The sequence below is a fragment of the Sphingomonas sp. PP-CC-1A-547 genome, from assembly GCF_003610375.1.
GTDB lineage: Bacteria > Pseudomonadota > Alphaproteobacteria > Sphingomonadales > Sphingomonadaceae > Sphingomonas.
In genome coordinates this window covers 171,143-221,070 of record NZ_RAPZ01000015.1, presented here as the reverse complement: position 1 = coordinate 221,070, position 49,928 = coordinate 171,143, and the positions used below count along the sequence as shown (strand labels likewise).

53 protein-coding genes (1 of these 53 cut by a window edge) are annotated in these 49,928 nt (G+C 66.2%); 26 read left to right on the top strand and 27 right to left on the bottom strand.

From position 1 onward, the window contains the following. The first annotated feature begins 412 nt into the window (after positions 1-412). Positions 413-1,912, top strand: a complete 1,500-nt coding sequence (locus C8J39_RS17370) for a lipopolysaccharide biosynthesis protein (protein WP_120301599.1) — start codon at positions 413-415, stop codon at positions 1,910-1,912. A gap of 15 nt (positions 1,913-1,927) precedes the next feature. Here C8J39_RS17370 and C8J39_RS17365 read toward each other — a convergent pair whose 3' ends face one another. Then, complete coding sequence (locus C8J39_RS17365; protein ID WP_120301572.1) at positions 1,928-2,353, bottom strand: CBS domain-containing protein; 426 nt, start codon at positions 2,351-2,353, stop codon at positions 1,928-1,930. Between the two features lie 71 nt (positions 2,354-2,424). Here C8J39_RS17365 and C8J39_RS17360 point away from each other — a divergent pair, with 71 nt between their 5' ends. Beyond that, positions 2,425-2,715: a hypothetical protein gene (locus C8J39_RS17360; RefSeq protein ID WP_243650220.1), complete on the top strand. Its 291-nt coding sequence runs from the start codon at positions 2,425-2,427 to the stop codon at positions 2,713-2,715. Between the two features lie 120 nt (positions 2,716-2,835). Here the strand turns inward: C8J39_RS17360 and C8J39_RS17355 are convergent, their stop codons facing one another. The 4 genes from C8J39_RS17355 to hisS all read right to left on the bottom strand — a co-directional run bounded on the left by C8J39_RS17355 (position 2,836) and on the right by hisS (position 7,663). Beyond that, positions 2,836-4,053, bottom strand: a complete 1,218-nt coding sequence (locus C8J39_RS17355; RefSeq protein WP_120301571.1) for a DUF4167 domain-containing protein — start codon at positions 4,051-4,053, stop codon at positions 2,836-2,838. Between the two features lie 257 nt (positions 4,054-4,310). Continuing rightward, positions 4,311-5,174, bottom strand: a complete 864-nt coding sequence (gene prmC / locus C8J39_RS17350; protein ID WP_120301570.1) for a peptide chain release factor N(5)-glutamine methyltransferase — start codon at positions 5,172-5,174, stop codon at positions 4,311-4,313. A gap of 81 nt (positions 5,175-5,255) precedes the next feature. Then, positions 5,256-6,329 (bottom strand): peptide chain release factor 1, encoded by a 1,074-nt coding sequence (prfA, locus tag C8J39_RS17345; RefSeq protein ID WP_056053173.1) that lies wholly within the window; start codon positions 6,327-6,329, stop codon positions 5,256-5,258. Next, the gene (gene hisS / locus C8J39_RS17340) at positions 6,326-7,663 is read right to left on the bottom strand and encodes a histidine--tRNA ligase (protein WP_120301569.1); all 1,338 of its coding nucleotides are present in this window, start codon (positions 7,661-7,663) and stop codon (positions 6,326-6,328) included. The genes prfA and hisS overlap by 4 nt, the downstream gene beginning before the upstream one ends. 49 nt (positions 7,664-7,712) lie before the next feature. On the opposite strand from hisS, the gene C8J39_RS17335 reads away from it, so the two are divergent. The 4 genes from C8J39_RS17335 to C8J39_RS17320 all read left to right on the top strand — a co-directional run bounded on the left by C8J39_RS17335 (position 7,713) and on the right by C8J39_RS17320 (position 11,684). After that, positions 7,713-8,366, top strand: a complete 654-nt coding sequence (locus C8J39_RS17335) for a DUF1345 domain-containing protein (RefSeq protein WP_120301568.1) — start codon at positions 7,713-7,715, stop codon at positions 8,364-8,366. Between the two features lie 82 nt (positions 8,367-8,448). Then, positions 8,449-10,362: a M61 family metallopeptidase gene (locus C8J39_RS17330; protein WP_120301567.1), complete on the top strand. Its 1,914-nt coding sequence runs from the start codon at positions 8,449-8,451 to the stop codon at positions 10,360-10,362. A gap of 76 nt (positions 10,363-10,438) precedes the next feature. Then, complete coding sequence (gene ppa / locus C8J39_RS17325; RefSeq protein ID WP_056066165.1) at positions 10,439-11,017, top strand: inorganic diphosphatase; 579 nt, start codon at positions 10,439-10,441, stop codon at positions 11,015-11,017. A gap of 4 nt (positions 11,018-11,021) precedes the next feature. After that, positions 11,022-11,684, top strand: a complete 663-nt coding sequence (locus C8J39_RS17320; protein WP_120301566.1) for a TIGR02466 family protein — start codon at positions 11,022-11,024, stop codon at positions 11,682-11,684. 161 nt (positions 11,685-11,845) lie between these two features. On the opposite strand, the gene C8J39_RS17315 is transcribed toward C8J39_RS17320, so the two are convergent. The 3 genes from C8J39_RS17315 to ispG all read right to left on the bottom strand — a co-directional run bounded on the left by C8J39_RS17315 (position 11,846) and on the right by ispG (position 14,665). Further along, positions 11,846-12,322: a GNAT family N-acetyltransferase gene (locus C8J39_RS17315; protein WP_120301565.1), complete on the bottom strand. Its 477-nt coding sequence runs from the start codon at positions 12,320-12,322 to the stop codon at positions 11,846-11,848. After that, positions 12,319-13,191 (bottom strand): DMT family transporter, encoded by an 873-nt coding sequence (locus C8J39_RS17310; RefSeq protein ID WP_243650219.1) that lies wholly within the window; start codon positions 13,189-13,191, stop codon positions 12,319-12,321. The genes C8J39_RS17315 and C8J39_RS17310 overlap by 4 nt, the downstream gene beginning before the upstream one ends. Before the next feature lie 334 nt (positions 13,192-13,525). Next, a complete protein-coding gene (gene ispG, locus C8J39_RS17305) occupies positions 13,526-14,665 on the bottom strand; it encodes a flavodoxin-dependent (E)-4-hydroxy-3-methylbut-2-enyl-diphosphate synthase (protein ID WP_120301563.1) in 1,140 nt (379 codons plus the stop codon). Positions 14,666-14,781: 116 nt separating this feature from the next. Between ispG and C8J39_RS17300 the strand changes: the two genes are divergently transcribed. The 4 genes from C8J39_RS17300 to C8J39_RS17285 all read left to right on the top strand — a co-directional run bounded on the left by C8J39_RS17300 (position 14,782) and on the right by C8J39_RS17285 (position 18,296). Further along, on the top strand, positions 14,782-15,303 hold the full coding sequence (locus C8J39_RS17300; RefSeq protein ID WP_120301562.1) for a DUF1993 family protein: 522 nt from the start codon (positions 14,782-14,784) through the stop codon (positions 15,301-15,303). A 68-nt stretch (positions 15,304-15,371) separates the two neighbouring features. Beyond that, the gene (locus C8J39_RS17295) at positions 15,372-16,517 is read left to right on the top strand and encodes an acyltransferase (RefSeq protein WP_120301561.1); all 1,146 of its coding nucleotides are present in this window, start codon (positions 15,372-15,374) and stop codon (positions 16,515-16,517) included. Positions 16,518-16,527: 10 nt separating this feature from the next. Then, a complete protein-coding gene (locus C8J39_RS17290; protein ID WP_120301560.1) occupies positions 16,528-17,448 on the top strand; it encodes an isoaspartyl peptidase/L-asparaginase family protein in 921 nt (306 codons plus the stop codon). Continuing rightward, on the top strand, positions 17,445-18,296 hold the full coding sequence (locus C8J39_RS17285; protein ID WP_120301559.1) for a S1/P1 nuclease: 852 nt from the start codon (positions 17,445-17,447) through the stop codon (positions 18,294-18,296). The genes C8J39_RS17290 and C8J39_RS17285 overlap by 4 nt, the downstream gene beginning before the upstream one ends. A 166-nt stretch (positions 18,297-18,462) precedes the next feature. Here C8J39_RS17285 and pal read toward each other — a convergent pair whose 3' ends face one another. The 6 genes from pal to C8J39_RS17255 form a co-directional block, all read right to left on the bottom strand. Continuing rightward, complete coding sequence (gene pal / locus C8J39_RS17280; RefSeq protein ID WP_120301558.1) at positions 18,463-18,990, bottom strand: peptidoglycan-associated lipoprotein Pal; 528 nt, start codon at positions 18,988-18,990, stop codon at positions 18,463-18,465. 51 nt (positions 18,991-19,041) lie between these two features. Continuing rightward, positions 19,042-20,460 (bottom strand): Tol-Pal system beta propeller repeat protein TolB, encoded by a 1,419-nt coding sequence (gene tolB / locus C8J39_RS17275; RefSeq protein ID WP_404969371.1) that lies wholly within the window; start codon positions 20,458-20,460, stop codon positions 19,042-19,044. 209 nt (positions 20,461-20,669) lie between these two features. After that, a complete protein-coding gene (locus C8J39_RS17270; RefSeq protein WP_120301557.1) occupies positions 20,670-21,707 on the bottom strand; it encodes a cell envelope biogenesis protein TolA in 1,038 nt (345 codons plus the stop codon). Between the two features lie 10 nt (positions 21,708-21,717). Continuing rightward, positions 21,718-22,155, bottom strand: a complete 438-nt coding sequence (tolR, locus tag C8J39_RS17265; protein WP_056053220.1) for a protein TolR — start codon at positions 22,153-22,155, stop codon at positions 21,718-21,720. A 1-nt stretch (position 22,156) separates the two neighbouring features. Continuing rightward, a complete protein-coding gene (gene tolQ, locus C8J39_RS17260; RefSeq protein WP_120301556.1) occupies positions 22,157-22,849 on the bottom strand; it encodes a protein TolQ in 693 nt (230 codons plus the stop codon). Beyond that, the gene (locus C8J39_RS17255; RefSeq protein WP_120301555.1) at positions 22,846-23,304 is read right to left on the bottom strand and encodes a YbgC/FadM family acyl-CoA thioesterase; all 459 of its coding nucleotides are present in this window, start codon (positions 23,302-23,304) and stop codon (positions 22,846-22,848) included. The genes tolQ and C8J39_RS17255 overlap by 4 nt, the downstream gene beginning before the upstream one ends. A 117-nt stretch (positions 23,305-23,421) precedes the next feature. On the opposite strand from C8J39_RS17255, the gene C8J39_RS17250 reads away from it, so the two are divergent. Continuing rightward, positions 23,422-23,838: a VOC family protein gene (locus tag C8J39_RS17250; RefSeq protein WP_120301554.1), complete on the top strand. Its 417-nt coding sequence runs from the start codon at positions 23,422-23,424 to the stop codon at positions 23,836-23,838. Here the strand turns inward: C8J39_RS17250 and C8J39_RS17245 are convergent. Next, positions 23,832-24,590 (bottom strand): hypothetical protein, encoded by a 759-nt coding sequence (locus tag C8J39_RS17245; protein ID WP_120301553.1) that lies wholly within the window; start codon positions 24,588-24,590, stop codon positions 23,832-23,834. The genes C8J39_RS17250 and C8J39_RS17245 overlap by 7 nt on opposite strands. A 440-nt stretch (positions 24,591-25,030) precedes the next feature. Further along, on the bottom strand, positions 25,031-26,062 hold the full coding sequence (locus tag C8J39_RS17240; protein WP_183038030.1) for a nitronate monooxygenase family protein: 1,032 nt from the start codon (positions 26,060-26,062) through the stop codon (positions 25,031-25,033). A gap of 239 nt (positions 26,063-26,301) precedes the next feature. On the opposite strand from C8J39_RS17240, the gene C8J39_RS17235 reads away from it, so the two are divergent. Then, positions 26,302-26,634, top strand: coding sequence for a hypothetical protein (locus C8J39_RS17235; RefSeq protein WP_132833654.1), 333 nt, complete (start codon positions 26,302-26,304; stop codon positions 26,632-26,634). Between the two features lie 3 nt (positions 26,635-26,637). On the opposite strand, the gene C8J39_RS17230 is transcribed toward C8J39_RS17235, so the two are convergent. Next, positions 26,638-27,891: an aspartate kinase gene (locus C8J39_RS17230; RefSeq protein WP_120301595.1), complete on the bottom strand. Its 1,254-nt coding sequence runs from the start codon at positions 27,889-27,891 to the stop codon at positions 26,638-26,640. Between the two features lie 52 nt (positions 27,892-27,943). Between C8J39_RS17230 and ubiG the strand changes: the two genes are divergently transcribed. Together ubiG and C8J39_RS17220 are read left to right on the top strand one after the other, a co-directional pair. Beyond that, complete coding sequence (ubiG, locus tag C8J39_RS17225; protein WP_120301551.1) at positions 27,944-28,684, top strand: bifunctional 2-polyprenyl-6-hydroxyphenol methylase/3-demethylubiquinol 3-O-methyltransferase UbiG; 741 nt, start codon at positions 27,944-27,946, stop codon at positions 28,682-28,684. A gap of 265 nt (positions 28,685-28,949) precedes the next feature. Further along, on the top strand, positions 28,950-30,356 hold the full coding sequence (locus tag C8J39_RS17220) for a DUF2029 domain-containing protein (protein ID WP_243644299.1): 1,407 nt from the start codon (positions 28,950-28,952) through the stop codon (positions 30,354-30,356). Here C8J39_RS17220 and C8J39_RS17215 read toward each other — a convergent pair. From C8J39_RS17215 to C8J39_RS19180, 4 genes are read right to left on the bottom strand one after another with little or no spacing between them, the layout of a single operon-like run. Beyond that, entirely contained in the window at positions 30,298-31,482 is a 1,185-nt protein-coding gene (locus tag C8J39_RS17215; protein WP_120301549.1) for a glycosyltransferase, read from the bottom strand. The genes C8J39_RS17220 and C8J39_RS17215 overlap by 59 nt on opposite strands. 10 nt (positions 31,483-31,492) lie before the next feature. Next, positions 31,493-32,008, bottom strand: a complete 516-nt coding sequence (locus tag C8J39_RS17210; RefSeq protein WP_120301548.1) for a DUF2141 domain-containing protein — start codon at positions 32,006-32,008, stop codon at positions 31,493-31,495. Then, on the bottom strand, positions 32,005-32,937 hold the full coding sequence (locus C8J39_RS17205; protein WP_120301547.1) for a hypothetical protein: 933 nt from the start codon (positions 32,935-32,937) through the stop codon (positions 32,005-32,007). Before C8J39_RS17205 ends, C8J39_RS17210 begins: the two co-directional genes overlap by 4 nt. Further along, positions 32,934-33,062 (bottom strand): hypothetical protein, encoded by a 129-nt coding sequence (locus C8J39_RS19180; protein WP_259457572.1) that lies wholly within the window; start codon positions 33,060-33,062, stop codon positions 32,934-32,936. The genes C8J39_RS17205 and C8J39_RS19180 overlap by 4 nt, the downstream gene beginning before the upstream one ends. Positions 33,063-33,110: 48 nt before the next feature. Between C8J39_RS19180 and C8J39_RS17200 the strand changes: the two genes are divergently transcribed. Continuing rightward, positions 33,111-34,175 (top strand): glycosyltransferase, encoded by a 1,065-nt coding sequence (locus tag C8J39_RS17200; RefSeq protein ID WP_120301546.1) that lies wholly within the window; start codon positions 33,111-33,113, stop codon positions 34,173-34,175. 176 nt (positions 34,176-34,351) lie between these two features. Here C8J39_RS17200 and C8J39_RS17195 read toward each other — a convergent pair whose 3' ends face one another. The 5 genes from C8J39_RS17195 to pyrE all read right to left on the bottom strand — a co-directional run bounded on the left by C8J39_RS17195 (position 34,352) and on the right by pyrE (position 38,343). Further along, on the bottom strand, positions 34,352-35,428 hold the full coding sequence (locus C8J39_RS17195; RefSeq protein ID WP_056066231.1) for an AI-2E family transporter: 1,077 nt from the start codon (positions 35,426-35,428) through the stop codon (positions 34,352-34,354). A 1-nt stretch (position 35,429) separates the two neighbouring features. Next, positions 35,430-36,422, bottom strand: a complete 993-nt coding sequence (gene lepB, locus C8J39_RS17190) for a signal peptidase I (protein ID WP_120301545.1) — start codon at positions 36,420-36,422, stop codon at positions 35,430-35,432. After that, a complete protein-coding gene (gene acpS / locus C8J39_RS17185) occupies positions 36,419-36,853 on the bottom strand; it encodes a holo-ACP synthase (RefSeq protein WP_120301594.1) in 435 nt (144 codons plus the stop codon). The genes lepB and acpS overlap by 4 nt, the downstream gene beginning before the upstream one ends. 168 nt (positions 36,854-37,021) lie before the next feature. Beyond that, positions 37,022-37,762 (bottom strand): pyridoxine 5'-phosphate synthase, encoded by a 741-nt coding sequence (locus tag C8J39_RS17180; RefSeq protein ID WP_120301544.1) that lies wholly within the window; start codon positions 37,760-37,762, stop codon positions 37,022-37,024. Further along, entirely contained in the window at positions 37,759-38,343 is a 585-nt protein-coding gene (gene pyrE, locus C8J39_RS17175) for an orotate phosphoribosyltransferase (RefSeq protein WP_120301543.1), read from the bottom strand. Before pyrE ends, C8J39_RS17180 begins: the two co-directional genes overlap by 4 nt. Positions 38,344-38,573: 230 nt before the next feature. Here pyrE and coxB point away from each other — a divergent pair, with 230 nt between their 5' ends. The 11 genes from coxB (at position 38,574) to C8J39_RS17125 (ending at position 49,570) form a co-directional block, all read left to right on the top strand. Then, on the top strand, positions 38,574-39,725 hold the full coding sequence (gene coxB / locus C8J39_RS17170; protein WP_243650218.1) for a cytochrome c oxidase subunit II: 1,152 nt from the start codon (positions 38,574-38,576) through the stop codon (positions 39,723-39,725). Position 39,726: 1 nt separating this feature from the next. Then, complete coding sequence (gene ctaD / locus C8J39_RS17165) at positions 39,727-41,391, top strand: cytochrome c oxidase subunit I (protein WP_120301542.1); 1,665 nt, start codon at positions 39,727-39,729, stop codon at positions 41,389-41,391. Positions 41,392-41,827: 436 nt separating this feature from the next. After that, positions 41,828-43,300, top strand: a complete 1,473-nt coding sequence (locus C8J39_RS17160; protein WP_120301541.1) for a hypothetical protein — start codon at positions 41,828-41,830, stop codon at positions 43,298-43,300. Positions 43,301-43,354: 54 nt separating this feature from the next. Further along, the gene (locus C8J39_RS17155) at positions 43,355-44,254 is read left to right on the top strand and encodes a heme o synthase (RefSeq protein ID WP_120301540.1); all 900 of its coding nucleotides are present in this window, start codon (positions 43,355-43,357) and stop codon (positions 44,252-44,254) included. Further along, positions 44,251-44,388 carry a hypothetical protein gene (locus C8J39_RS18880; protein ID WP_165895280.1) on the top strand — a complete coding sequence of 46 codons (138 nt, stop codon included), beginning with the start codon at positions 44,251-44,253 and terminating at the stop codon, positions 44,386-44,388. Before C8J39_RS17155 ends, C8J39_RS18880 begins: the two co-directional genes overlap by 4 nt. Next, a complete protein-coding gene (locus C8J39_RS17150) occupies positions 44,388-44,939 on the top strand; it encodes a cytochrome c oxidase assembly protein (protein ID WP_120301539.1) in 552 nt (183 codons plus the stop codon). The genes C8J39_RS18880 and C8J39_RS17150 overlap by 1 nt, the downstream gene beginning before the upstream one ends. A 30-nt stretch (positions 44,940-44,969) precedes the next feature. Further along, positions 44,970-45,896 carry a cytochrome c oxidase subunit 3 gene (locus C8J39_RS17145; RefSeq protein ID WP_120301538.1) on the top strand — a complete coding sequence of 309 codons (927 nt, stop codon included), beginning with the start codon at positions 44,970-44,972 and terminating at the stop codon, positions 45,894-45,896. Between the two features lie 283 nt (positions 45,897-46,179). Continuing rightward, the gene (locus tag C8J39_RS17140) at positions 46,180-46,563 is read left to right on the top strand and encodes a DUF983 domain-containing protein (protein ID WP_107964468.1); all 384 of its coding nucleotides are present in this window, start codon (positions 46,180-46,182) and stop codon (positions 46,561-46,563) included. Next, positions 46,560-47,171, top strand: a complete 612-nt coding sequence (locus tag C8J39_RS17135; RefSeq protein ID WP_347812449.1) for an SURF1 family cytochrome oxidase biogenesis protein — start codon at positions 46,560-46,562, stop codon at positions 47,169-47,171. Before C8J39_RS17140 ends, C8J39_RS17135 begins: the two co-directional genes overlap by 4 nt. A 132-nt stretch (positions 47,172-47,303) precedes the next feature. Further along, positions 47,304-48,704 (top strand): threonine synthase, encoded by a 1,401-nt coding sequence (gene thrC, locus C8J39_RS17130; protein WP_120301537.1) that lies wholly within the window; start codon positions 47,304-47,306, stop codon positions 48,702-48,704. Then, a complete protein-coding gene (locus C8J39_RS17125) occupies positions 48,701-49,570 on the top strand; it encodes a class I SAM-dependent methyltransferase (protein WP_120301536.1) in 870 nt (289 codons plus the stop codon). The genes thrC and C8J39_RS17125 overlap by 4 nt, the downstream gene beginning before the upstream one ends. Before the next feature lie 119 nt (positions 49,571-49,689). On the opposite strand, the gene C8J39_RS17120 is transcribed toward C8J39_RS17125, so the two are convergent. Continuing rightward, positions 49,690-49,928: the end of an agmatine deiminase family protein gene (locus C8J39_RS17120; protein WP_056066272.1), read on the bottom strand. 742 nt of this gene lie beyond the right edge of the window; 239 of the gene's 981 nt are visible here — the last part of the coding sequence; the start codon falls outside the window, past its right edge — the gene reads right to left on this strand; it ends in the stop codon at positions 49,690-49,692.

Here is a 49,928-nt window from a genome sequence, read left to right as displayed (position 1 = left end):
AGGACCCCGGAAACCGCAAGCCGCCGCCCACATGTCCCTTCATCTTTACCTACAATGTCAAAGAGCCGACAAAAATACCGACACTCGCATAACCCCTCCCGTAGAAGAAGCTTGCAGCATCTGGTTTTTTGCGACCGCTGCAACCAGACCGTAAGGCCGTTCGCTGCGGTGACACCCCTCTAGGCGGGGTTCCGATTCGCGTCAAACACAATCTTTCACATTTGTGGCAATTTTCTCGGATTGGCGCGTTTAGGACGCCCCACACCCCTTCCAAGCCGCTGATCACAACACGTTTGACGATCGCGTCCAGCGCCTTTGCCGCTGCACGTCACGTCCGACGCCTTGGCTCGATCGTCTCTACGTCATCGCCTTAAGCGATTGTGAAGGCCATTACCGCTACATGCCCGATACGATGGACACCGTGAGCCCCGCACCTGTTGCAGCCACCCCTGTTCCCGGCGAACCGAGTTCGCTCGCCGGACAGGTGCGCAGTGCGTTGATCTGGCGGTCGGGGAGCCAGATCGTTGCGCAGCTCGTGCAATGGAGCGCCACGTTCCTCGTCATCCGTATCCTGGCGCCATCGGATTACGGCCTGTTCGCGATGTGCCAGGTCATCCTGACCTTCATGGGGATGCTCAATGGCTATGGCCTCGCCAGCGGATTGATCCAGCAGAAGACTATTACAGAGCGCGAAGTTCGCCAGCTGTTCGGCATGCTGATCCTGCTCAATGTCACGCTGGCGATCATACAGGTATCGTTGGCGCCGCTTGCGTCGGCCTATTACCGGCAGCCGATCGTCGGCGAGATGCTCCGGGTACAGGCGTTGCTATACCTGACGACGCCCTTCATCGCGTTGCCGTACGCGCTGCTCTCCAGGTCGATGGACTTTCGCCACCAGGCGAAGGCGAACATCACTGCGTCGATCGCCTCAGCCAGCGTTGCTTTGGGCGGCGCATTATATGGCCTTGGCGTCTGGACGCTCGTAATCGCGCCGATCGTGCTGTTCAGCGTGCGCGGGGCGATGATGACGTGGAGCGCGCGGTCGCTGGTGTGGCCAAGTTTCGACTTTCGCGGCGCGGGCACGATCGCGCGCTATGGCGGCGTGATGGCGGCGGGGCAGCTGTTCTGGTTCCTGCAGAGCGAGACCGACGTGTTCATCGCCGGGCGCAGCTTCTCCGCGCATACGCTCGGGATCTACACGACGAGCCTGTTCCTGACGCAGATCTTCGTCTCGAAGTTCGTGCCGCCGCTCAACGAGGTCGCCTTCTCCGCCTATGCGCGGATGCAGGCCGATCCCGATGCGATCGGACGCGCGTTCGTGAAAGGCGTTCGGATGGTGATGATCGTCGCGATGCCGTTCTACATGGGGCTGGCCGCGACCGCCGAGCCGCTGGTGCTGACCGTGCTCGGCGACAAATGGCGCGAGACGGCGCCGATCGTCCACCTGCTCGCGCTGGCGATGCCGTTCATGACGTTGCAGGTGCTGTTCACGCCCGCGTCCGATGCGCGCGGCCGTCCGGGGATCGGCGTCCAGAACGGCGCTGTCGGTGCGCTGATTTTGACCACAGCATTCCTGGTCGGCGTGCAATGGGGCCCGACCGGCATGGGTGTCGCATGGATCACGGCCTATCCGCTCTATCTGGCGATCAGCGCCTGGCGGACACTGCCGGTGATCGGCGTTCGGGCGCGGGACGTGGCGCGCGCGGTCGCATCGCCGGCACTGGCGGCGATCGCGATGGCGCTGATCGTCGGGCTGGTGGATCGAGCGTTGCCACCGCTCGACGCGCATTGGCGGCTGGTTGTGCTCGTGGCGATCGGCGCCGCGGTCTATGCTGCGTGGATGCTGGTCTTTGCGCGGGCGACTGTGCGCGAACTGATCGCGGTCGCGCGGAAGCAGCCGGTCGCCGCCTAACCCAGCCCCATCAGCCTAGGCGGACTGGATATACTCGCGCATCGCCGCGGCATCGGCCTCGATCCTGTCGATCCGGTATTTGACGAGATCGCCGATCGAGACGAACCCGACCAGCGTTTCGCCGTCGATCACCGGCAGGTGGCGGATGCGACGCTGGGTCATCAGCGACAGCGCGCCGATCGCCGACTCGCCGGGCCCGATCGACTTCACCGCGGTGGTCATCACGTCGCCGATCCGCCGTTCGAGCGCCGCTGCGCCATCCGATTGCAGGCAGTGGATGACGTCGCGTTCGGAGAAAATGCCGACGACCTTGCCGCCATCCAGCACCGGCGCCGCACCGATCCGCTTCTCAGCGAGCAGGGTCACCGCCTGGGCCACGGTAGAATCGGGGGTCAGCGACTGTATGTCGCCCTTGTCCTTCAGGATCGCCGCGATCGTCATCTTCGCCTCTCCTCAACTGCGTCTGTTGCGCTTGGCTTGAGGAAACCATGTTTGCGCGGCAATGTGAAGCGATGACCGATCGACTGCCTGAACCGCCGGCCGGGTTGGACGACCCGCATTACGCTGCGTTCGCATGGGCACGGTTTCGCAAGATCATGGCGTGGATGGTGCTGGCAGCCGCAATATGCGTCGCGGCGATCATCGTGGCGATGGCGCATCTGCAAGGGCCGCTGCATCTGGTGACGATGCTCGCGGTGATGGGCGGGGTCGGCGGATCGGTGATGATGGCCGGACTGTTGATGGGGCTCGCATTCCTCAGTTCGGGAAGCGGGCATGATGAAGATGTGACGCGGCTCGATTGAGCGGGCGGCGCTGATATAGTCGGGAGATATAAGGGGGCATGAAAAAGGCCGGTGTCGCGTGAAGCGGCACCGGCCTTTTCAGGTCTTGGCGTGATCCCGGAGAAGTCCGGGATGGCGGCTTCAGCCTGCGACCTCGTCCGGTACCGCACGAACGCGGCGACGGCGGGGCTTTTCTTCGGGCGCAACATCTGCGGCGGGGGCGTCCGTCGCCGGTGCTGGCGCTGGTGCCGGCGTTATTGCCGAGATGCCGAGCGATGGCGGCAGGCGATCCGCGTCGAATGCGGTCGGTGCTGCGTCGTCCTGCACGACAGGTGCGTCGAGGCTGCGATCGCGGCGCGGGCGACCGCGACGGCGGGGCTGCTCCTCGGTCGCTGCGACGGGCGCGACGGTCTCGACCGGCTGAGCCGCCTGCTCGGGGGCTTCGGTTACCGAGCGGACCGCATCGGCTTCGGAGTCCTGGTTGGCGTTGGCGACCGGTGCGCTCACGCGGGGCGTGCGGCGGATCGTCTCGCGCTGCGGCGCATCGCGGTAATCGCTGCGGGGCTCGCGGACCTGCTCGTCGCGCGACTGGGTCTCGCGCGACTGGGCCTCACGGGCCTGATCCTGCTCTTCGCCGTTGCGGTCGTCGCGGGGCTGAGCATCACGCGGCTGGGCGTTGCGCTGGTTGCGCGGGTTGTCGCCACGGACGCGATCTTCGCGCTGGCCTTCGTTACGGGGGCCGTCGTTACGCTGCCCCTCATTACGCTGACCCTCGTAGCGGTTGTTCTCGTACCGCGGGCGCTCTTCGCGCTGCGGACGATCGTCACGCTGAGGGCGGTCCTCGCGGTTCTGGTTATCGCGAGCCTGGCCCTCACGATTCTGACGGGGCGCGTTCTGGTACTGGCCATTCTGCTGGCCGCCATTCTGCTCGCCACGAGCCTGCTCAGGCGTACCCTGCTGCTCACCGGAGCGGATCGGTTCGCCCTCGTCGCCGTAATCGTCGTCGCCGTCGAGATCGAACGGCTGCTGGCGGCGTGGCTGCTGCTGTGCCTGCGGCTGGCTCTCTTCGAAGCGGGCGCGGGTTTCGCTCAGGACGCGGAAATAATGATCTGCGAACTGGAGGTAATATTCGATGTTGACGCGGTCGCCCTGCTGCTGCGCGTCGCGCGCGAGGTTCTTGTACTTCTCGTACAGCTGGCTCGCGTTGCCGCGCGCGCGGCTGTCGATGCGGTTGCCGGTATCGCGACCACCCTGGCCGCCACCGCCGCCACCCTGGCGTTGACCGCCACCACTACCGCCGCCGCCATTATTATTGTTGCCACGACCGCGACGGCGGCCGGCTTGCCGGTTGTTGATCAAGCTTGTGTCCTCAGTCGTCGAACCAAAATCTGGTCGTGCTCCGAAATGCGGTGCAAACCCCCGTCGCGCACCGACGATCTACACGAGATCGGTACGTCGAACTTGCCAGGGCCGCCGGACTGCAGCAACCTCAAAGCGAAGGATGCGGGTCAACGCTCAAAACCGACCATGATGTCGAGATTGCGTGCCCCTGCCCGCGTGATAGCGTCCGCAAGGGACCTACTACAAGCGAAATGTGAGGTTTAGCGCCATATTGTTCAAGTCGCGGGGCCGTGGGTCGCCGCTAGCGCGCGCGCGTTGCCGCCATAATCGTGGTGGAGCGCGACGTGCAGACCCTGCGCCTCGAGCAGCGCCGTGACGGGGGGAGCCTGCGTCGAACCGATCTCGATCACCGCCGCGCCACCGGGGGCGATCAGGGCGGGAAGTTGTTCGGCGAGGATGCGGTAGTCGTCCAGCCCGTCGCTGCCGGCGAACAGTGCCGCGTGGGGTTCGTGGTCATGGACTTCGGGCGGGAGTTGCTCGTCGGTGGCGATGTAGGGCGGGTTGGCGAGGATCAGGTCGAACTGGCCGACGATCGCGCTGGCCCAGCTGCCGCGGATGAAGTGGGCTCGGTCGGCCATGCCGAGGGTTGCGGCGTTGGCGCGGGCGTAGGCGAGCGCTTGCGGGGAATAGTCTACGCCGAGGCCTACTGCGGGCCATTCGTCGAGCGCGGCGAGGAGCAATGTGCCGGGGCCGGTGCCGAGGTCGAGTATTGTTGCGGGGGCGCCGCCGGCGAAGTGCGCTTGGGCGGCGATCAGGAGCGTTTCGCTGTCGGCGCGGGGGACGAGCGCGCCGGGGCCTACGGCGAGGTCGATCGACCAGAAGCCGCGGGTGCCGGTGATGTAGGCAATCGGCTCGTGATTGAGCCGGCGTTCGACGAGCGCGGGGAACGTGTCTGGGACGGTGTAGCGATCCGGGTCGAGGAGGATCGCGTTGCGCTCGACGCCGAGCGCGTGCGCCATCAGGAGTTCCGCGTCGAGGCGTGGAGTGGCGGAGAAGCCGAACTGCGCGGCGGCGGTGGCGAGTGCTGCACTTACTGCTCCCCTGCCGCTTGCGGGAGGGGTCGGGGGAGGGGCTGTCACCGAGCGATGCCCTTAGCAAGAAGCCCCTCCCCTAACCCCTCCCGCAAGCGGGAGGGGAATGCCGTTGCGGCTGGGGAAAGCTCAGCCATCAAGCTGCGCCAGGCGGTCCGCTTCGTCCTGTGCGACCAGTGCGCCGATCAGTTCGTCCATCTCGCCCGCGACGATCTCGGGCAGGCGGTGGAGCGTCAGGTTGATGCGGTGATCGGTCACGCGGCCTTGCGGGAAATTATACGTGCGGATGCGTTCAGACCGGTCACCCGAGCCGACCATCGACTTCCGCGCGCCTGCCCGCTCGGCATGCAGTCGGTCGCGCTCCGCCTCGTACAGCCGCGTCCTGAGCACGCGCAAAGCCTTGGCCTTGTTCTTGTGCTGCGACTTCTCGTCCTGCTGGATCACCGTCAGCCCGGTCGGGATGTGCACGATCCGCACCGCGGAGTCGGTCGTGTTGACCGACTGCCCGCCCGGCCCCGACGAGCGATAGACGTCGATGCGCAGATCCTTGTCGTCGATCTTGACGTCGACCTCCTCCGCCTCGGGCAGCACCGCGACGGTCGCCGCCGAGGTGTGGATCCGGCCGCCGGCCTCGGTGGTGGGCACGCGCTGGACGCGGTGCACGCCGCTCTCGAACTTGAGCTTGGCGAACACGCCCTGCCCGGTGACGCTGGCGACGACTTCCTTGAAGCCGCCCGCGTCGGACGACGATCCGGAGATCATCTCGACCCGCCAGCCCTGCGATTCGGCATAGCGCTGGTACATGCGGAACAGGTCGCCCGCGAACAGTGCCGCCTCGTCGCCACCGGTGCCGGCGCGGACCTCGAGCATCGCCGAGCGCTCGTCGGCGGAATCGCGCGGCAACAGCGCGAGCGCGAGCTTGCGGTCGGCGGTTTCGAGCAGCGTGCGGTTCTCGTGCAGCTCGTCCGACGCCATCGCGCGCAATTCGTCGTCGGCATCCTCGGCCATGAACGCGAGGCTTTCGGCCTCCTGCCGCAGCCGGCGCACCTCTGTGGCGGCTTGGGCGACGGGTTCGAGCTCGGCATATTCCTTCGATACCGCGACGAAGCGGTCAGAGGGGAGATCGCCGGTCGACATCAGCGCTTGCAGTTCGTCACGCCGCGCCTCGATCGCGCGGATGCGGTCGGGGGAGATCTGGGTCATTCGCCAGGCACGCTCAACGTTATCTGCCCGCCATTCGTGGTGACGGTCCTCCATTCTTCGGACGCCACACCAAACTGGCTCCGCATCATGGTTTTAAGTGCTCCATAAAGCCGGCCACGGGTATTGTATCGGTCTTGAATCCGCCGCTTAACTTTCAAAGTTAACCCGTCGTCCCACCCGCCGCCAAAAGCCAAAAGATAGTCGACCGACGTTCTTGCAGCCTTGTCATAACGCTTACGAATGGGACCGTCCGCAAATAACATAACGGGCATCTCTTGACCCCGCAGTCGCCTTTGCATCTGACGAGCAAATTTAAGTGCCCTAGGATCCTCGGTTTCAACAATGATTGCGGCTGATCGGATTGGCTTACCCAAATCGTTTAATAGCATAGCCAACCGTTCGACCCCGGCGGCCCAGCCAACGCCAGCCGTCTCAGGCCCACCAAGTGAACCGATCAGTCCGTCGTAGCGGCCGCCGGCCAACACCGTTCCTTGCGAACCAAGACGATCGGTCACAAACTCAAACGCTGTATGTCGATAATAATCGAGCCCCCGCACTAACCGTGCATTACGCTCGAACTTCACATCCGCAGCAGTTAGGCCTGCTTTCACTTCCTCGAAGAACGCGCGCGCCTCCGGCGTCAGATACGCGTCGATATCGGGCGCGCTATCGGCGATCGGGCGGTCGCGCGGGTCCTTCGAGTCGAGGATCCGCATCGGGTTCTTCTCAAGCCGCGTCAGGCTGTCCTCCGACAGTTCACCGCGATGCGCCTCGAAATGCGCGACCAGCGCCTCGCGCCACGCATCGCGCGTCGCGGCGTCGCCCAGCGTGTTGAGCTGCAACGTCACGCCCTCGGAAATCCCGAGTTCGCGCAGCAGCTGATCCGCGAGCACGAGCAGCTCGACGTCCGCCGCTGGTTCAGCCGCCCCGATGACCTCGGCGTCGATCTGGTGGAACTGCCGGAAGCGGCCCTTTTGCGGGCGCTCGTAGCGGAACACGGGCCCGCTGGTGGTGAGCTTGAGCGGCGCGAACTGCTGCCAGCCTTCGGTTAGATAGGCGCGCGCAATGCCGGCGGTGAACTCGGGGCGGAGCGTCAGCGAGTCCCCGCCGCGATCCTCGAACGTGTACATCTCCTTCGACACGACGTCGGTCGTCTCGCCGAGCGAGCGCGCGAACACCGCCGTCGACTCGAACACCGGGATATCGACGCGCTGGAAGCAATACAGCGCCCGCACCCGTTCGAACGTGGCAAGGACGTGCGCGAACCGGCGCTGCTCGTCGCCGAAAATGTCCTGGGTGCCACGGATGCGGCGCGGGGTTTCTGTCTTAGCCATGATGCGCGCGTATCTAGGCGACGTGCCTGCGAAGCGCTAGCGCTGTGGCATGAACGACAAACCCAGATATTGGGGCCTCGGCCAACGCGTTGCCCCGCCGCGCTTCATCCTGTTCGTGCTGGTCTTCGCGATCGGGCTGGCCACGCTGATCCCGCGGTTCGGGCTCGGACGGGGCACGATGGCCGCGTTCGACGTCGCCGCGGTCGTGTTCCTGATCGCGGTGTCGACCTTGTTCCGCAACGCCACCGCTGCCCGGATGCGCCGCGCGGCGGAAGAGAACGACGCCAACCGCGCGGTGCTGCTGGGGTTCAGCGGCACGATCATGCTGGTCATCCTGGTCGCGGTGGCGAAGGAATTGCAGGGCAAGAACGACGCGATCGGCATCGCGCTGACGATCACGACGCTGGCGCTCGCGTGGCTGTTCTCGAACATGATCTACACGCTGCATTATGCGCATCTGTTCTATGTCGATGATCCCGACGGGAAGGATGCCAAGGGCCTCGACTTTCCGAGCTGCGACGAGCCCGATTACTGGGACTTTGCCTATTTCGCGTTCACGCTGGGGATGACGTTCCAGACGTCGGACGTGCAGATCACCTCGCGGCGGGTGCGGAAAGCCGCGCTTGGCCAGTGCATGGCGGCTTTCGTGTTCAACATCGGCGTGCTGGCGTTCACGATCAACGTGCTCGGAAGTGCTGGCTGAGAATACCGGGTAAAGGACTGGACGGCTGCCCTTTATCGCGATTACACCTCGGGTCATCGTCTCTCAGCCGGAAGGCCATTCCTTGATCCGCAAGCTTCTCGTCGCGTCCCTGCTCGCATCCGCCGCCCCTGCGTTTGCGCAGGTCCCCGCCGGCAACACCGCACCACAGCCGGTGCCGTTCGTCGACACGATCCCCGACGCGGTCGACACGCCGTATCCGGGCACGCTCCTCCTCGACGTCGATGCGACCGATACCGAGCGCGGCATCTTTCGCGTGAAGCAGACCATCCCGGTCGCCAAGTCCGGCCCGATGGCATTGCTCTACCCCAAGTGGCTGCCCGGCGCGCATTCCCCGCGCGGCGAGATCGAGAAGCTCGCGGGCCTCGTGATCCGCGCCAACGGCAAGATCGTCCCCTGGACGCGCGATCCGGTCGATGTCTTCGCGTTCCACATTGACGTGCCGACCGGCGCGAAGTCGGTGGTGGCCGAGTTCCAGTTCATCTCCGCGACCAAGGGCGACCAGGGCCGTATCGTCATGACGCCGACGATGATCAGCCTCCAGCCGAACCTCGTCAGCCTGTACCCCGCCGGCTATTTCACGCGCCAAATCCCGATCAAGATGACCGTCACCTACCCGACCGGCTGGACCGCGGCGGGTGCGGTGCCGGCCAAGGTCTCGGGCTCGACCTACAGCTACGACACGACCAACTACGAGATCCTGGTCGATTCGCCGACGCTCGCGGGCAAGTACGGCAAGGTCTGGCCGCTCTCCCCGCGCGTCGACCTGAACGTGTTCGCCGACAGCCCCGACCAGCTCGCTGCCAAGCCCGAGCAGATCGATGCACACAAACGGCTCGTCGACCAGGCGGTGAAGACCTTCGGCGCGCAGCATTACGATCATTACGAGTTCCTGCTGTCGATCACCGATCAGCTCGGCGGGATCGGGCTGGAGCATCATCGCAGCTCCGAGAACGGCGTCCGTCCCGGCTATTTCACCGAATGGGAAACCGGCGCCGCCGCGCGGAACCTGTTGCCGCACGAATACACGCATAGCTGGGACGGCAAGTTCCGCCGCGGCGCCGATCTGTGGACGCCCGATTTCCGCACGCCGATGCGCGATTCGCTGCTCTGGGTGTATGAGGGCCAGACGCAGTTCTGGGGCTATGTGCTCCAGGCGCGCTCGGGTCTGGTCAGCAAGCAGGACACGCTCGACGGTTACGCCTCGATCCTCGGCAATTACGATACCGCGCCGGGCCGCCAGTGGCGCCCGCTGATCGACACCACGAACGATCCCGTGATCTCCGCGCGGAAACCGAAGGGCTGGACCAGCTGGCAGCGCTCGGAGGATTACTACAATGAGGGCTTGATGGTCTGGATGGAGGTCGACGCGATGCTCCGCCAGAAGTCGAACGGCACCAAGTCGATCGACGATTTCGCGCGAGCCTTCTTCGGCGTCCGTGATGGCGATTACGGTGAGCTCACCTACACCTTCGCCGACGTCGCGAAGACGCTCAACGGCATCGTCCCCTATGACTGGGCGACGTTCCTCAACACCCGCCTGACCGAGACTGGCAAGCCAGCCCCGATCAACGGCTTCGCGATGAACGGCTACAAGCTGGTCTACGGCCCCGAGCAGAGCCCGTATCTGAAGCAGGCGGAGAAGAGCCGCGGCACCGATGTCAGCTATTCGCTCGGCATGGTGATCAACAAGGAGGGCGTGGTCACCTCGTCGATCTGGGACAGCCCGGCGTTCAAGGCGGGCCTCGATGTGGGCACGGAAATCGAGGCGGTGAACAGCGAGGCCTATTCGTCGGACCGGATCAAGGTGGCGATCCTGGCCGCGAAGGGCACAAAGGTGCCGATCCGTCTTACTGTGAAAAACAACGACCGATTCCGCGACATCTTGCTCGATTACCATGACGGCCCGCGCTATCCGCGGCTACAGAAGGTGGGTACAGGTGACGGCGGACTGGACAAGCTGCTGACGCCGCGCTGACCAGAGACTAAACTAACGTGGTGCCGGCCGCTCCCCAGACGAGGAGCGCCGGCATCGTCATATCGAAAGGACCGCCATGCGTATCGACCTCATCCCGACCGGCAAGAACCCGCCCGAGGATCTGAACGTCATCATCGAAGTGCCGACCGGCGGCGAGCCCGTGAAGTACGAGTTCGACAAGGCATCGGGCGCGTTGTTCGTCGATCGCATCCTGCACACGCCGATGCGTTATCCCGCGAACTACGGCTTCGTGCCGCACACGCTGAGCCCCGATGGCGATCCGCTCGACGCACTGGTGATCGCGCGCTCGCCGTTCATTCCGGGCTGCGTCGTTCGCGCGCGGCCGATCGCGGTGCTGAATTTGGAAGACGAAGCCGGCGGCGACGAGAAGCTCGTCTGCGTGCCGGTCGACGCGGTGTTCCCGTATTACGCCAATATCGGCGAGCGCGGCGACATGCCCGAGATCGTGTTCGAGCAGATCGAGCACTTCTTCACCCACTACAAGGACCTCGAGAAGACGAAGTGGGTCCGCGTTGGCAAGTGGGGCGACGCCGAAGAAGCCAAGCGCGTCACGATCGAGGCGATCGAGCGCTACAACGCCGAGAAGGCCAAGGGCGAAGAGCCGATGAACGCGGACGACACCGCAGGACGCTGATAGCATGACCACGGCGTCTCGTCCGTTCGACGGCATCCGCGTCCGCGCGGCGCAGATCGGACTGTACGAGACGCCGATCCTGCATGGACGGCTGGCCGATGCCGCCGCCCTGACCGCGGCATTGCGCACCGCGATCCTTGATCGCTACGCCGCCTCGCCGAGCTTGGCTCGATCGAATGTCGGGGGCTGGCATTCCGCTACCGACATGCTCGACTGGGGCGGCCCGGCGGCGGTCGCGCTCGCCGATACCGCGGTGAAGATGGCGAAGCGCGCCTCGCATTTCGATGGGTGCGATGCGGCGACGGTCGAGTGGACCGTCAAGATGTGGGCGAACGTGTCGCCGCCCGGCGCGCTCAACATGAGCCACGCGCATCCCGGGGTGCTGTGGGCCGCAGTCTATTACGTCGACATGGGCGTAGCACCGGCGTCCGGTGAGGCAGGCGGCGAACTGTTCTTCGAGGACCCGCGCTTTCCGGTGCCGTTCATGCGGCTGCCTGGGTTTCGCCTCGTCGGGATCGACGGCCAGCCGCAACCGGTCGAGCGCCGCCTGCCGACCGAGGCGGGCGACCTGATCCTGTTCCCCGCCTGGCTCCGCCACGGCGTCCGCCCGCACTTGGGAACAGGCGACCGCATCTCGATCGCGATGAACATCGACGTGAAGGGCTAGGACCCCCGTTGGCGACGCCTAGTCTTCGCCCCTCCCTGGAAGGGAGGGGTCGGGGGTGGGTTCGCTTCCGCATTCTCGACCGTGGTGAGTGAGCGGCCAAAACCGGCCAACCCACCCCCAGCCCCTCCCTTTCAGGGAGGGGGGCCAGACAGCGCTCCGACCTACCGTCCCGCCAACCTGACCAGCGCATCCCCCGACATCCGCTGGATCGTCCAGTCCTCCATCCCGACCGCGCCGACCTTCCGATAAAACGCGATCGCATCGGCATTCCAGTCGAGCACCGACCATTCGAACCGCGCGCAGCCGCGATCGAGCGCCATGCCCGCCAGATGCGCCAGCAACGCCCCACCGACCCCCTGCCCGCGCGCTTCCGGCGTCACGTAGAGATCCTCCAGATACAGGCCGCGCTTGCCGGTCCAGGTCGAGAAATTGTGGAAGAACAGTGCAAACCCGAGCGGGCCTTCCTCAGTCTCCGCGATCAATGCCTCCGCGGCGGGTCGCTCCCCGAACAGCGCCTCCGCCAGCATCGGCTCGGTCGCCTCGACCGCATCCGGTTCGCGCTCGAACGCGGCAAGTTCGCGGACGAAGCGCAGGATCGTGCCGACATCGGCAGCGGTAGCGGAACGGATGATGGTCATGCACTAGCCTCGATAGAAGTTTGCGCGATATCACGCCGCCGCGCCGCATACAGGCACGCGACGACGATGATCGCCGCGCCCGCCAGCGTAAACGCCGATACCCGCTCGCCGAACACCAGGAAACCCAAGCCGGCGGCATAGACGAACGACGTATATTCGGTAGTCGCGAGGAACCCGGTATCGCCGTGCGCGTAGGCCCAGCCGAGCAGCCACAGCGACGCGGTCGCGAGCCCGGCGGCAAGTATGAGCTTGGGCCATTGCGCCGCTTCGGGCACCACTACCAGCCAAGGCGCGGCGAGCGCTAGCGTTGCGGTAATGACGAGCGCCTGGAAGAACGCGATCTCCCCAGGCCGTGCCGCCTGGCTCTGCAGCCGTGCGATCACGAGGTTGACCGCATACAGCACTGCCGAGCCGAGGATCGCCAGCGTACCATGGAAGGTCTCGGGGCCCGGCACCTCGCGTCCCTGCCCGATCATCACCACCAGCACGCCACCCAGCGCGGCGATCGAGGCGACGAACGTCTTCCACCCGACGCGCTCGCCCAGCGTAACCGCCGCGAGCAGCAGCGCGAGAATTGGCGCGATGTAGGTCAGCGAAATCGCCTGCGCCATTGGCACGCGCGCGAGCCCCCAGAAGAACAGCACCGCCATCGCCGTCGTCACCAACCCGCGCGCCAGATGCAGCTTCAACGCGCGCCCACTCGGCCGGCCGCTCTTTCCAAGCTTCCACGCGACCGCGCCAAGCCCGACACTGATCATCTGCCGCCAAAGCAATGCGTTATAGACGCCGATCGCCAGGACGAGCGACTTCATCACCGCATCCATCATGGAGAACAGTCCGATGCCCAGCGCGGCGATTGCGAAGGCCAATGCTGGGGAAACGACGCGGTTCGTCACCGGACTAGACCGCATCGTGAACGGTCAATGTTCGGATCATCCTCATGCGGTCCGCTTAACCCGCATCCTATCGTGACGCCATCGCCGGTACTGGAATTGCCGTTGCGGACGTCGAGGGTTTGATAAAGCGGTGTCCAAGGTGCTGTTCCCCCGCGAACGCGGGGGTCCAGGACTACGAACGCTATCGCCGGTAACCCTGGACTCCCGCTTTCGCGGGAGAACGGCAGGAGGATGCGCGCGTCACGCCATCATCCTCACAGAAGTCAGTGTTAGTGAAAGGAGTGCGTAAGCAGCTGACCGCTGAGACCTATTCCGCCGCCATCTCCGGTACCAAGGCCGCGATAGCCGCATCCGCCGCGTCGATCTCGGCGGCCTTCGCCTCGACCAGCCGGACGATGTGGTCGACCATGTCGGCGTCCTGGACGTGGTGGTCGGTAACGCCCGACAGATACACCATGTGCTTACCGTTGCCGCCGCCGGTGATGCCGATGTCGGTCTCGCGCGCTTCGCCCGGCCCGTTCACGACGCAGCCGAGCACAGACAAAGACATCGGCGTGCGGATATGCTGCAACCGTTCCTCCAGCGCCTGCACCGTACGGATCACGTCGAACCCTTGCCGGGCGCACGACGGGCACGACACGACGCGGACGCCGCGGTTGCGGATGCCGAGCGCTTTCAGGATCTCGAAGCCGACGCGGACTTCCTCCTCCGGTTCGGCCGAAAGCGAGACGCGGATCGTGTCACCGATCCCGTACCAGAGCAGGCTGCCCATCCCGATCGCCGACTTGACCGTGCCGCCGACGAACCCGCCCGCCTCGGTGATGCCGAGATGCAGCGGGCAATCGACCTGTTCGGCGAGCTGCTGGTACGCCGCCACCGCGAGGAACAGGTCGGACGCCTTCACCGCGACCTTGAACGCGTGAAAGTCGTGGTCCTGCAACAGCTTGATGTGATCCATCGCCGACTCGACCAGCGCATCGGGGCAAGGCTCGCCGTATTTCTCGAGCAGATGCCGCTCGAGCGAGCCGCCATTGACGCCGATCCGGATCGCGCAGCCGTTCGACTTGGCCGCATCGACGACCTCCTTCACGCGCGATGCCGAGCCGATGTTGCCCGGGTTGATCCGCAGGCACGCCGCGCCCGCATCGGCGGCTTCGAGCGCGCGCTTGTAGTGGAAATGGATGTCCGCGACGATCGGCACGCGGCTCGCGCGGACGATCTGCTTCAGCGCGGCGGTCGATTCGACGTCGGGGCAGCTCACGCGGATGATGTCGACGCCCGCGTCTTCGCAGCGCCGGATCTGGTCGACCGTCGCGCGCACGTCGTCGGTCGGCGTGTTGGTCATCGTCTGCACGGTGACCGGCGCGTCGCCACCGACGGGGACGTTGCCGACCATGATCTGGCGGCTCTTGCGGCGGGTGATATCGCGCCAGGGACGAAGGGACATGGAGATTCCTCGGGAGTTCGAGGGCGTATATAGCGACTTGCGCCGCGGAACGGAACATCGCTGGCCGGAGTCGCGAACGTCGGCCATAGCGGCGCACGGCCTTAGGAGAGAACGCGATGACCCTGTCCCTGTACGATGCGACGATTCCCTCGAACCTCCAGATTCTCCGCGCGGTCGACGCACTGCTCGACAAGGCCGAGGCGTTCGCGGCCGAACGGGGGATCGAACCTGCGGCTCTGATCGACGCGAAGCTCGCGGACGACATGCTGCCGTTCGGCTACCAAGTGAAGGCCTGCGCCAGTCACTCGGTCGGCGGGATCGAAGGCGTCCGCGCCGGCACCTTCGCGCCCGACCGGTCGGCCTGGCCGACCGACTTCGCCGGTCTCCACACCGTGATGCGCGCCGCGATCGCCACCTTGGAAGCGATCGACCGGAACAGTTTCGATGCGCTCGCCGATAACGACACGACCTTCGAGTTCGGCACGTTCGTCATGCCGTTCACCGGCGCGAACTTCCTGCTGTCGTTCTCGCAGCCGAACTTCTATTTCCACGCCAGCACCGCCTACGCGATCCTGCGCGCGCAGGGCGTACCGATCGGCAAGCGCGACTTCATGGGCACGCCGCGCATGAAAGCGTGAACCGGCGCGGGGAACGGCCGGGCCGTCCCGCGCTTGCGGCACCGCCCCCCGCCCCGTAGGGCCGCGCGATGACCCGGCATTACGGCATGGACTGGCTGCGGATCGGCGCGTTCGCGCTGCTGATCCTCTACCATATCGGCATGGTCTTCGTGCCGTGGAACTTCCATGTGAAGTCGCTCCATGTCGAGGACTGGGTGCGGCTGCCGATGCTGGCGAGCAACGCGTGGCGGCTGACGCTGCTGTTCGTCGTCTCGGGCTATGCCAGCCGCGCCCTGCTCGCCCGGTCGAGCGGCACACGCGGATTTTTCGCCAACCGTTGCTACCGCCTGCTCGTGCCGTTGCTGTTCGGCATGGCGGTGATCGTACCGCCGCAACCCTGGGTCGAGCTGGTCACCAAGCACGCCTATGTCGGCAGCTATCTGACGTTCTGGACGCATGATTATTTCCGGTTCGGCAAGCTCGCGGGGCTCGCGCTGCCGACTTGGAACCACCTCTGGTTCGTCGTCTATCTCTGGGTCTACACAGCCGCACTCACACTCGGCCTGATCATCGTCCGCGGCGACTGGCTGCAGCGCGCATTCGACTGGGTCTTCGGGAGCTGGGTAGTCCTCATCCTTCCCGTCGCATGGCTCGTCTTCGTCCACGGCTGGTGGTTCCAGATGGCCGCGGAATCGCAAGCCCTGTTCGGCGACTGGGTCGCGCACGTCACCTATTTCCCTGCCTTCCTGTTCGGCTTCGGCCTCGCCCGCTCCGAGCCCGCGATGGCCGCGATCACCCGCTGGTGGAGGGTCGGCGCGGTCGCCGCGCTGCTCGGCTATCTCTGCATCATCGGCGTCGAGCTTCGCTGGCCCGCAGATGTCGTGACGCCGCGCTGGATCTACCCCGGCTACGGTGTCGCGCACGCGGTCGAGCAATGGGGCGCGATCGTCGCGCTGATCGGGATCGCCGAGCGCCACTGGAACCGCGACCACCGCTGGCGCCGGACACTGACCGAGGCGGTGTTCCCGTTCTACCTGATCCACCAGACGATCATCGTCCTCGTCATGTACGCGCTGCTTCCCGTCGGCCTCCCCGGCTGGGCGGAGTTCGCGTGTCTGCTGGTCGCGACCGTTATCGGCTGCGTCCTGTTCTACCGGGTCGGCCGCGCGATCGCGCCGCTGCGTCCTTTGATCGGCCTGCGCCTGCATCTTCGTCCCACACCTTCCGTCCTCTGAAAGATCTAGCATGACCTGGACCCTCGTCATCCACGGCGGCGCCGGCAAACTCGACAGCGAGATGGTCTCGCCCGAGCAGGACGCGGGCGCGCGAGCCGGCCTGTCGCGTGCGCTCGACATTGGCTCTAAAGCGCTGGCGGAGGGCGGCAGCGCGCTCGACGCGGTCGAGGCCGCTGTGCGCGTGCTGGAGGATGATCCGCACTTCAACTCGGGGCGCGGCGCGGTCTTTACGCATGACGGTACGCTGGAGCTCGACGCGGCGATCATGGATGGACGCACGCGGGCGGCGGGGGCGGTTGCCGCAGCGACCGCGACGCGCAACCCCGTCGGCCTCGCCCGCGCAATCCTCGACGACGGCCGCCACGTGTTTCTTGCCGGCAAGGGGGCGGATGCGTTTTCCCGTGAGCACGCTCTGCCCCAAGCCGATGCAGACTGGTTCGCCACCGACGAACGCCGCCGTCAGTTCGCCGAGTTCCAGGCCGATGGCGGTGGGTTCGACGTCGACATGAAATACGGCACCGTCGGCGCGGTCGCCTGCGACGCGCAGGGCCACGTCGCCGCCGCCACCTCGACCGGGGGGGTCACCGGCAAGCGCTGGGGCCGGATCGGGGATACGCCAGTAATCGGCGCGGGTACCTTCGCCGATGACCGCGCCTGCGCGGTATCCTGCACCGGCTCAGGCGAGTTCTTCCTCCGCGTCGGCGTTGGCCATGAGATCGCCGCGCGGGTGCGGTTTGCCGGCGAGTCGCTGCAGGTCGCGGCCGACGCGGTGCTCGCCGACGTGAAGGCGCTCGGTGGCACGGGCGGGGTGATCGTCACGGGACCGGACGGCGACATGGCGTGGGGCTTCAACACCGTCGGCATGTACCGCGGGACGGCCTCGTCAGCGGGTAGCCGAACCGTCGCGATCTACGCTAACGAGCCGGCATGAAGCGCTATCTCCTCGCCGCGATTGCCTCGCTCGGCCTCGCCTCCCCCGCCACCGCATTCTGGGAGTACGGCCACCAGACCGTTGCGCAAATCGCCTATGCCAACGTCACGCCCAAGACCAAGGCGGCGATCCGCAAGCTGCTCGCGCAACAAGCGCTGCTCGACACGCCCACCTGTCCGGCAGGAACGATCGAGGAAGCCAGCGTCTGGGCGGACTGCATCAAGCCGCTGAAGCTGAACGACGGATCGACGCGCTTCGGTTTCGCGTACAGCTGGCATTACCAGAACGTCGATATCTGCGCGCCATTCGACCTGACGCCCGCGTGCAAGGAAGGCGACTGCGTCTCGTACCAGATCGACCGCGACGTGAAGATGCTCCGCGACAAGTCGACGCTGCCCCGCGACCGCGTCGTCGCGCTCGCGTTCCTGATCCACTTCGTCGGCGATCTCCACCAGCCGCTCCACGCTGGCGACCGTCACGACAAGGGCGGCAACGACGTGAAGGCGGATTACGGGATCTACGGCCCTGCGCGGTTCAACCTGCATTCGATCTGGGACGGGCCGCTCGCCGAGCGCGCAATCTCAACGCCGCCGTCGCTGGTGCGGCGCTATCCGGCGGCCGAGCGGGCGAAGATCGGCGCGGGGACGGTCGTCGACTGGAGCCGGGAGAGCTGGGAGGCCTCGCATAAGGCGTATGCGGCCGCGCTTGGCGGGGATGCGTGCGGTACCGTTCCTGCGCGCGTGAAGATGGACGACGCAACGATCGCTAAGATGGTGCCGGTGTCGCGAGAAGAGGTCCGCCGCGGGGGTATCCGCCTGGCAAAACTGCTCGACAAGGCGCTGGGCTAAAACCCCTCTCCCCTCAGGGGAGAGGGAGGTGCCGTGGGCTCTTGCACATGGGAGGGTGAGGGGCGTGAGGCTCGGGCCGTCCGTCCCAACAGCCCCTCACCCTTCCGTCGCCAAGCGGCTCCTCCCTCCCTCTCCCCGGAGGGGAGAGGAACTGCCGCGACAAATCTTAGTTCAACACCACCGTGACCGCGCGGCGGTTCGCCGCCCAGCTCTGGTCGTCCGAACCCATCGCCACCGGGCGCTCCTTGCCGTAGCTGATCGTCGTCATCCGCGACGACGACACGCCCTTCGCCGCCAGATAGTTCTTCGTCGCGTTCGCACGACGATCGCCGAGTGCGAGGTTGTATTCACGCGTGCCACGCTCGTCGGCATGGCCTTCGATCGTGATCCGCTGGTTCGGGAACTTGGCCAGCCACTGCGCCTGGCTGTCGAGGATCGCGCGCGCGGTCGGATCGATGTCGTACATGTCGAGCCCGAAATTCACCGTGTTCGAGCTGACCGAGCGCTGGAAGTCCGCATCCGACCCCGGCACGATCGCGCCACCGACATTGCCGTTGTTCATCCCCGCATTGGGATCCACCGCAGCGTTGTTGTCGACCGGCGCCGGCGGCAGCACCTCGGGACGCTTCTTTGCACAGCCGGCGACGGCGATCAGCGCGGTACACGCAAGCAAGATGTTGGAAAGCTTCGGCATAGATAGTCTCCCGTAGAAAATCACGTTTCCCGTTATGTCCCCATAGCAGGTTTACGGACGCAACGGACCCCAGGCCGGATCCGAGCCATCAAGCGGCGTCGGAATCTTCCGCTCGTTGACGCCCGTGAGGTCGACCGACCAGAGGTCCGCCTTGCCGCCGCTGCCGCGTCCCGAGCGATAGAAGTTGATCACGCGACCGTTCGGCGACCAGCTCGGCCCCTCGTCCTGCCAGTCGTTCGTCAGCAATTTCTCGCCGCCGCCGCTCGGGCTCATGATGCCGATGCGGAAGCCGCCGCCGAGCTTCGTGAACGCGATCAGGTCGCCGCGCGGGCTCCACACCGGCGTGGCATAGCGTCCGCCGCCAAAGCTGATCCGCTGTTGGTTAGAGCCGTCCGCGTTCATCACGTAGATCTGCTGCCCGCCCGAGCGATCGCTCTCGAACACGATTCGCGAGCCGTCGGGCGAGTAACTGCCGCCGGTATCAATCCCCGGCGAGTTGGTCAGCCTCTGCGGCGTCCCGCCCTGCGACGACACGCGGTAGACGTCGGTGTTGCCGCCCTGCGCCATCGAGAACAGGATGTTGCGACCGTCCGGCGAGAAGCGCGGCGCAAACGTCAGGTTCGCGTTCGCGACCACCAGGCGCTGCTTGCCCGAGCCGATGTCGTAGACATAGATCGCCGGGCGATTGTTGAGATAGCTCATATAGACGATCGACTGCTGGTTCGGCGCGAACCGCGGCGTCAGCACGATCGACTGCCCGTTGGTCAGGAAGCGGTGATTGGCGCCGTCCTGATCCATGATCGCAAGCCGCTTGATGCGGTGGCCCTTGGGTCCGGTCTCGGACACGTAGACGACGCGACTGTCGAAATACGCGCCTTCGCCGGTGAGGCGGGTGTAGACCATGTCGGCGCATTTATGCCCTGCGCGACGCCAGTCCGACGGCGGGACGACGAAGCCGGTCCGCGTCAGCTCGGCCTTCGACGACACGTCGTAGAGGTAGCAGCCGACCGTCAGGTTGCCGTCGCCGTTCGCGCGGATGAAGCCCTGCACCAGTGCCTGCGCGCCGGTGCTGCCCCAGTAATCGAACCCGGGTGCGGTGACTTCTGGGAAGGTGATCGGGCGGAGCTGGCCGGGTGAAAGTGGCGTGAACAGGCCGGAGTTGCGGAGGTCGTTGGTGACGATGTCGGCGAGCTGGCGGCCGAGAACGTCGGTCTGGCCGGCGGGTGTCGAGACGACCGCTGCGGTAGGCATGACGGGGATCGCGATCGGCATCGGCGCGGAGATACCGCCGGTGACGTCGACGACGAGTCCGCCGGACTGATCGCCTGCCGGGGCGGGGGCGGCGGGGTCAGCGGGCGTTTGCTGGGGTGCTGAAGCGGGAGCGGGAGCGGGAGCGGGCGCGGGAGCGGGCGCGTCCTGCGCGAACGCTGCGCCACCCGAGACGAACGCAAGCAGCCCGACCGAAGCCAGAACCGATCGAGCCCTACGCCCACCCAACACAGCCTCCACCCCGGCGGAGGCCGGGGCCCAATTGGGGGACGCCGCTGAGGGAGCGTTGCGCATCATTACATCGACCTTCGCAATTGGGCCCCGGCCTTCGCCGGGGTGGTGTTTCTCAACGGAAGGCTGCTGGCGCGAAGGGAAAAACCCCAGGATCGATCGAGTCATAACGGACATCCTCAGCCGGGAAGTTTGTAGCGCAGGCTGAAATTGCTCCAGCCGTTCTGCACGTCATACAGGTCGTCGGGCAAACCGCGGAGCGGCGAACACCCGACGAAGGTGGCGATCGCCAGATCGTCGACGCGGTCGACATAGCGCCGGTTGTCGTCGTCGACGCCGGCATGACCGCTGATCGTCGGCCGTGATTTCAGCGTGCCGTCGCGGTTGAGCTTCAGGTTGATCGTCACGCGGATCCGCTCGGCGCCGGGCCCCGGCGTGACCTGGCGGTTGGCGCAAGGCTGCACCTGCCGCAGGATCGCCGAGCCGATGTTCGCCGCCGCCTGTGCGCCGAGCTTGGCCGCCTTGGGCGCTTCCGACTTGCTCGGCGACGGGTCGGCCGACAGCCCCTTCAGGAAATTGTCGCCGAGCCGCGACCCGCGTGGCCGCGACGCCTTCGCCTCGGCGGTCGAGCCGCTGCCCTTGGTCGAGGACGGCTTGGCGGGCTTGGCCGACGACGCGGACGACGACGTCTTCGCGGGCGCGGCGCTCGGTTTCGCCGCAGCCTTGGTCGGCGCGGACTTCGCGGGCGCAGCCTTGGCGGGTGGCGCCTTCTCGGCCTTTGGTTGTGGCTTCACGACGGGCTTTGGGACCGGCGCGGGCTTTGCGACGGGTTTCGGCGGCGCGGGCTTGGGTTTGGGTTGAGGCTTCGGCTCGGGTGCCGGTTGCGGCTTGGGCGCCGGTTTGGGCGGCGCGGGCTTCGGCTGCGGCGCAGGCGGTACGGGGTCAAGCTGCGGCTCAGGCTCAGCCTCTTCCGGAGCAGGCGGCGCGGCATCCTCGGGCGCACCCTCGTCCGGCGCAACCGATTCGGCCGGCGTCTCCACCGATTGCGGCGCGGTCGCTTCCAGCGCGACGTCGGGCACGAGGCTCACGTCGATCGGCTGCTGCTCGATCTTCTTCGGCAGTTCGGGCGCACCGAGAAAGCCAAGCGACAGCGCGCCGAACAGCAGGACGTGCCCGACGACCGCGACGCCAAGGCCGATCTTCTCCGAACGGTCCATCAGCCAGCCATCAGTTCTGATTACCCTCGACGGTCACCAGCGCGACGCGGTTCAGCCCGGCGCGGTTGAGTTCGCCCATTACGCGCATCACGCGGCCGTAATCGAGCTTCCGGTCCGCACGCAGCAGCACCTGCGGCTCGTCGCCGACCGCACGGCTGGCGGCGATCGCGGCAAGCCGAACCGGCAGCGCATCATCGGTCACCTGATCCTTGTCTATGAACAGCGCGCCGGTGCCGTCCATCGAGATCTCGACCGGCTTCTGCTCCTGGTCCAACGCCTTCGCGCGCGCGTCGGGCAGATTCACCGGCACACCCGCGGTCATCAGCGGCGCGGTCACCATGAAGATGATCAGCAGCACGAGCATCACGTCGACCAGCGGCGTAACATTGATATCCGCCATCGGCGCCCGCCGCCCACGCCCCCGCGACGAAGGAAGGTTCATCGCCACCTTAGCGCGACCCGTCCAGCTGGCGGCTCAAGGTCGTGTGGAAACCGTCGGCGAAGCGGTTGAGGCTCGCCTCGATCCGATTGATGCCGTGGCTGAACCGGTTGTACGCGATCACCGCGGGAATGGCCGCGAACAGGCCGATCGCGGTTGCGAAAAGGGCCTCCGCGATCCCTGGCGCCACCACCGCCAGCGACGTGTTCTGCGCCGCCGCGATGCTGGTGAAGCTCCGCATGATCCCCCACACCGTACCGAACAACCCGACGAACGGCGCCACCGAGCCGACCGTCGCCAGCACGTTCAGCCGATCCGACAGCTTGTCGATCTCGCCAGCCACCGCTGCGCCCATCGTCGTCGCCAGCCGCTGGCGCGTGCCACTCTTGTCGATCGTGCCACCCGCGGTCGAGCGCCGCCACTCGGTCACGCCCGCCGCGAACACGCGTGCCGACGGGAGGTCGTTCTCGCCCTCCGCCTTGTAGAAGACGTCGATATCCTCGGCCTTCCAGAAATCGCGCTCGAACCGGGTCATGCCCTTGCGCGTCTTGCCGATCCGCCGCCAGAACGCGACGATCAGCGCCCAGGTCCAGATGCTGGCTAGCAACAGCCCGATCATCACGCCCTTCACCACCCAGTCGGCCTGGAGGAACAAGTGGATCGGCGACAGCGTCGCGCTATCCATAGTCAACACCGGATTCATGCTTCCCCCTGCCAGACAAGGCGTTCGTAGATATCGATCCAGGCGCGCGGCTGGCGGCGTGGACGGCCGTTGGGAGCGACCAATGCCGCCACCACGTCCGCCTCGGCCAAGACAAGCCCGTCGCGCATGACCCTTTGATGAATGGTGACCCCGGCCGAGCGGACACGGCGTATCCGCGAGACGACCAACAAGGCGTCGTCGAGCTTCGCCGGTGCGGCGTAGCGGATGGCGACGCTGGCGATCGCGTACGAGCCTTCGCCTGCCTCGAACGTCGCGCGCTGGTCGATCCCGCCTAGCCGCAGCATGTCCGACCGCGCGCGTTCCATGTAGCGCAGGTAATTGGCGTGATAGACCGCACCCGACAGATCGGTGTCCTCGAAATACACGCGCACGGGAAACCGGTGCTCGCGCCCTTCGAAGCGGCCTTCCGCCGGACGATCTGAAACCTCAGCCATTCCGGCGGCTGTTAACCCAGTCTTTGCAGGTAAGCCAAGCTTTGCCTTCATCATGTCGGCACTGGTCGGGGGCGGGCGAGCGGCGTACGCTGGCAGGGTTCAACGCAGGAGACTCGCATGGCCGATCGTCCCACCAGCGGAATCACACCGTTCCTCGTCATCCGTGACCAGCGAGGACGCGACGCGCTCGCATTCTACGAGGCTGCGTTTGCCGCGACCCTCGTCGAGACGAACTTCGCAGACGACGGCGTTCGGCTGATGCAGGCCAGCTTGCGAATCAACGACGCCTGGCTGATGCTGTCCGACGAGTTTCCCGAATGGCGTGGTCATGCCGAGCCCGAACCCGCCGGCATAACCCTGCATCTCAGGGTCGACGACACCGACGCCTGGGTGGATCGTGCGGTCGCGGCGGGAGCGGTCGTGACGATGCCCGTCGCCGACCAGTTCTGGGGTGATCGCTACGGCCAGGTGCGCGATCCGTTCGGCCATAACTGGTCGGTCGGATCGCCCATCAAGGCCCGATCAGCCTACTGAAAAACGCTGGGATCCAGCTTCAGGCGCGGCTGCGCGGGTGGCACCGGCTGCGAGATCGGCTGGAGCCGCGCCTGCGTGACCGTCTGCACCGGCATGTTCGACGCATATTGGCGCGAGACCATCAGCTGCGGCTGGACCGGACGTACGGTGCGACCCCGCCACGCGTCGACCGCGCGGTAGAAATCGGTAAACGGCCGCTCGAGCACGGGGAGATTCTGTGCAGCGAAAACGGGCAATGCCTCGGCCGTCAGACCGGCGCTCTGCGCGAGAACCGTCTGCGCCGCGGCGCAGAAGTCATCGCGTGCGGGCGACTGCGAGAAGAAGTTGTAGAGGCGCGTCATCGAATCGTCGTAGCGATCCTGCCAGTCGCCGCCGCCCGACTTGTACTCGCTGGCATAGGTCGCCTCGGCCTTGGCGAGCACCGGCTTCTGCGCCGCGAGTAGCGCGTTGTAGCCCGCGACGATCACCACCTCCTGCGGCCCGCGACATGCCAGTGCGGCGACGTTGAGCGCAGCGCGGAGATGCCAGACCTTGGCGGACGTCGTCAGGTTGCGATTCGGTGTCGGATAGGTGCCGTCCGCCAGCGCGACCGGGATGACGATGGTGGGCGACGCGCCCTTCGGCATCACGGGCGCAGGCACTGGCACCATGATCACGGGCGGCGCGACGGCAGCCACGGTCCGTGGTTTCTGTGCGCAGCCAGCCAGCAGGCCCAGCGCGGTAACGGACAGCAAAGCAAACCGACGACTCATCGCAACCACCTCATGACGTCCCCCGACGGGACACTCTATGCATGGGTTAGGTTAACGAGACGTAAGCCGTACGCGCTTTGCGGCGAGTGGAGAGTGGATGGGGTTGGGGTTGGGGTTTGGCGGGAGAGCTTTGGCTGTCCCCAAGCTACCTCCACCCCGGCGAAGGCCGGGGCCCAATTGGAAAGGTTGCAGTAACGAAGCGCGACCTCAGTCAGCGACGCCCCCAATTGGGCCCCGGCCTCCGCCGGGGTGGTGCTTGGTAAGCGCCTGTATGAGCATCACCGCTTGAGCAGAAGACGCCGCCCTCTCGATCCTCCCCCGCAAGGGGGAGGTGGCGCCGCAGGTGACGGAGGGGGAGGACACGGAACAGACGTTTCGCTATCCCCCCCCTCCGTCTGGCAAGCGCCAGCCACCTCCCCCTTGCGGGGGAGGATCGGAAGTTAAACCGCGCGCGCTTCCAGCGCCGCCGCAGCCTGCGCCATCAGCCCGCCGATGATGTCCGCGACCGGCTCCTCGCGCTTGACCATGCCGACCGACTGGCCCGCCATCACTGAGCCATGCTCGACATCGCCGTCGATCACCGCACGCCGCAACGCACCCGCCCAGTAATGCTCGATCTGCAACTGCGCCTCGGCCATTTCCACGCGGCCACCGTCGAGATGCCCGGCGACCTCGCGCTGCTTCGCCGTGAACAGCTCGCTCGACGCGTTCTTCAGCGCGCGGACCGGGATCACCGGAAGCCGCGCGTCGATCTGCACGCTGGCGATCGCATCGCGTGCCGACGCCCGGATGAACGCCTTCTTGAAATTGGCATGCGCGATCGATTCGGTCGCGCAGACGAACAGCGTGCCCAGCTGGACGCCCGCCGCACCCATGTCGAGATACCCCGCGATCGCCTCGCCGCGACCGATCCCGCCCGCGACGAACACCGGCACCTGTTCCGCGATCTCAGGCAGCATCTCCTGCGCCAGCACGCTGGTCGAGACCGGTCCGATATGCCCGCCGGCCTCCATCCCCTCGATCACCAGCGCATCAACGCCGCTCCGGATCAGCTTCTTGGCAAGCGCCAGCGCCGGCGAGAACGCGATCAGCTTCGCGCCCGTGTCCTTGATCGCCTCGATGCTGCCCTTGGGCGGCAGGCCACCCGCGAGCACGACGTGGCCGACCTTGTGCTTGGCGCAGACCGCGATCAACTCGAACAGGTCGGGGTGCATCGTGATCAGGTTCACGCCGAACGGCTTGGTCGTGAGAGCCTTGGTCGCGGCGATCTCGGTATCGAGCAACGCAGGCGTCATCGCGCCGCACGCGATCACGCCGAACCCACCCGCGTTGGAGATCGCCGAGACGAGGTGACGCTCGCTCACCCACGACATCGCGCCCCCGAGAATCGCGACCTCGCTGCCCAGAAATGCGGCGCCACGCGCCATGCGGCGGGCCAGCCGGCCCGCCCCGATCGAAGATGTGTCGTTCATACGTCGCGCCTTAGATCATTTTATATACGGAGCGAAACCATCGTCCGCACTCTAAGCTGGGAGCGGTTCGCCTGGACGTTCAAAGCGGACCCTGTATCGTCGGCGCCATGAAATACCCCGGCTCAATTGTAGGCCTGTCCCGGCTTGCACTGCTCTGCCTGTCGTTCATCGTAACGACATTCGCACCGGCGGTCGCGACCAGCCGCATGCCCGGAGATCGCGACGCAAGGAGAACGCGCATGACAATGCCCGACTATTCGCACGTCAAGACGCTCAAGGCCGCCCAGGCGCTCGCCAAGGACGGCAAGCTCACCGGGATTTTGCTGTTCCCCGCGGAACTGGGCGGCGAGGACGTTCCTCAGAACATTGTGTACGTGCCCCCGCAGGCCGCGGAGGCACGCACGCTGATCATCGGCACCCTGCGTCGGTTCGTCAGCGAAGGCCTGATCGACAAGCTCACCGTAACGCCGGAATACCGCGGCAACAGCTTCATACCCTCGCGTATCGTGTTCCACGCCATCGACAGCCACGGCAAGCACGGTGCCTTCGATCCCACCGTCGAAGTCTGGTAGCGCCTACGCTGCGTCTTCGGCATCCAAGCCATACGCGGTATGCAGCACGCGCACGGCCAGCTCGGTATAATCCTCTTCGATCAGCACGCTGACCTTGATTTCCGACGTCGCGATCGCCTGGATGTTGATCCCGCGCTCGCCGAGCGTGGTGAACATCGTCGCGGCGACGCCCGCATGGCTGCGCATGCCGACGCCCACCACCGAAACCTTGGCGACGCGCGTATCGTGGACGATAGTCGCATAGCCGATCGCGTCCTTCGCCTTGTCGAGCACGTCGAGCGAGCGCGCCAGATCCGCTGCGGGCACTGTGAACGTCACGTCGGTGGAGCCGGTCGAATGCGCGACGTTCTGCACGATCATGTCAACGTTGATCCCCGCATCGGCGAGCGGCGCGAAGATCGCCGCGACCGAGCCGGGCCGATCGCTGACCTGCGTCAACGTGATCTTCGCCTCATTCTTGTCGTGCGCGATGCCGGTGATGAGCTGGCGTTCCATATCGTCGATTTCCTCTTCGCCCACGATCAACGTGCCGCGGTGACCATCATTGGTGTCGCCATCCTCGAACGAGGACAATACGCGCACACGCACATTCTCTTTCATCGCCAAGCCGACAGACCGCGTCTGCAACACCTTGGCACCGACGCTGGCGAGTTCCAGCATCTCCTCATACGTGACCTTGCTCAGTTTCCGTGCGCGGGGCACGATCCTGGGGTCGGTCGTGTAGACACCGTCGACATCGGTATAGATGTCGCAGCGGTCGGCCTTCATCGCCGCTGCCATCGCCACCGCCGACGTATCCGAGCCGCCGCGGCCCAAAGTGGTCACGCGCTGGCCGTCCGCGACGCCCTGGAAACCGGGAATCACGGCGACAACGCCGTCCGCGAGGCTCGCGTCGAGTGCGGCCGTGTCGATCTCGCCGATCCGTGCCGATCCGTGCGCGTCCGAGGTGTTGATCGGCAACTGCCAGCCGAGCCAGCTCCGCGCCTTGCACCCGGCCGCCTGCAAAGCAATCGCGAGCAGGCCACTCGTGATCTGCTCGCCGGCCGAGACGACGACGTCATATTCCTTCGCGTCGTACAGCGACGACGCCTCGCGGCAGAAGCCGACCAGACGGTCGGTCTCGCCGGCCATTGCGGAGACGACGACGGCGACCTGGTTCCCGGCGTCGACTTCGCGCTTCACGCGCGCGGCGACGTTGCGGATACGCTCGATCCCAGCCATCGACGTCCCGCCGAATTTCATCACGATACGGGCCATTGGCAGCGCAAATCCCTTTGGGTCGAAGCGGCGGCCCTGATAGGTAGCGCGCATGATACTGGCAAGTGACACCGTAAACGGCGCAACAATCGATCCGCGCGAGGCCGCGCATTTCGGCACGATGGCGAAGGACTGGTGGGATCCGAAGGGCTCGTCCGCCCCGCTGCACAAGCTCAACCCGCCGCGCCTGCGCTACATCCGTGAGCAGGTCGACGTGCATTGGTCTGGGGATGGGACGAGCTTCACGCCGTTGGAGGGGAAGACCGCGCTCGACGTCGGCTGCGGCGCGGGATTGCTGTGCGAACCGCTTGCGCGGCTTGGCGCGGCGGTGACGGGGATCGATGCGGCGCCCGAGAATATCGCGGTTGCGGAGATCCATGCGGCGCAGAGCGGTCTGGCGATCGACTACCGCGCGGGGGGAGTCGAGGGGCTGGTCGGGCAGTTCGACCTCGTCACCAGCCTGGAGGTTATCGAGCATGTCAGCGATCCTGCCGGCTTTGTCCGCGGGTTGGCGCGGACGTTGGCGGAGGGCGGGTTGCTGATCCTGTCGACACCCAACCGGACGCCGCTGTCGCGGCTGGCGATGATCACCGTGGCTGAGGGTGCAGGCGTCATTCCGAAGGGCACGCACGACTGGAACAAGTTCCTCACGCCCGAGGAACTGACCGCGTTGCTGAAGGACGCGGGGCTTCGCGTGACGGACACGCGGGGGTTGAGTTTTTCCCCCGCGACTGGGTTTGCACTGGGCGGTTCGACGAACCTCGACTACTTCCTGACCGCGGTAAAAGCCTGACCTTGCCCCCCTCGCCGTCCCGGTTTTCCCCTCCCCCCCGGCGGAGGCCGGGGCCCAATTGGGAAGACCGGCGTGATGGGGCGCCATCCTCAACCATAACCGTCCCCCAATTGGGCCCCGGCCTCCGCCGGGGTGGTCGCGAGCGGGGTAGGACTGAGTAATGGAGCATACCGCTCCCCAACCCTGTTCACCCGCGAAGGCGGGTGCCCAGACTGGGCACCCGCCTTCGCGGGTGAACATGCTTTTGGCGTTTGCGGCGCTGGCAATGATCCTCATGACCCTCGCCCTCCTCCGCCCCGTCGACCACGACGAGAGCCAATACGTCGCCGCCGCCATCCTCACTGCGCAAGGCCTGCTCCCGTACAAAGACTTCGCCTACCTCCAGACCCCACTCCAGCCCTATCTCTTCGCCCCGATCGCAGCCCTAGCCGGCACCTGGACCTGGCCAGCCCTCCGCATAACCAACGCCCTCCTCGGCGCAGCCACCATCGCCGCCGTCCACCACGCCGCCCGTATCGGTGGTGCCAGCACCCGCGCCGCCACCTTCGCCGCCGCGCTGTTCGCCACCTCCGACATCCTCCTCTTCAGCATCGGCACGGCCCGCAACGACGCGTTCCCCGCCGCCTGCCTCGCGCTAGCCCTCCCCGCGATCGTCAGAACCGCGCGGGACCAGGCAAGCCGCCGCGACGCGATCCTGATCGGCGCACTGCTCGCCGCCGCCGCGACCGCGAAAATCTCCTATGCACTCCCCGCGCTGACCTACGGCATCTGGACACTGTTCCGCGCCGACCGCCGCCCGTGGTGGACCCTGCTGGGCACGCTCCCGTTCGTCGCCCTGACCACAGCCCTATTGATCCAGGCCCCCGAAGGTTTCCTGTTCGGCGTCATCAGCTTCCCCGGTCAAGCACCCACCGAATGGTACCAGGCCCATCCTTGGAAGCTGTCAAACACCGCCAAGATCATCGACATCCTCAAGTTCCTCGCACTCGGCCCAGCCCTGCTCGCGATCGTCGCCACCGCAGGCAAACGCGATCGCTGGCACAGGATCCTCGACCTGCTGATCCTCGCTGGGCTCATCGCCGCGCTCGCGCCGGTACCGACGTGGCGGCAATATCTGCTGCCGATGCTCCCTGCACTGTTCGTGCGGCTCGCGTTGGTCTGGCACGCGCATCCACCCGGCAAGGCGATGCGGATTGCGGCCGTCGCTTTCGCCTGCGCCGGACTCGCCCCCACCGTCGAGGCCGTCGCGAGCGGCCGCATCCCGATGCTCGATGCGATGCGAGACGCCGCCGTGGTACGCGAGATCCTGGACCGCGAACACGTCACCGGCCCGGTTGCGACGCTCTCCCCGCAATTCCTCCCCGGCAGAGCGATCGACCCACGCTTCGCTACCGGCCCCTTCTATTTCCGCAGCACCGCGCTCCTGAACGCGGATCAGGAACGCCAACTCCGCCTAGTCTCGCACGCACGGATCGCCCTGCTCGGCCAACCGCCCGTGATCCTGACCGGCGGCGAAGGCGCGTGGAGCAGTGGCGACGACCGGATCGACGCAGCGCTCGCCACCTACGCGATTCGCGAAGGCTATCGAGCGGTCCCCGTCCCCGACACGCGCTTCACGCTGTACGTCGCACGCCATGCTTCGCCGCGATCAGCCCCGCATAATAGTCCATAAGCTCGACCGCATGCTCGCGGTCGCTGCGGACATGCCGCGCCGCCACCGCCGCCGCCCGCCGCAACATCGCCGGATCGCGCGCGAACAACCGCCCGATCGCCGCCGCCGCACTCTCCGCGTCGCGCGCCGCGTAAAGCTCGCTCGCATGGCGGTCCGCAACCTCCGCGCACCCGCCCGTATCCGGCACGATCAACGGCAGGCCCGACGCCATCGCCTCCGACGCGACCAGCCCGAACGGCTCCGCCTCCGACCCGTGGATCAGCGCATCGCAACTCGCCATGATCCGCGCGAGCCGCTCGCGGTCATACACGGGGGCGAACATCCGGATGTGCGGCGAGCCGCCGATCCGCCGCTGGATCGCCTTGGTCTGCGCACCCGCACCGATCAGGACCAGCCCGACCGGCAGAGTTGCCCCCGCCCGCGCCACCGCATCGACCACCAAAGGCCAGCGCTTCTCGCCATGATGCCGCCCGAGCCCGAGTAACAGCATCCCGTCCTCGGGCAGCCCGCACTGCCGCAGCAACGCCGCGCGCAGCCGCGCATCGCGCAGGTCCGGCGAGAAATGCCCGCGCTCGATTCCCAGCGGCATTGCCGCGTCGATCCGGATCCCTCGCGCGCGCAACCGCTTCTCCAGCGCCGGGCCGTTGGTGACGACGACATCGTATTTCTCGAGGAAGCGTCGCATGTACCGGCTGTACCAGGCGAACCCGCGCTCGATCTGGTAATGGCTCGCGACACCGGCAAACCAACGTTGCGCATAGGCCGCGATATTGTCGTTGTGCATGAAGAACGACTTCACCGCCCGCCCCTGCCAGTCGCCGACGAACCACGCTGGACGCCACGGCGAACAGCATTCGACCACGTCCGGATCCAGTTCGTCGAGCACGCGGTGGATCGCGCCCTCGTCCCAGAACAGCCCATAGTTGCGATCGAACGGCATCCCCGGCGAGTTGAGGTAGATGATCCGCCCGCCGCCCGGCCGCTCCTCGACGCGGTCTTCCTTACCCGGCGCGACGACGATGAGTTCATGACCCATGTCCGCCATGATCCCCATTTTGCGGTCGACATAGGTCCGCACGCCGCCGCCGGTCGGCGAGTAGAACTCGTTGACGTCGACGATTCTCATGCGACCACTCTCACGGCGTGACGGGCCCAAACCCGCCGAGCCCGCGCAGATACTGCACGGTGATCCGCACCGTCGTCACGCTCGCGCCGACCTCGACCAGCGCCTGCTCGACCTTCGGCCGCGACCGCCCGAGCTTCGCGTTGCTCGCGAACCCGGCGCCATCGGTCCAGAAGCTGAACTTGTTCTTCCCGTCGCGATTATGCGTCAGCAACAGCGCATAGCGGCCCGGCCGCGGCACCCGGATGCACAGCATCGGCGCCCCGCTCGGCGGCGTCGGCACCACCACCCGCCGAAACGTCTTTCCCGCCGCGATCAGAACGTGGTCGTCCTTGAGAAAGCCCGCTTCGTCATCAGGATAGAGTTCGAGCTTCAACTCGCCCGTGCGATCCTTCAGCCCGGTGACCTCCACCGCGATCGCCGGCCCCTCACCCGGCCGGCACGCCGCCGCATCGCTACCGAGCACCTGTGCCCCAACCGGTCCCGTAAGCGCAGCGATCGCGACCAGCGCGACACAGGCGCGGATCATGCGCGCAACCGGGTGAGGCCGGCATGGATGCCGAACAGGATTATCAGCGCGACATGCACCAGCAGAGTCAGCGCGGCGGTGAACGCGATCAGCTCGGACAAGGCCTGATCCTGCCCGATCAACAGGATGGCGGCGTTGGCGAACAGCAGGTCCTTGTTCGGCACCAGCGGCAGGCGCGACACCAGCAGGCGTCCGGCTGCGAGGAAAAGCCACATCCCCACCGGCACGCCCGGCAGCGCGAAATGCCACGCGAACGCGATCAGCACCGATCCGCACAGCAACCGGATGCAGTGGATCCCGAACACCCACCACAGTTTCACGCGCGGCAGCGAGAACACGCGGCGCGAGAAGATCAGGAACGGCAGCGAGATCGCCAGCGTCACGCCGGCCGACGCCAACACGGTGTGGAACTGGTCGTGCGTCAGCAGGTGCCGGCCGAGCGGCAACGCGATCGCCACCAGCAGCAGTGTGACCGCATTGCCCGCGATCGCCGACAGGATCGACACGTCCTTCACCGCACCGAACGGCGACGCCACCATCCGCGCCTTGGCCCGCGCCCAGGCATAGAAATATGCATCGCCTGAATAGCCGAACACGACTTCGTTCGCGATCCGCTTCTTGATCAGCGCGACCAGGCCGCCGAGCGGAATGCCCCAGAGCCGCCGGAAGATGACGTAATCCCCGGTCGGCGGCGACATGTAGAGCAGGCCGAAGCACAGGTAGAAGCGCGGATCCTGCGGCACCGAGCGCGACAGTCCGGCAAGGCCATGCCCGAGCAGTTCGCGCCCTAATCCAACGATCATCGCCAGCGTCAGCACCGCACCGATGATTGCGGGCCAGCGGCTGCCGAGCGCCTTCAGCGGCTCGAGCCCGGCGCGCGCGATATCCGCATAGCCGTCGCGATCGGCAGTTTTCGTACGGAAGTTCACTCGCCGGTCCTCAAACCATTGTCCTCAAGTCGTTCCGCCGCCCTTGCCCGCCGCCCCTTGCCCGCCTTCCGCCGCGCGGCCTGATAGCCGCCCGCCGCCGCGCATGCACGCAAAGTCGGTTTCATTCGGTCGCGATCTCCGCTTTATCCATCGCGCAGTATGATGACCCCCATATGTCACTCGTGAGCAAGCCACCGATCGCCCAGCACATCCTGACCTATGCCGAGGATCTGCGCGGCGGGGGGGTCGAGCGCGCGCAACTGCGCCTCGCACGCGGCTGGCTCGCGGCGGGCCGGCGCGTGACGCTGGCGATCGAGGATATTTCCGGGCCGCTGGCGGCGGAACTCCCGGAAGGTCTGGAGATCGTCACGCCGTCGCGGTTGCTCGCGCTCCCGAATGTCGTGCGACGTCTCGCGCCGGACATCATATTCTGCCCTGGCAACTTCTACTCCGGCATCGCGGCATGGACCCGGCTGCGACTCGGCAGGACGTGCCCGCCGATCGTCGCCAAGATGTCCAACGCCCCCGCACGCGCCGATCACGGCCGCCTGATGCACGCCGCGCACCAGATCTGGCTAGCGCGCCATGGCGGGTTCCTCGATCACCTCGTCGCGATGACGCTGGCGACCGCGGACGAGGCGGCGTTGGCGACCCGAATGACTGGGCGGACGAGCGTCATCCCGAACCCGCCGGCGGTGCCCATCCCCGGCACGCTGCCCGATCTGCCGGCGCGCTTCCTTCTCGGCGTCGGCCGGCTCGAACCGCAGAAACGCTGGGACCGCCTGATCGCTGCGCTGCCGCGCCTCGCGGACCAGAGCATCCCGCTGATCATCCTCGGCGAAGGCGACGAGCGCGGCGCGATCGAAACGCAGATCCGCGCGCTGGGTTTGGGAGACCGCGTCCGTCTGCTGGGCCACAGCAGCGACCCGCTGCCGATCATGGCCCGCACGGAAGTGGTCGTGCTGACCTCGGACTATGAAGGCGTACCCGGCGTGTTGCGCGAGGCGCTGTCGGTCGGCACGCCGGTGATCTCCACGGATTCGAGCACGGCGGTCGCAGAGATCATCGATCGTCCCGAGCGCGGGACGATCGTCGCGCGGGACGATGCGGCGGCACTGGTTGCAGCGTTGGACGCATGGCTCACGCCATCTGGGCAACGGCCGGAGCCGGTCCCGCAACCCGGTGCGGATTCGGCTGACCGCTACCTCGCGATCTTCGACCGATTGGTAAGGTGCTAGCGTCCTAGCCTTTCTTGTCCCCGACCCATTGTCGGTTTCCGCCCCCACCTTCCGTCATCCCCGCGGACGCGGGGACCCATACTGGCAAACCTCGGAGGATATGGGTCCCCGCGTCCGCGGGGATGACGGGTGGTGAGCTTGAACCCGCATTACGTGAGAGGCGGCGCCAAATCAGATCAGGCCGTAGCCACACCCTCACACGCCTCCGCCTTTTCCTCTTCCCGCTCGGACCGTCGCTCCAGCGCGGTCTTCAACATCGCGGTCATCGGATCGGCCAGCGCCAGCCCCAAAATCCCGAACAGCGCGCTCGCCAGGATCTGTGCGCCTAACGTCAACGCCGGCGGCAGATCCACAGTCCGCTTCGCCACCATCGGCACAATCACATACCCGTCGATCGTCTGCACCACGAGATACGTGCCGATCGCCCAATACCCCGTATCGACGCCCGCGCTGAACCCGACCGCGACCATCAGCACGCCGGTCACGATCGCGCCGACGTTCGGAATGAACGCCAAGATCCCCGCGATGATGCCGAGCAGCATCGCCATCGGCACGCCGCCGACCGCCAAGGCGATGCCGCTCGCGACACCCTCGACCGCCATCCCGAGCAACCGTCCGGCGAGCAGCCGCCGCAACGTCGCGCCCATCTTGACCAAAGTCCTGGCGAACTCGGGGCGGAGATCGAGTGGCACTATCCACTGGAGCCCGCGCGAGTACGTCCCCGGGTCCATCGCGATGAACAATCCGAGGATCAGGATCATGAACATGCTGGTGATCGCGCCGATCGCGCTGCCCACCCACGACGTCACGCGCCCGACCGAGCCGAGCGCCTGCTTGACGATCCCGTTGACGTCCGACGCACCCGGCATCAGCCCCTGCGAGGTCAGATAGCCGGTGAAGCGATTGGCCTGCGATTCCAGGGTCGACCGCAACTGCGTCACCTGCTCGGTGACCTGAACGCCGGTCAAAATGAACGTGCCCACCAGGAACGCGAAGGTCAGCAGCACGACGATCAGCAACCGCCAGCCACGCCCGATCGGCAGCACCCGCCCGAGCAACCGCACACCGCCATCGAGCAGTGCCGCGAACACCACGCCCGCAAAGATGATTAGCAACGGCTGAACCAGCACGATCAGCAGCGCGATCACGCAGGCGAGCCCGAGCCAGATCGCCGCGCGCTTCAGTTCCTTGCGCAGGAACGGATCGCGCATCTCGACCGGGCTGAGCTCGTCGACGGTTTTGGTCTCGGCCATCTCAGTTCACCTTGGCGGGATGCAACGAGGTGCCCGCGCGATCCGGGCGCAGCGAACTCCACCAACTCAGCGGATTGAACGTCGCATCGCCGTCGAGGCTGAAGGTGATGAACTCCGCACGGCCGCCGAGATTCTCGTACGGCACCGGTCCGCCGAGACCGAGCTGGCTCAGCGCGAACCGGCTGTCGGCCGAGCGATCGCGGTTGTCGCCCATCAGGAAGACGTGGTTCGCGGGAATCGTGATCTCCGCGAAATTGTCGCCCTGGCTGTCCGATTCCAGATCGATCGTCTCGTAGCGGCGACCGTTGGGCAGCGTCTCGGTATAGGTCGGCAGGCGGCACATCTCGCGACCGTCGGGCAGCGTCTCACGCGCGCCGGGATAGTCGATCTCGTTGCACGGGCTATTGGTATCGACCGGGATCAGCGTGTCGTGGAGCGGACCACGCCTCACCGCCACGCCGTTGAGGAACACGACCCCGCCGCGCACGGCGAGCTTGTCCCCGGGCAGACCGATGACGCGCTTGATATAGTCGTTATGCGTCCCCGGCGGCGTCACGATCACCACGTCGCCGCGCGTCGGCAGCGAGCCGAACAGGCGGCCGTGGGTGAACGGCAGCGATACGCTCCAGCTGTCCTCCTGCTGGCGCAGCACTAGCCCCTTGAAGATCGCGACCGGGTTGGGGATCGTCGGCGACACGAACGACCAACCGTACGCGAACTTGGTCACCACCAGCCGGTCGCCGATGCGCAAGCCCGGGAGCATCGATTCACTGGGGATATAGAAGGGCTTGGCGATGAAGCTGTGGAAGCCGAGCACGACCAGGATCAGCCAGAAGATGCCCTTCACTTCGCCCCACCAGTCGGTGCCGCGGCGGCGTGTCGTTTCCTGTGTGGGGCCGGCCGGTGGCGCGGTATCGGCCGCGGCCTGCGCTAGGGGGGTCTGCGCGAGGGGCTTTTCGGGGAACTCGTTGCCGTCCAACGCCGCGTCCTTCATTGGTTCGTATCCTGGCGCATGTCCGGGGATATCAGAGGTATAGCTTCGATGATCACGAAGGCCTGCGCCCACGGATGATCATCGGTCATCGTCAAATGTACGCGCGCGGCGTGGCCTTCGGGGGTCAACGCGTCAAGCCTCGCTTTGGCGCCCCCGGTCAGCGCCAGCGTCGGCGCCCCGCTCCGGGCGTTGACCACGCCGATGTCCCGCATGAACACGCCTGCACGAAACCCCGTGCCGACCGCCTTCGAAAACGCCTCCTTGGCGGCGAACCGCTTCGCCAGGGTTCCGGCTTTCGTAAAAGGCCGCCGCGCCGCCTTCGCTCGCTCGACATCGGTGAACACCCGCTGCTCGAACCGCTCCCCGAACCGCTCTACCGAGGCGGCAATGCGCTCGATGTTACACAAGTCGGACCCGAGCCCGATAATCACGATACGGCCTGGAGTCGGAAGACGAAAGAATGTGTTCGCGCGGAGACGCGGAGGCGCGGAGAGTATGAGAGCCGCAAGCGCGGCGAAGGTGAGAAGCAACCGGGACGGCTCCCAGAAACCTCCTTCTGCTCCGCGGCTCCGCGGCTCCGCGTGAACAAACCTTCTGACTTACCGCGCCGCATCCATAGCCTCACGCATCAGCCGTACCGCCTCGCCAAGCCCGACGAACAGCGCCTCGCCGACAAGGAAGTGCCCAATGTTCAGCTCCCGAACCTGCCGGATAGCCGCGATCGGTGCGACGTTGTCGTAGGTCAGCCCATGCCCCGCATGCACCTCGATCCCGTTCTTCGCCGCCAACGCCGCGGCATCGCTCAGCCGCCGCAACTCCACCGTCCGCGCCTCGCCCGACAGTTCCGCATACAGCCCGGTGTGGAGTTCGATCACCGGCACCTTGAGCCGCACCGCCGCCTCGATCTGGCGCGCATCCGGCTCGATGAACAGCGACACGCGGATGCCCGCCCCCGCCAGCACATCGACCAGCCGTGCCATCCGGTCGTAATGCCCGGCGACGTCGAGCCCGCCCTCAGTGGTCAGCTCTTCGCGCTTTTCCGGCACGATGCACGCGGCGTGAGGCTTGTGACGCAGCGCGATGCCGAGCATTTCGTCGGTCGCCGCCATCTCCAGGTTGAGCGGGATCGTCAGCTCCGCCGACAACCGAGCGATATCGTCATCCGTAATGTGCCGACGATCCTCGCGCAGATGCGCGGTAATGCCGTCCGCGCCAGCCGCCGCAGCGACCAGAGCCGCGCGCACCGGATCGGGATACCCCGCTCCCCGCGCGTTGCGCACCGTCGCGACGTGGTCGATGTTCACCCCAAGGCGCAGGTGGTCGTTGCCAAGGGGGCTCATGCCGCCGCCCGACTTCCAGGCTTAATGGCCGGAATCGCGGCGAGTTCACGCGGCAACGCATCCGCCGGGTAGGTCGGCACGTCGAGCCGGATCAGCGGGAAGAACGGAACGCCCAGGTCCGCCGTCCCGTTCGAGCGATCGACCAGCGCCGCCGCCGCGACCGTCACGCCGCCCGCGCGCCCGATCGCCGCGATCGCCTCGCGCGACGACAGCCCGGTGGTGACGACGTCCTCCATCATCAGCACGCGCTGGCCCGGCGCGAGGCGGAACCCACGACGCAGTTCGAACACACCGTCAGGCCGCTCGAGGAATACCGCCTCGACACCAAGCGCGCGGCCCATTTCGTGGCCCGCGATCACGCCGCCCATCGCCGGCGAGACCACGATATCGATCTGCGCCCGCAACTCAGACGGCAGCGACGCCACCAGCGCTTCCGACAACCGAGCGCCCCGCGCCGGGTCCATCAACACCCGCGCGCATTGCAGGTAGCGCGAGCTGCGGAGGCCCGAGGACAGGATGAAATGCCCTTCGAGCAACGCTTCGGCAGCGCGGAATTCGGCGAGCACGTCGTCTTCGGTCATCGCGGGTCATCGCTCCAAATGGTCTGCCCGCGCTGATACGAGCGCGCGAAACCGCACGCAACGAGAACCGGTTCATTTATGAAGGGTTAGACAAGACTTGAGGCGAGCCCCCCCGCTGGGTATAGCTCTTCCCAAATCATAAGCAGACATCCGCGCGTCCGTGATATCGGGTTCGCTATAAACCGGGGTCAAGAATAACGATGCGCAAGATGGGGATGAGAGGATTTGCGATGGCAGCGGGGCTCGCACTGGCGAGTCTCGGTGGTGTCGCCGGGCACGCGGCCCAGCCTGCGAGCACGCCAGCAGCGACGCCTGCGCCGCAGGCCGCCGCAGCACCGGGGGGCGTGTCGAACACTGCGCCGACGACCGCCGCCGCGACGCCCACGGCCAACCCGTCCAGCCCCGAGCTCGCGATGGACGGCGCGCCCGCGATGACGGTCAAGCCGATGATCGGCCAGCCCACGGACGGCCTGTTCGGCCTTCAGCCCCAAGTCACCAAGAACGGCCAGTTCGCGCACTGGATGCACAATTCGATCTTGGTGCCGACGATCACGATCATCTCGCTGTTCGTCCTCGCGCTGCTGTTCTGGGTCTCGTTCCGCTACCGCAAGGCGCGCAACCCGATCGCGTCGAAGACCAGCCACAACACTTTCATCGAAATCATCTGGACGCTCGCGCCGGTCGTGATCCTCGTCCTGATCGCGGTCCCCTCGATCGGTCTGCTGCAAGCCCAGTTCAAGCCCGCACCGTCGGGAGCCGTCACGCTGAAGGCGATCGGCAACCAATGGTATTGGACCTACCAGTATCCGGACAATGGCGGCTTCGAGATCACCGCCAACATGCTGAAGGAAAAGGCTGACGTCGCCGCCGGCGAGCGTCCGCGGACCGATGCCGACGGACCCAAGCTGCTCGCCACCGACAACCGCATCGTCCTCCCGGTCGGCGTGCCGATCCGCCTGATCACCACCTCGAACGACGTGATCCACAGCTGGGCAGTCCCAGCGTTCTGGATCAAGCTCGACGCGATCCCCGGTCGCCTGAACGAGACCAGTTTCACGATCGAGAAGCCCGGCCTGTATTTCGGCCAGTGCTCGGAGCTCTGCGGCGCGCGCCACGGCTATATGCCGATCGCGGTCGAGGCGGTTCCGCCCGCCGAATACGCTGCGTGGGTCCGCGCCAAGGGCGGTACGATGCCGACCCCCGGCAAGGCGTCCGACAGGGTCATCCCGCAACCCGGCGCCGACGGCTCCGCGACGAAGGTCGAGGAGGCCGCAGAAACAGCCAACGCCACCGGCCCTGTGGAAAACGTAACGACCGCAGCCCCCGCGACCACGCAGGGCGCGACCTCAAACCCGGCCGGCGCCGGCAACGCGGGACAGTAAGATGACCGACACCGCTCTCACCCCGTCGGCCTTCGTGTCCCACGAAGCGCACGACCATCATCACGATACCGATCATAAGCCGGGCTTCTTTGCGCGTTGGTTCATGTCGACCAACCACAAGGATATCGGCACGCTGTACCTGATCTTCGCGATCGTCGCGGGGATCATCGGCGGCTCGGTCTCGGGGCTCATGCGCGCCGAACTCGCGCATCCCGGTATCCAGTATCTCCAGGGCTGGGCGTCGATGCTCCATGGCGGCCCCGCCAGTCTCGACGAATCGCTCCATCTCTGGAACGTGCTGATCACCGCGCACGGCCTGATCATGGTGTTCTTCATGGTCATGCCGGCGATGGTCGGTGGCTTCGGCAACTGGTTCGTGCCGATCATGATCGGCGCGCCGGACATGGCGTTCCCGCGCATGAACAACGTGTCGTTCTGGCTGCTGATCCCCGCCTTCACGCTGCTTCTGGTATCGCCGTTCTTCGGTGGCGCGGGTAACGGCTGGACGCTCTACGCCCCGCTCTCGACCTATGGCGAACCCGGGCCGTCGACCGACATGGCGATCCTCGCGCTGCATCTGGCCGGTGCATCGTCGATCCTCGGCGCGATCAACTTTATCACGACGATCTTCAACATGCGCGCGCCGGGCATGACGCTGCACAAGATGCCGCTGTTCGTGTGGTCGATGCTCGTCACCGCGTTCCTTCTGCTGCTAGCGCTGCCGGTACTCGCAGCCGCGATCACGATGCTGCTGACCGATCGCAACTTCGGCACGACGTTCTTCGATCCGGCCGGCGGCGGCGATCCCGTCCTCTACCAGCATCTGTTCTGGTTCTTCGGCCATCCCGAAGTCTACATCATGATCCTGCCGGGCTTCGGCATCGTCAGCCAGATCATCTCGACGTTCAGCCGCAAGCCCGTCTTCGGCTATCTCGGCATGGCGTATGCGATGGTCGCGATCGGCGTGGTCGGGTTCGTCGTGTGGGCGCACCACATGTTCACCACCGGCCTCAGCGTGAACACCAAGATGTACTTCACCGCGGCGACGATGGTCATCGCGGTGCCGACTGGCATCAAGATCTTCTCGTGGATCGCGACGATGTGGGGCGGCTCGCTCACGTTCAAGACGCCGATGGTGTGGTCGATCGGCTTCATCTTCATGTTCACCGTCGGCGGCGTGACCGGCGTGGTGCTCGCGAACGGCGGCATCGACGATTACATGCAGGACACCTATTACGTGGTGGCGCATTTCCACTACGTGCTGTCGCTGGGCGCGGTCTTTTCGCTGTTCGCCGGGTTCTACTACTGGTTCCCGAAGATGACCGGCAAGATGTACAACGAGTTCCTCGGCCAGCTACACTTCTGGGTGTTCTTCGTCGGCGTGAACGTGATGTTCTTCCCGATGCACTTCCTGGGTCTCCAGGGCATGCCGCGCCGCATCCCGGACTACACGCCCGAGTACGAGCATTGGAACACGGTCGCGTCGGTCGGCTACATGATCATGGCCGCGGGCATGGTGGTGTTCTTCGTCAACCTGATCTGGTCGCTGGCGGCCGGCAAGAAGGCGGGCGACAACCCCTGGGGCGACGGCGCGACGACGCTGGAGTGGACGATCTCTTCGCCACCGCCGTACCATCAGTTCGAGACCCTGCCGAAGATCGATTAGGATGCGAGGCCGCGTAGCGCCAGCTACGCGCCGGTGCGGCACCGCCGCACGCATCCGACCGGCCGGCGCGGCAACGCCGCGTCCGACGACACGGGATTAACTCCCGTGTCGGGGCCAGCCAAAAAGGAAGACGCCTCGGGGAAACCCGGGGCGTTTTCGTTAAATGGCCGTCCCCAGTCCCACGATGTTTCCGCGGAAAGGCGGGGAGCCACCTTAGGCTCCCGCCTCCGCAGGAGAACGAAGGAAGGGAGCACCTGCGGACGTCATCCCCCGCATACGTCCTCCCAGCGGGGTTGGGATTGCACCCTTTGCTTCCACTCGCGCGTCATGAGCGAGACCCCAGCTTTCGCTCGTATGACGAGATAGGGCTGGCCAAATCCCAACCCGAGCGCTTCACATTCATCATTCCACAGGACAATCGCGCTAACCCCGCGTCATGCCGAGCGCGCAACCCCCAGTCCGCCCCAACGCGCCAACCGGCATCGCCTGTTCGACCTTCGCCTTGCTCTCCGCCTTCGCGGCGTTTGCGTTCACGATCATCGTCCCAACCATGCTGCGCGACGGCGACACTGGCTGGCATCTCGTCGCAGGCGCCTGGATCGTCGCGCATGCGGCCGTTCCGACCACCGATCCGTTCTCGTTCAGCGTCGTCGGCCGCCTCTGGGTCGCACACGAATGGCTCTCCGAAGTAGCGATGTACGCGAGTTACCGCGCGGGCGGCTGGAGCGGCCTGATCGTCCTGGTCGGCGTGGCAATGGCGGCGCTGTTCGCGCTGATAGCCGCCGAACTCCGCCGCTGGATGAGCGCGCGGGCGAGCATCATCGCGCTGCTGCTGCTCGGCACCGCGCTGATCCCGTCGCTGGTCGCGCGGCCGCACATGCTGGTGCTGCCGATCCTTGCCGGCTGGACGATCGCGCTGTTGCGCGCGCGCGAACACGACCGAGCCCCACCACTGCCGATGGCGGCGGCGATGCTGATCTGGGCGAATGCGCATGGCAGCTACGTCTTCGGACTGGCGCTGGTCGGCGTATTCGCGATCGAGGCGCTGCTGGCCGCCAAGACCTCCGACCGCCGCACCGTGATCCAGCGTTGGGGCCTATTCGGAATTAGCATGACGATAGCCGCAGCCGTCACACCATGGGGCGTGCACGGCCTGACGTTTCCATTTTATCTGAACGACCTGAAAGCGCTCGGTCAGATCAACGAATGGCAGCCGTCCGACTTCAGACCCTTTTCCGGCTTCGAGGCGATCTTGCTCGCGAGCCTCGCGTTCCTGCTGGCGCGGCCGATCCGTATCCCACCGATCCGCCTGCTGCTGGTACTCGGCATGCTCCACATGACGCTGCAGCACACCCGCCACGAAATCATCCTGGTGACCGTCGGCATTCTCGTGCTGGCCAAGCCACTCGGCCGCGCGCGGAGCTACCGCGATACCAGCTTTTCGAAGCCCCTTTCCCATGGCCCAGAGCGACTGATCGTTGCCATTCTGGTATCCGCGCTTACAGTCAGTCTTACCGCCTACCGCATCGCAGTGCCGGTCGTCCGCACGGAAACCAAGGGCATTCCCGTCCGCGCGCTCGCGAATCTGCCGTCCGCGCTACGCCACCAGCGCGTCTTCAACGAATACGGCTTCGGCGGATCGCTGATCCTCGCGGGCATCCGTCCGTATATCGACGGGCGAACCGACATGTACGGCGACGCCTTCACGCTCGACTATTTTGCGATCGCCCGCGGCGACGCGGATCGCTGGCATGCGGCGAATGCGAAGTGGCATTTCGGCTGGACCATCCTGCCGCCGCGCTCGCCACTGGTCCGCCTGCTCGACCATGACCCCACTTGGCGGCGGATCTACGCGGACGATACCGCGGTCATTCACCAAGCCGTACCCACGCACCGGGCAAACCGCTGAGCCATCACGAAGGCTTTCCGACCTCCCCCGCAACGCGTATAGCGTACCCGAACCATGACTCCTGCCACCCCCCTCCTGCCACCGGCGCATTGGCGCGATTTCCTTGCGCTGACCAAGCCGCGCGTGATGACGCTCGTCGTCTTCACCGGGCTCTGCGGGATGCTCGCGGCGCCAATCGGCGTGCATCCGGTGATCGGCTTTACCGCGATCCTCTGCATCGCGCTCGGCGCCGGGGCAGCGGGAGCACTCAACCAATGGTATGAGTCGGACATCGACGCGGTCATGCGTCGCACACAGAAACGCCCGCTGCCCGACGGCCGGATGGACCGTCAGGCCGCGCTCCATTTCGGCGTAGGGCTCGGCGCGTTCTCGGTGCTGTTCATGGGCGTCGCGGTCAACCTCGTCGCAGCCGCGATCCTGACCGTCTCGATCCTGTTCTACGTGCTGGTCTATACCGTCTGGCTGAAGCGCCGCACGCCGCAGAACATCGTCATTGGTGGTGCCGCCGGCGCGTTCCCGCCACTGATCGGCTGGGCCGCGGCGACCGGCGATATCGCGCTGCTGCCGGTGTTGTTGTTCCTGTTCGTGTTCCTCTGGACGCCGCCGCATTTCTGGGCGCTCGCGCTGTTCATGAAGAGTGATTACGCCGCCGCGGGCGTACCGATGCTCCCGGTCGTGTCGGGGGAGCGCACCACGCGGACGCAGATCGGGCTTTACACGATCCCGATGGCGGCGGTCGCGATCCTCCCTTGGCCGCTTGGGCTGACCGGGCCGATCTATGGCATCGCGGCCGTACTGCTGACCGGCTGGTTCGCGCTACTAGCCGTCCGCGTCTCGAGGCGCACCACGCATGCCGACGATGCGATGAAACCGGAGAAGGCCTTGTTCAAATACTCGATCCTGTATCTGTTCGTGATGTTCGGCGCGCTGGTCGTCGACCGGTGGTTCGCATGAGCATTCCTGATCCAGACCTGATCCGAAGCCGCCAACGTGGTCGCGCCCGCGTCATGGCGCTCTTGCTCGGCGCGTTCGTCATCCTCGTCTTCGCGATCTCGATCGCCAAGATCCGCGCGGGGATGCCGCACTGATGGCCGGCTGGAAGGCCATGTCGCGCACCAACCGTACCGCGGCGCTCGCGGTGCTCTTCATCTGTTTCATGACCGGCCTTGCCTGGGCCAGCGTGCCGCTCTATCGCCTGTTCTGCGCCGCGACCGGGCTCAACGGCACCACCAACCGCGGACTGGCCGCCCCCGGGGCGGTCGACCACAAGATTCAGATCGACTTCGACACCAACGTCAGCCCCAAACTGCCGTGGAAGTTCACGCCCGAGAATCGCTCGGACACGGTCGATATCGGCGCGCGCGACATGGCGTTCTTCACCGCCACCAACACCTCGAACAAGCCGCTCACCGGCACCGCGACGTTCAACGTCCAGCCCGCGCAGGCCGGCAAGTATTTCACCAAGATCCAGTGCTTCTGCTTCACGCAGCAGACGCTCAAGCCCGGCAAGACCGCGCGGATGCCGGTGATCTTCTTCGTCGATCCGAAGATCCTGACCGACCCCGACGCGGCCGATATCCAGACGATCACGCTCAGCTATACGTTTTACCCGGTGGATTCTGCGAAAACAGCCAGCTAGAACGTCGCCAAAGAAAATAGGGGAGTACCGATGGCCGGCGCCAAGAACCATGATTACCACATCCTGCCGCCGAGCATCTGGCCGCTGGTCGGCTCGTTCTCGGCGCTGATCATGGCGGTCGGCGGCATCATGTGGATGCACGGCGGCCATATCGACAAGCCCAATGGCGGCGGCTGGATCTTCTTCATCGGCCTGACCGGGCTGCTCTTCACATTCTACAGCTGGTGGGCGCAGGTCATCAAGGAAGCGCACGCGGGCGACCACACCCCCGTCGTCCAGCTCCATTTCCGCTACGGCATGATCCTGTTCATCGCCTCCGAAGTGATGTTCTTCGTCGGCTGGTTCTGGGCGTTCTTCGACTTTTCGCTGTTCCCGACCGCGATGACCTATGCCGACGGTACCGTCACGCGTGCGGTCGAAGGCGGCGCGGCGATCGTCGCGCAGTGGCCGCCGAAGGGCCTGACGGTCATTAACCCGTTCGAACTGCCGCTGCTTAACACCCTGATCCTGCTGACCTCGGGCACCACGGTGACGTGGGCGCATCACGCGCTGATCCACAACCAGCGCGGCGGCGAGAAGACGGGGGCCTGGGGCCTGATCGGCGTCGGCAACCGCGACGGCGTGCTCAAGGGCCTGTGGCTGACCGTAATCCTCGGCGTGCTGTTCAGCTCGATCCAGGCGTATGAGTATGCCCACGCGCCCTTCCCGTTCAAGGGGATCAACTACGGCGCGTCGTTCTTCATGGCGACCGGGTTCCACGGCTTCCACGTGCTGATCGGCACGATCTTCCTGATCGTCTGCCTGGTCCGCGCCTACCGCGGCGACTTTACCCCACGCCAGCATTTCGGCTTCGAAGCGGCGGCGTGGTACTGGCATTTCGTCGACGTCGTGTGGCTGTTCCTGTTCGTCACCGTCTACGTCTGGGGCGGCTGGGGCGCCCCCGTCCACGGCGGTTGAGCTTTTTCCAACCCATCTTTAGCCGCCACTCCGGCGGCTACCTCCCCGGCAGCTACCACCCCGGCGAAGGCCGGGGCCCAATTGGCAAGGCTGCAGTAACGCAGCGCTGTCCGCGGTTAGCGGCGTCCCCCAATTGGGCCCCGGCCTTCGCCGGGGTGGTGGCGGTTTTGGATGCGGCACGGACGCGAACCAACCGTCGCTCCCTTCCCTTGTTCTCCCTCGACGGCGGGAGCCCAATCTGGATCCCCGCCTTCGCGGGGAAACAAGGGAGAGCGCTGACCCCATGACCGAAGATCCATACCCACTCGCCAACGCCCCCACGATCGCGCAGGTCGCGCTCAAAGGCCTATGCCCCCGCTGCGGCAAGCCCACGCTCTTCGCCAAATGGTCCAACTTCGCCGACCGTTGCCCGAACTGCGGGCTCGACTTTAGCAAGTTCAACGTCGGCGACGGCCCCGCCGCCTTCCTCACCCTGATCCTCGGCGCACTCGTGGTAGCCCTCGCGATAACACTCGAACTCAAAGTCCACCCGCCGCTCTGGCTGCACATGCTGATCTGGATCCCCTTCACTGCCGGCGGAGTCGTCCTCTCGCTCCGAGCAGCCAAGGGCGCGCTCATGTCCGCCGAATACCGCAACGCAGCCCGCGAAGGCCGAATCGACCCGTGACCCAATCTGCACGACGTATCCCAATCATCCCGACGGTACTCGTAACGCTCGCGATCGCGGCGATGATCGGCCTCGGCCTGTGGCAACTCCTCGACCGCCTCCCGAAAAAGGAAGCGTTCCTCGCGCAGCTGGCCGCCAACCCCGCCAAGCCGCCAATGGCCTTCCCGCGCTTCCCCGACGAGACGCTCCTGTTCCGCCGCGCCTCGGGCCTCTGCCTCCAGCCAACCGACATCAAACTCGCCGGTGCCGGCAAGTCCGGCTTCCGCGCGATCGCCGAATGCAAGACCGGCGCGGAGGGCCCCGGCATGATCGTCCAGCTCGGCACCACGCGCGACCCGATGGCCAAGATCGCGTGGACCGGCGGCGAAGTCTCCGGCTTCATCAGCCACGCGCCCGACGGCCGTTCGCTGATCGGATCGCTGTTCGATCGCACCCCGCAGCGCCTGATGCTGGTCGCCGATACCCCGCAGGCCGGCCTCAACCCCAACGGCAAGCCCGACATCGCGTCGGTCCCGAACAACCACCTCGCCTATGCCGGCCAATGGTTCTTCTTCGCCGCCATCGCCGCGATCATCTACACCCTCGCGCTCCGCCGCCGACCTCGCTAGCCGTTCTCCTGCGAACGCAGGAGCCCAGGGTACCGCGCGCATCCCTCCGTAACCCTGGATTCCTGTGTTCGCAGGAAAACGAGCGGTGCGGGCAGCTTGTCGCCTCCCCGCCCATTCGCTAACCGCTTGGCCATGCGTTACATCAGCACCCGCGGCTCGGCGCCGATCCTCGATTTCGAAGCGGCGACGCTCGCTGGCCTAGCGTCCGATGGCGGCCTCTACCTCCCCGACGCGTGGCCGACGATGACGCGCGACGAGATTGCCGCGCTTGCCGGGCTATCGTATGTCGACACTGCGGTCGCCGTGATGGCCCCGTTCGTCGGCGACGCGATGACGCGCGACGAGCTTAAGGCGCTCTGCGAACAGGCTTATGGCCGCTTCTCGCACGCTGCAGTCGTTCCGCTCGTTCAGCTCGACCACGACCAGTGGCTGCTCGAACTCTTCCACGGCCCGACGCTCGCGTTCAAGGACGTCGCGCTCCAGCTGCTTGGCCTCTTCTTCGAGCGCTTCCTCGCCGGCACGGACAAGCGCCTGACGATCGTCGGCGCGACCAGCGGCGACACCGGCTCCGCCGCGATCGACGCGGTCGCGGGGCGCGAGGGCATCGACATCTTCATGCTCCACCCGGTCGGCCGCATCTCCGACGTGCAGCGCCGCCAGATGACCACGGTGCTCAGCCCCAACGTCTACAACATCGCCATCGAAGGGAGCTTCGACGATGCGCAGGCGCTGGTGAAGGCTATGTTCAACGACCGCGCCTTCTCGACCAAGTTCGCGCTGTCGGCGGTCAACTCGATCAACTGGGCCCGCCTGATGGCGCAGGTGGTGTATTTCTTCTACGCCGCCGTCCGCCTCGGCGCGCCTCACCGCGAGGTCGCGTTCGCAGTCCCGACCGGCAATTTCGGCGACGTCTTCGCCGGTTATGTCGCGGCGAAGATGGGGCTCCCGGTGGCCAAGCTAGTCGTCGCGACCAACGTCAACGACATCCTCCACCGCGCGCTCAGCACCGGCGATTATTCGAAGGGCGGTGTCCAGCAGACCCCGACCCCGTCGATGGACATCCAGGTCAGCTCGAACTTCGAACGCCTGTTGTTCGACCTCGGCGACCGCGATGGCGCAGCGCTCGCTGCACAAATGGCCGGCTTTGAATCCTCGGGAGCAATGCGCCTCACCAATGCGCAATCGCAAGGTGCCTCCGCCCTCTTCCAGAGCGAACGCATCGACCTCGACGACATGACGCTGGCAATGCGCTGGGCGCACGAGCACGCCGGCCAGGTGATCGACCCGCACACCGCGATCGGCCTGGCCGCTGCGTTGCGCACCGAAGTCCCCGCCGGCGTTCCCATCGTAACGCTCGCCACCGCGCACCCCGCCAAGTTCGGCGACGCGGTCGAGCGCGCGACCGGCGTCCGTCCCTCGCTGCCCACCCGCGTGGGCGACCTGTTCGACCGCGAGGAGCGCTACGCCACGCTGCCAGCGACGTTCGAAGCGATTACCGCCTACATCACCGAGCGCGCGAAGCCGTCGGCATGAAGCTGCATACCCTTATCGGCGAACCCTGGGCGGATTACGGCCTGATCGACTCGGGTCACGGCAAGAAGCTCGAGCGCTATGGCCGCTTCCGCTTCATCCGCCCCGAGCCGCAGGCGATGTGGGCGCCTGCCTCGACCGACTGGCAGGCGCAGGGCGAATTCGTCCCCGGCTCGGACGAGGACGGCGGCGGCCGCTGGGAATTCTCCGAGCCCGTCCCCCGCGAAGGCTGGACGCTCAAGTGGAACGAGGTGTCCTACACCGCGCAAACCACCCCGTTCCGCCACCTCGGTTTCTTCCCCGACATGGCGCCGGTGTGGAGCTGGATGCGCGAGCGCGTCGCGGGGCTCGACTCGCCCGAATGCATGAACCTGTTCGGCTATACCGGCGTCGGCACGCTGGCGATGGCGACCAAGGGCGTCCGCATGGTGCATGTCGATGCGTCGAAGAAGTCGGTCGAGGCAGCCAAGGCGAACGCGAAACTGTCTGGCATGGCCGACGCGCCGATCCGCTGGATGACGGATGATGCGGCGAAGTTCGTCGCGCGGGAGGTTCGCCGTGGGCGGCGGTATGACGGAATCCTGCTCGATCCGCCGAAATACGGGCGTGGGCCGGAAGGTGAGGTCTGGCGGCTCGAGGAGGATCTGCCGAAGCTGATCGCCGACTGCCGCAAGCTGCTCGACGAGAACTCCCGCTTCCTGTTCCTGACGGTCTACGCGGTGCGGATGTCCGCTCTGGCGATCGGCGGACTGCTGAACCAAGTGTTTGCAGACCTCCCCGGCAAGATCGAAGTCGGCGAACTCGGCGTCCGCGAAGAGGTCCGCGGCCTGGTATTGCCGACGGCAATCTGGGCCCGCTGGAGCCGCTGATACAGGCATCCCCCTCCCTGGAAGGGAGGGGTTAGGGGTGGGTCGGCCGATTGGCTGGCGCAGACACCCGCCTCAAACTGCCCCACCCCAAGCCCCTCCCTTCAGGGAGGGGAGCAGTATCACCCCGGAATCTGCTGGGAGATGCAGTGGAAGCTCCCGCCGCCCGTCAAAATATGATCCGCACGCTGGCCAACCACCTCACGGTCCGGGAACAGCGCCTGGATCGCCACCACCGCCGCCTGGTCGTTCTCGGCCCCATACAACGGCACCACGACCGCGGCATTGCCAATGTAGAAGTTCATGTAGCTCGCCGGCACGACCTCCTCGTCGCGCAGCACGCGCCCCGGCGACGGAATCG

Coding starts and splice junctions, on each gene's coding strand:
- C8J39_RS17370 (WP_120301599.1), top strand. CDS start 413: ATGGACACCGTGAGCCCCGCACCTGTTGCAGCCACCCCTGTTCCCGGC.
- C8J39_RS17365 (WP_120301572.1), bottom strand. CDS start 2,353: ATGACGATCGCGGCGATCCTGAAGGACAAGGGCGACATACAGTCGCTG.
- C8J39_RS17360 (WP_243650220.1), top strand. CDS start 2,425: ATGACCGATCGACTGCCTGAACCGCCGGCCGGGTTGGACGACCCGCAT.
- prfA (WP_056053173.1), bottom strand. CDS start 6,329: ATGACCCAGATCTCCCCCGACCGCATCCGCGCGATCGAGGCGCGGCGT.
- hisS (WP_120301569.1), bottom strand. CDS start 7,663: ATGGCTAAGACAGAAACCCCGCGCCGCATCCGTGGCACCCAGGACATT.
- C8J39_RS17335 (WP_120301568.1), top strand. CDS start 7,713: ATGAACGACAAACCCAGATATTGGGGCCTCGGCCAACGCGTTGCCCCG.
- ppa (WP_056066165.1), top strand. CDS start 10,439: ATGCGTATCGACCTCATCCCGACCGGCAAGAACCCGCCCGAGGATCTG.
- C8J39_RS17320 (WP_120301566.1), top strand. CDS start 11,022: ATGACCACGGCGTCTCGTCCGTTCGACGGCATCCGCGTCCGCGCGGCG.
- C8J39_RS17315 (WP_120301565.1), bottom strand. CDS start 12,322: ATGACCATCATCCGTTCCGCTACCGCTGCCGATGTCGGCACGATCCTG.
- ispG (WP_120301563.1), bottom strand. CDS start 14,665: ATGTCCCTTCGTCCCTGGCGCGATATCACCCGCCGCAAGAGCCGCCAG.
- C8J39_RS17300 (WP_120301562.1), top strand. CDS start 14,782: ATGACCCTGTCCCTGTACGATGCGACGATTCCCTCGAACCTCCAGATT.
- C8J39_RS17295 (WP_120301561.1), top strand. CDS start 15,372: ATGACCCGGCATTACGGCATGGACTGGCTGCGGATCGGCGCGTTCGCG.
- C8J39_RS17290 (WP_120301560.1), top strand. CDS start 16,528: ATGACCTGGACCCTCGTCATCCACGGCGGCGCCGGCAAACTCGACAGC.
- C8J39_RS17285 (WP_120301559.1), top strand. CDS start 17,445: ATGAAGCGCTATCTCCTCGCCGCGATTGCCTCGCTCGGCCTCGCCTCC.
- pal (WP_120301558.1), bottom strand. CDS start 18,990: ATGCCGAAGCTTTCCAACATCTTGCTTGCGTGTACCGCGCTGATCGCC.
- C8J39_RS17270 (WP_120301557.1), bottom strand. CDS start 21,707: ATGGACCGTTCGGAGAAGATCGGCCTTGGCGTCGCGGTCGTCGGGCAC.
- tolQ (WP_120301556.1), bottom strand. CDS start 22,849: ATGAATCCGGTGTTGACTATGGATAGCGCGACGCTGTCGCCGATCCAC.
- C8J39_RS17255 (WP_120301555.1), bottom strand. CDS start 23,304: ATGGCTGAGGTTTCAGATCGTCCGGCGGAAGGCCGCTTCGAAGGGCGC.
- C8J39_RS17250 (WP_120301554.1), top strand. CDS start 23,422: ATGGCCGATCGTCCCACCAGCGGAATCACACCGTTCCTCGTCATCCGT.
- C8J39_RS17245 (WP_120301553.1), bottom strand. CDS start 24,590: ATGAGTCGTCGGTTTGCTTTGCTGTCCGTTACCGCGCTGGGCCTGCTG.
- C8J39_RS17240 (WP_183038030.1), bottom strand. CDS start 26,062: ATGAACGACACATCTTCGATCGGGGCGGGCCGGCTGGCCCGCCGCATG.
- C8J39_RS17235 (WP_132833654.1), top strand. CDS start 26,302: ATGACAATGCCCGACTATTCGCACGTCAAGACGCTCAAGGCCGCCCAG.
- C8J39_RS17230 (WP_120301595.1), bottom strand. CDS start 27,891: ATGGCCCGTATCGTGATGAAATTCGGCGGGACGTCGATGGCTGGGATC.
- ubiG (WP_120301551.1), top strand. CDS start 27,944: ATGATACTGGCAAGTGACACCGTAAACGGCGCAACAATCGATCCGCGC.
- C8J39_RS17220 (WP_243644299.1), top strand. CDS start 28,950: ATGATCCTCATGACCCTCGCCCTCCTCCGCCCCGTCGACCACGACGAG.
- C8J39_RS17215 (WP_120301549.1), bottom strand. CDS start 31,482: ATGAGAATCGTCGACGTCAACGAGTTCTACTCGCCGACCGGCGGCGGC.
- C8J39_RS17210 (WP_120301548.1), bottom strand. CDS start 32,008: ATGATCCGCGCCTGTGTCGCGCTGGTCGCGATCGCTGCGCTTACGGGA.
- C8J39_RS19180 (WP_259457572.1), bottom strand. CDS start 33,062: ATGAAACCGACTTTGCGTGCATGCGCGGCGGCGGGCGGCTATCAGGCC.
- C8J39_RS17200 (WP_120301546.1), top strand. CDS start 33,111: ATGTCACTCGTGAGCAAGCCACCGATCGCCCAGCACATCCTGACCTAT.
- C8J39_RS17195 (WP_056066231.1), bottom strand. CDS start 35,428: ATGGCCGAGACCAAAACCGTCGACGAGCTCAGCCCGGTCGAGATGCGC.
- lepB (WP_120301545.1), bottom strand. CDS start 36,422: ATGAAGGACGCGGCGTTGGACGGCAACGAGTTCCCCGAAAAGCCCCTC.
- C8J39_RS17180 (WP_120301544.1), bottom strand. CDS start 37,762: ATGAGCCCCCTTGGCAACGACCACCTGCGCCTTGGGGTGAACATCGAC.
- pyrE (WP_120301543.1), bottom strand. CDS start 38,343: ATGACCGAAGACGACGTGCTCGCCGAATTCCGCGCTGCCGAAGCGTTG.
- coxB (WP_243650218.1), top strand. CDS start 38,574: ATGGCAGCGGGGCTCGCACTGGCGAGTCTCGGTGGTGTCGCCGGGCAC.
- ctaD (WP_120301542.1), top strand. CDS start 39,727: ATGACCGACACCGCTCTCACCCCGTCGGCCTTCGTGTCCCACGAAGCG.
- C8J39_RS17160 (WP_120301541.1), top strand. CDS start 41,828: ATGCCGAGCGCGCAACCCCCAGTCCGCCCCAACGCGCCAACCGGCATC.
- C8J39_RS17155 (WP_120301540.1), top strand. CDS start 43,355: ATGACTCCTGCCACCCCCCTCCTGCCACCGGCGCATTGGCGCGATTTC.
- C8J39_RS18880 (WP_165895280.1), top strand. CDS start 44,251: ATGAGCATTCCTGATCCAGACCTGATCCGAAGCCGCCAACGTGGTCGC.
- C8J39_RS17150 (WP_120301539.1), top strand. CDS start 44,388: ATGGCCGGCTGGAAGGCCATGTCGCGCACCAACCGTACCGCGGCGCTC.
- C8J39_RS17145 (WP_120301538.1), top strand. CDS start 44,970: ATGGCCGGCGCCAAGAACCATGATTACCACATCCTGCCGCCGAGCATC.
- C8J39_RS17140 (WP_107964468.1), top strand. CDS start 46,180: ATGACCGAAGATCCATACCCACTCGCCAACGCCCCCACGATCGCGCAG.
- thrC (WP_120301537.1), top strand. CDS start 47,304: ATGCGTTACATCAGCACCCGCGGCTCGGCGCCGATCCTCGATTTCGAA.
- C8J39_RS17125 (WP_120301536.1), top strand. CDS start 48,701: ATGAAGCTGCATACCCTTATCGGCGAACCCTGGGCGGATTACGGCCTG.